The sequence below is a fragment of the Empedobacter stercoris genome (assembly GCF_020281205.1).
GTDB lineage: Bacteria > Bacteroidota > Bacteroidia > Flavobacteriales > Weeksellaceae > Empedobacter > Empedobacter stercoris.
This window is the reverse complement of the sequence record NZ_JACXZC010000008.1, coordinates 57,672-111,434: the sequence shown is the minus strand read 5'-3', so window position 1 is coordinate 111,434 and position 53,763 is coordinate 57,672. Positions and strand designations below refer to the sequence as shown.

General features: G+C 31.4%; 49 protein-coding genes (1 of these 49 cut by a window edge). 23 read left to right on the top strand and 26 right to left on the bottom strand.

Annotated features, from left to right (window positions below):
- Nucleotides 1-181: 181 nt before the first annotated feature.
- The 12 genes from lysS to ruvX form a co-directional block, all read right to left on the bottom strand.
- Complete coding sequence (gene lysS / locus IF125_RS05950; RefSeq protein ID WP_225541836.1) at nt 182-1,885, bottom strand: lysine--tRNA ligase; 1,704 nt, start codon at nt 1,883-1,885, stop codon at nt 182-184.
- Nucleotides 1,886-1,993: 108 nt separating this feature from the next.
- Nucleotides 1,994-2,971, bottom strand: coding sequence for a hypothetical protein (locus IF125_RS05945; RefSeq protein ID WP_188319014.1), 978 nt, complete (start codon nt 2,969-2,971; stop codon nt 1,994-1,996).
- A gap of 76 nt (nt 2,972-3,047) precedes the next feature.
- Nucleotides 3,048-3,986: a hypothetical protein gene (locus IF125_RS05940; protein ID WP_225541835.1), complete on the bottom strand. Its 939-nt coding sequence runs from the start codon at nt 3,984-3,986 to the stop codon at nt 3,048-3,050.
- 31 nt (nt 3,987-4,017) lie between these two features.
- Nucleotides 4,018-5,394: a DNA recombination protein RmuC gene (rmuC, locus tag IF125_RS05935; protein ID WP_225541834.1), complete on the bottom strand. Its 1,377-nt coding sequence runs from the start codon at nt 5,392-5,394 to the stop codon at nt 4,018-4,020.
- 186 nt (nt 5,395-5,580) lie between these two features.
- A complete protein-coding gene (locus IF125_RS05930) occupies nt 5,581-6,102 on the bottom strand; it encodes a CvpA family protein (RefSeq protein WP_225541833.1) in 522 nt (173 codons plus the stop codon).
- Nucleotides 6,102-7,262 (bottom strand): cysteine desulfurase family protein, encoded by a 1,161-nt coding sequence (locus IF125_RS05925; RefSeq protein WP_225541832.1) that lies wholly within the window; start codon nt 7,260-7,262, stop codon nt 6,102-6,104. Before IF125_RS05925 ends, IF125_RS05930 begins: the two co-directional genes overlap by 1 nt.
- 84 nt (nt 7,263-7,346) lie before the next feature.
- Nucleotides 7,347-8,156 carry a DUF4846 domain-containing protein gene (locus IF125_RS05920; RefSeq protein ID WP_225541831.1) on the bottom strand — a complete coding sequence of 270 codons (810 nt, stop codon included), beginning with the start codon at nt 8,154-8,156 and terminating at the stop codon, nt 7,347-7,349.
- A gap of 20 nt (nt 8,157-8,176) precedes the next feature.
- Nucleotides 8,177-10,168, bottom strand: a complete 1,992-nt coding sequence (uvrB, locus tag IF125_RS05915) for an excinuclease ABC subunit UvrB (protein ID WP_225541830.1) — start codon at nt 10,166-10,168, stop codon at nt 8,177-8,179.
- A 341-nt stretch (nt 10,169-10,509) separates the two neighbouring features.
- Nucleotides 10,510-11,274 (bottom strand): nucleoside triphosphate pyrophosphohydrolase, encoded by a 765-nt coding sequence (mazG, locus tag IF125_RS05910; RefSeq protein ID WP_225541829.1) that lies wholly within the window; start codon nt 11,272-11,274, stop codon nt 10,510-10,512.
- 6 nt (nt 11,275-11,280) lie between these two features.
- A complete protein-coding gene (locus IF125_RS05905) occupies nt 11,281-11,874 on the bottom strand; it encodes a DUF5606 family protein (RefSeq protein WP_171623308.1) in 594 nt (197 codons plus the stop codon).
- Between the two features lie 20 nt (nt 11,875-11,894).
- Nucleotides 11,895-12,470 (bottom strand): peptide deformylase, encoded by a 576-nt coding sequence (def, locus tag IF125_RS05900; protein ID WP_171623309.1) that lies wholly within the window; start codon nt 12,468-12,470, stop codon nt 11,895-11,897.
- Between the two features lie 44 nt (nt 12,471-12,514).
- Entirely contained in the window at nt 12,515-12,928 is a 414-nt protein-coding gene (gene ruvX / locus IF125_RS05895) for a Holliday junction resolvase RuvX (RefSeq protein WP_171623310.1), read from the bottom strand.
- A 91-nt stretch (nt 12,929-13,019) separates the two neighbouring features.
- Between ruvX and IF125_RS05890 the strand changes: the two genes are divergently transcribed.
- From IF125_RS05890 to IF125_RS05875, 4 genes are all read left to right on the top strand, one after another.
- Nucleotides 13,020-13,835, top strand: a complete 816-nt coding sequence (locus IF125_RS05890; RefSeq protein WP_171623311.1) for a 2,3,4,5-tetrahydropyridine-2,6-dicarboxylate N-succinyltransferase — start codon at nt 13,020-13,022, stop codon at nt 13,833-13,835.
- Nucleotides 13,836-13,941: 106 nt separating this feature from the next.
- Nucleotides 13,942-15,837, top strand: coding sequence for a glycosyltransferase (locus tag IF125_RS05885; RefSeq protein ID WP_225541828.1), 1,896 nt, complete (start codon nt 13,942-13,944; stop codon nt 15,835-15,837).
- 65 nt (nt 15,838-15,902) lie between these two features.
- A complete protein-coding gene (gene fabD, locus IF125_RS05880) occupies nt 15,903-16,781 on the top strand; it encodes an ACP S-malonyltransferase (protein ID WP_171623313.1) in 879 nt (292 codons plus the stop codon).
- 5 nt (nt 16,782-16,786) lie between these two features.
- On the top strand, nt 16,787-17,701 hold the full coding sequence (locus IF125_RS05875) for a GYDIA family GHMP kinase (protein ID WP_225541827.1): 915 nt from the start codon (nt 16,787-16,789) through the stop codon (nt 17,699-17,701).
- A 92-nt stretch (nt 17,702-17,793) separates the two neighbouring features.
- Here the strand turns inward: IF125_RS05875 and IF125_RS05870 are convergent, their stop codons facing one another.
- Both IF125_RS05870 and IF125_RS05865 read right to left on the bottom strand, forming a co-directional pair.
- Nucleotides 17,794-18,513 (bottom strand): SDR family NAD(P)-dependent oxidoreductase, encoded by a 720-nt coding sequence (locus IF125_RS05870; protein ID WP_225541838.1) that lies wholly within the window; start codon nt 18,511-18,513, stop codon nt 17,794-17,796.
- Between the two features lie 460 nt (nt 18,514-18,973).
- Nucleotides 18,974-19,750: a lipopolysaccharide kinase InaA family protein gene (locus IF125_RS05865; RefSeq protein WP_225541826.1), complete on the bottom strand. Its 777-nt coding sequence runs from the start codon at nt 19,748-19,750 to the stop codon at nt 18,974-18,976.
- 107 nt (nt 19,751-19,857) lie between these two features.
- On the opposite strand from IF125_RS05865, the gene IF125_RS05860 reads away from it, so the two are divergent.
- On the top strand, nt 19,858-20,949 hold the full coding sequence (locus IF125_RS05860; protein ID WP_225541825.1) for a glycosyltransferase: 1,092 nt from the start codon (nt 19,858-19,860) through the stop codon (nt 20,947-20,949).
- 101 nt (nt 20,950-21,050) lie between these two features.
- Here IF125_RS05860 and IF125_RS05855 read toward each other — a convergent pair whose 3' ends face one another.
- Nucleotides 21,051-21,974, bottom strand: coding sequence for a glycosyltransferase family 2 protein (locus IF125_RS05855; RefSeq protein ID WP_225541824.1), 924 nt, complete (start codon nt 21,972-21,974; stop codon nt 21,051-21,053).
- Between the two features lie 138 nt (nt 21,975-22,112).
- Here IF125_RS05855 and IF125_RS05850 point away from each other — a divergent pair, with 138 nt between their 5' ends.
- The 4 genes from IF125_RS05850 (at nt 22,113) to IF125_RS05835 (ending at nt 30,866) form a co-directional block, all read left to right on the top strand.
- Complete coding sequence (locus IF125_RS05850; RefSeq protein WP_171623341.1) at nt 22,113-22,661, top strand: L-threonylcarbamoyladenylate synthase; 549 nt, start codon at nt 22,113-22,115, stop codon at nt 22,659-22,661.
- Nucleotides 22,662-22,692: 31 nt separating this feature from the next.
- Complete coding sequence (locus tag IF125_RS05845) at nt 22,693-24,114, top strand: CCA tRNA nucleotidyltransferase (protein ID WP_225541823.1); 1,422 nt, start codon at nt 22,693-22,695, stop codon at nt 24,112-24,114.
- A gap of 3 nt (nt 24,115-24,117) precedes the next feature.
- Complete coding sequence (locus tag IF125_RS05840; RefSeq protein ID WP_225541822.1) at nt 24,118-24,630, top strand: plasmid pRiA4b ORF-3 family protein; 513 nt, start codon at nt 24,118-24,120, stop codon at nt 24,628-24,630.
- A gap of 197 nt (nt 24,631-24,827) precedes the next feature.
- A complete protein-coding gene (locus IF125_RS05835) occupies nt 24,828-30,866 on the top strand; it encodes an alpha-2-macroglobulin family protein (RefSeq protein WP_225541821.1) in 6,039 nt (2,012 codons plus the stop codon).
- A gap of 183 nt (nt 30,867-31,049) precedes the next feature.
- Here IF125_RS05835 and IF125_RS05830 read toward each other — a convergent pair whose 3' ends face one another.
- Nucleotides 31,050-31,877: a DUF4197 domain-containing protein gene (locus IF125_RS05830; protein WP_225541820.1), complete on the bottom strand. Its 828-nt coding sequence runs from the start codon at nt 31,875-31,877 to the stop codon at nt 31,050-31,052.
- 50 nt (nt 31,878-31,927) lie between these two features.
- Nucleotides 31,928-33,514 carry a peptide chain release factor 3 gene (locus IF125_RS05825; RefSeq protein WP_171623322.1) on the bottom strand — a complete coding sequence of 529 codons (1,587 nt, stop codon included), beginning with the start codon at nt 33,512-33,514 and terminating at the stop codon, nt 31,928-31,930.
- Between the two features lie 117 nt (nt 33,515-33,631).
- On the opposite strand from IF125_RS05825, the gene IF125_RS05820 reads away from it, so the two are divergent.
- The 3 genes from IF125_RS05820 to IF125_RS05810 are packed head-to-tail and all read left to right on the top strand — an operon-like array spanning nt 33,632 to nt 38,541.
- Entirely contained in the window at nt 33,632-36,775 is a 3,144-nt protein-coding gene (locus IF125_RS05820) for a T9SS type B sorting domain-containing protein (protein WP_225541819.1), read from the top strand.
- A gap of 17 nt (nt 36,776-36,792) precedes the next feature.
- Nucleotides 36,793-37,752 (top strand): PorP/SprF family type IX secretion system membrane protein, encoded by a 960-nt coding sequence (locus IF125_RS05815; protein WP_225541818.1) that lies wholly within the window; start codon nt 36,793-36,795, stop codon nt 37,750-37,752.
- 33 nt (nt 37,753-37,785) lie between these two features.
- Nucleotides 37,786-38,541: a GLPGLI family protein gene (locus IF125_RS05810; protein WP_171623325.1), complete on the top strand. Its 756-nt coding sequence runs from the start codon at nt 37,786-37,788 to the stop codon at nt 38,539-38,541.
- Nucleotides 38,542-38,572: 31 nt separating this feature from the next.
- Here the strand turns inward: IF125_RS05810 and IF125_RS05805 are convergent, their stop codons facing one another.
- The 3 genes from IF125_RS05805 to IF125_RS05795 all read right to left on the bottom strand — a co-directional run bounded on the left by IF125_RS05805 (nt 38,573) and on the right by IF125_RS05795 (nt 40,813).
- Complete coding sequence (locus IF125_RS05805; RefSeq protein WP_171623326.1) at nt 38,573-39,514, bottom strand: PstS family phosphate ABC transporter substrate-binding protein; 942 nt, start codon at nt 39,512-39,514, stop codon at nt 38,573-38,575.
- Nucleotides 39,498-39,692, bottom strand: coding sequence for a C4-dicarboxylate ABC transporter (locus IF125_RS05800; RefSeq protein ID WP_171623327.1), 195 nt, complete (start codon nt 39,690-39,692; stop codon nt 39,498-39,500). The genes IF125_RS05805 and IF125_RS05800 overlap by 17 nt, the downstream gene beginning before the upstream one ends.
- A gap of 173 nt (nt 39,693-39,865) precedes the next feature.
- The gene (locus IF125_RS05795) at nt 39,866-40,813 is read right to left on the bottom strand and encodes an energy transducer TonB (protein ID WP_225541817.1); all 948 of its coding nucleotides are present in this window, start codon (nt 40,811-40,813) and stop codon (nt 39,866-39,868) included.
- 120 nt (nt 40,814-40,933) lie between these two features.
- Here IF125_RS05795 and IF125_RS05790 point away from each other — a divergent pair, with 120 nt between their 5' ends.
- From IF125_RS05790 to IF125_RS05750, 9 genes are all read left to right on the top strand, one after another.
- Complete coding sequence (locus IF125_RS05790; protein WP_225541816.1) at nt 40,934-41,605, top strand: hypothetical protein; 672 nt, start codon at nt 40,934-40,936, stop codon at nt 41,603-41,605.
- A 111-nt stretch (nt 41,606-41,716) separates the two neighbouring features.
- A complete protein-coding gene (gene trpS, locus IF125_RS05785; protein WP_225539645.1) occupies nt 41,717-42,688 on the top strand; it encodes a tryptophan--tRNA ligase in 972 nt (323 codons plus the stop codon).
- A 118-nt stretch (nt 42,689-42,806) separates the two neighbouring features.
- Entirely contained in the window at nt 42,807-43,136 is a 330-nt protein-coding gene (locus IF125_RS05780; protein ID WP_171623331.1) for a HesB/IscA family protein, read from the top strand.
- A 1-nt stretch (nt 43,137) separates the two neighbouring features.
- Entirely contained in the window at nt 43,138-43,992 is an 855-nt protein-coding gene (locus tag IF125_RS05775; protein ID WP_171623332.1) for a hypothetical protein, read from the top strand.
- Nucleotides 43,993-43,996: 4 nt separating this feature from the next.
- On the top strand, nt 43,997-45,454 hold the full coding sequence (sufB, locus tag IF125_RS05770; RefSeq protein ID WP_171623333.1) for a Fe-S cluster assembly protein SufB: 1,458 nt from the start codon (nt 43,997-43,999) through the stop codon (nt 45,452-45,454).
- A gap of 41 nt (nt 45,455-45,495) precedes the next feature.
- Nucleotides 45,496-45,843, top strand: coding sequence for a four helix bundle protein (locus IF125_RS05765; RefSeq protein ID WP_317171934.1), 348 nt, complete (start codon nt 45,496-45,498; stop codon nt 45,841-45,843).
- A 39-nt stretch (nt 45,844-45,882) separates the two neighbouring features.
- Nucleotides 45,883-46,638, top strand: coding sequence for a Fe-S cluster assembly ATPase SufC (sufC, locus tag IF125_RS05760; RefSeq protein WP_171623335.1), 756 nt, complete (start codon nt 45,883-45,885; stop codon nt 46,636-46,638).
- A 78-nt stretch (nt 46,639-46,716) separates the two neighbouring features.
- On the top strand, nt 46,717-48,036 hold the full coding sequence (gene sufD, locus IF125_RS05755) for a Fe-S cluster assembly protein SufD (RefSeq protein ID WP_225541815.1): 1,320 nt from the start codon (nt 46,717-46,719) through the stop codon (nt 48,034-48,036).
- A 103-nt stretch (nt 48,037-48,139) separates the two neighbouring features.
- Nucleotides 48,140-49,363 (top strand): aminotransferase class V-fold PLP-dependent enzyme, encoded by a 1,224-nt coding sequence (locus IF125_RS05750; RefSeq protein ID WP_262903656.1) that lies wholly within the window; start codon nt 48,140-48,142, stop codon nt 49,361-49,363.
- Nucleotides 49,364-49,441: 78 nt separating this feature from the next.
- Here the strand turns inward: IF125_RS05750 and IF125_RS05745 are convergent, their stop codons facing one another.
- From IF125_RS05745 to IF125_RS05735, 3 genes are all read right to left on the bottom strand, one after another.
- Nucleotides 49,442-49,768, bottom strand: coding sequence for a single-stranded DNA-binding protein (locus tag IF125_RS05745; protein ID WP_171623337.1), 327 nt, complete (start codon nt 49,766-49,768; stop codon nt 49,442-49,444).
- A gap of 77 nt (nt 49,769-49,845) precedes the next feature.
- Entirely contained in the window at nt 49,846-50,229 is a 384-nt protein-coding gene (locus tag IF125_RS05740) for a DUF3037 domain-containing protein (protein WP_171623338.1), read from the bottom strand.
- Nucleotides 50,207-50,998, bottom strand: coding sequence for a HipA family kinase (locus IF125_RS05735; protein WP_171623339.1), 792 nt, complete (start codon nt 50,996-50,998; stop codon nt 50,207-50,209). Before IF125_RS05735 ends, IF125_RS05740 begins: the two co-directional genes overlap by 23 nt.
- Nucleotides 50,999-51,105: 107 nt before the next feature.
- Here IF125_RS05735 and IF125_RS05730 point away from each other — a divergent pair, with 107 nt between their 5' ends.
- Nucleotides 51,106-51,756, top strand: coding sequence for a SanA/YdcF family protein (locus IF125_RS05730; protein WP_225541814.1), 651 nt, complete (start codon nt 51,106-51,108; stop codon nt 51,754-51,756).
- Nucleotides 51,757-51,789: 33 nt separating this feature from the next.
- On the opposite strand, the gene IF125_RS05725 is transcribed toward IF125_RS05730, so the two are convergent.
- From IF125_RS05725 to IF125_RS05715, 3 genes are all read right to left on the bottom strand, one after another.
- On the bottom strand, nt 51,790-52,320 hold the full coding sequence (locus IF125_RS05725) for an adenine phosphoribosyltransferase (protein ID WP_171621571.1): 531 nt from the start codon (nt 52,318-52,320) through the stop codon (nt 51,790-51,792).
- Between the two features lie 93 nt (nt 52,321-52,413).
- A complete protein-coding gene (locus tag IF125_RS05720; protein WP_171621572.1) occupies nt 52,414-52,833 on the bottom strand; it encodes an acyl-CoA thioesterase in 420 nt (139 codons plus the stop codon).
- Between the two features lie 86 nt (nt 52,834-52,919).
- Nucleotides 52,920-53,180, bottom strand: a complete 261-nt coding sequence (locus IF125_RS05715; protein WP_171621573.1) for a hypothetical protein — start codon at nt 53,178-53,180, stop codon at nt 52,920-52,922.
- A gap of 258 nt (nt 53,181-53,438) precedes the next feature.
- On the opposite strand from IF125_RS05715, the gene dnaA reads away from it, so the two are divergent.
- On the top strand, nt 53,439-53,763 hold the beginning of the coding sequence (gene dnaA / locus IF125_RS05710) for a chromosomal replication initiator protein DnaA (protein WP_171621777.1). It continues 1,100 nt past the right edge of the window; only the first 325 of its 1,425 coding nucleotides appear in the window; its start codon is at nt 53,439-53,441; the stop codon falls past the right edge of the window.

Genomic DNA, 53,763 nt, shown 5'->3' with positions numbered 1-53,763 from the left:
TTGTTTGACGAAGGATTTTGTTTTTAGGTGCTATGTTACTCCAAACAAAAGATTGCAGCGGATAGCCCGACCGAGCGCTAAGGGATTCATATAATTTAATAGGATGCTAGTTGGCGAGGGAACGCCATAAAAAAAGCCCAACTGAAGTTGAGCTTTTAAATATAGATGAAAGGGTAATAATTTACTCGGCTAAATATGCAACCGTTTTGGCATCGCCATCTACAGTTACTTTAGTCAAGTTATATTTTGCTAAATTTTTCATTGATTTGTCCCATTTTTTACCGCTCAAAGCAGCTTGAGATTTTAATTCATTTAAATCAATGTTTTCGTTAGCTTTTAAGATTTCAATAATTTTAGTTTCTTCTTCTGTCAATTCGTAAGCTGGAGTAGCTTTTTCTGGACGCATTTGAGGGAAGAATAAAACTTCTTGGATAGATGGATTGTTTGTTAAGAACATAATCAAACGGTCCATACCGATTCCTAAACCACCTGTAGGCGGCATTCCGAATTCTAAAGCACGTAAGAAATCTTCGTCAATAAATTCTCCTGCTTCGTCGTCACCTTTTGCAGATAATTTTAATTGTTCTTCGAAACGTTCACGTTGATCGATTGGATCATTTAATTCTGAATATGAGTTTGCAATTTCTTTTCCACAAACCATTAATTCGAAACGTTCAGTTAATTCAGGATTATCGCGGTGTTGTTTTGTCAATGGCGACATTTCTTTTGGATAATCGGTAATGAAAGTTGGTTGAATGTAATTTCCTTCACATTTTTCACCGAAAATTTCATCAATTAGTTTTCCTTTACCCATTGTATCATCAACCTCGATTCCCATACCTTTTGCTGCTTCAAATAATTCAGCTTCAGATTTACCATCGATGTCAAAATCTGTAAAATCAATAATTGCTTGACGCATTGTAACACGTTTGAAAGGTGCTTTAAAATTGATTTTATGTTCTCCAAAAGTAGCTTCAGAAGTTCCATTGACAGCGATAGCACAGTGTTCTAATAGTTGTTCTGTGAAATCCATCATCCAGTTGTAATCTTTGTAAGCAACATAAATTTCCATTGCTGTAAATTCTGGATTGTGTGTACGGTCCATTCCTTCGTTACGGAAGTTTTTAGAAAATTCGTAAACACCATCAAAACCACCAACGATTAATCTTTTTAAGTATAATTCGTTTGCGATTCTTAAATATAATGGAATATCTAATGCGTTATGATGTGTAATAAACGGACGAGCTGCTGCACCTCCAGGAATTGATTGTAAGATAGGAGTTTCTACTTCCATGTATCCACGATCGTTGAAGAAATTGCGCATAGCGTTGAATAAACGTGTACGTTTTAAGAAAATTTCTTTCACGTGGGGATTAACAACCATATCCACATAACGCATACGGTAACGTAATTCTGGATCTGTAAAAGCATCAAAAATGTGACCTTCATCGTCTGTTTTAACGATTGGTAATGGACGTAAAGTTTTTGATAACAATGTTAATTTTGTTACATGAACAGAAATTTCACCCACTTTAGTTTTGAATTCGTATCCTTCGATTCCAATGAAATCTCCTATGTCCATCAATTTCTTGAAAATAGTATTGTATTCGATTCCTTCTTCTGATGAAGAGATGTCATCTCTTGATACATACAGCTGAATACGACCTTCGCTATCTTGTAATTCTGCGAAAGATGCTTTTCCCATTACACGAACACTCATCAATCGTCCGGCAAGCTTGACTACCTTTCCTTCTTCGTACTTTTCCTTAATTTCTTTCGAATTAGAAGTTACCACGAATTCTTCGGCAGGGTAAGGCTCAACGCCTAAGTCTCTTAATTGTTGTAGTTTTTCTCTACGAATAATTTCTTGTTCAGACAATTGCATAGTGAATATAATTTATATAAAATGAAAGCAAAATTATGAAAAATAATCCTGATTCACGTAGTTTTTATGATTTAATAAGGGTAAGAAATATCAGTATTGATGCATGTTTTAGTTGACAAGCTCAAAACGACGCTCTAAGGTATAATCTGTATCTTGGAATTTTACTTTTTTGGTTTCGATACTGTACGAAAGCCAACCATTATCCTTGATACGCGACGTCATTTTAACGTAATATTTGATATCGTCTTTTAATCGATCTTCTGATGGTTGCTCAGTTCCTAATTTTGTAGCCAATTCTTTTAGATAGGTGTACCAAGAATTTGCAAGCCATTCTTTGTCTGCTTCCTGAAAACTCGACATAATGTAATTTGTTTGAGAAATTCCAATTTCATTTAACTTTAATTCCGTAGAAGCTGGAGTAGGAGAAGCGCTAAATAAATTGTCCATGTACGATTGATACACAAAAGGAGCACTCTCTAAAGTAAAAGTACTCTTTCCATAAAAATGATGAAATTGACGAATATCTTTATCAAATAATTTGACGATGTTTTCATCGGTCGAATAATATTGTAAATTCTTTTTAATAATCGCTATTGCAGATGGATTATCCAAGTATTTATTTTCTAAATCTTCAGCAGATAAGATTAATTCTTTTAACGTTTTATCAAGATTTGTAAACTCTAAAAATCTTCCGTCTTGATCTATTTTAAATGAAATAGAAACATTATTAACCAACGAAAAAGGATTGTTTAAATAGGATTTAGAATTGAATTGTACATTTCTAAAATTCCATTTTACAATTGTTTCATTTTGATAAATATTCTCAACTTGAACAATAACGTTATAAGTATATTGTTCTTGATGCGCAATGGTATCATCTTCCAATTTCACTTCGCTTGCTGTTACATTGTATCTTTTTTCATCACCTACATTCCAATAAGTTTTCGGAAAAATGACTGTTTCTTCTGTTTTATCAGAAATCGAATCATTTATTATCGGTGAAATACTATCTTGAACAGGATTCTGAGCGAAAATTTTTATCGAAAAAAATAGAAAAAACAGATAATATGTAAAATTAATTTTCATTAAAAAGTATCAAGTCTAAGTCAAAAATAAACCAAATTATTTTAAAAGGTTCTTTAAATCACTAAAAAATAAAAGTTTAATCATTCAATAATTTAATGCTTAAGTGATTAACCGTTTTTTTAGCACCAATATTTAAACTGAATAAATATTCAGATTTTAAAAGAATAGAATTCAAGTTGTAGGTATTCTCATACTTTACTTTCAGTTCTACCGTTTCCGAATATTTTTTAATCTCTTTTTTTACTTGTTCTTGAGATAAATTCAATTTGGCATCATTTAGCATATAATACGCCATTTCTTCCCATAATTTTTCAAAATCATCCTTGCTCAAATTTTGGTCAGAAACAATGGTATAAGTCCCTTGCTCTTTGTTAAGATCCTTTAGATAAGTGTTGGTTGTTGATGAAATAGGGAAACCAAAAATATTTTCTTGGACAGATCTTCCTTCATAATTTTCGCCTAAACGAAAATATTGCCCATTGAAATAACTGAAAACATGCACTTCTTGTTCAAAAACGTAGGGAACATAGGTTTTTGATTTGATCATTTCTTCGATGTGTGCAATGTTAGCTTTATAATCTTCAGATTTTTTACGTTGTTTAGAAAGTCGATCTGTTATTTTAAGCAATTTTTCTTCAATCTGAGGAGTATTCAATAATTCTAAAAATTCACCAGAAGGATTTGTCGTAAATTGATATTCCAATCCTTCAGAATTATTGATGAAATCGCGGTAGAAATCATCAGGATCATTCGAATGATTTTTACCATTGATAAATGTGTACTTGTTGGCAAATTCATTTTTATCCATCAGTTCAACCGATTTGTATGATTGGTTGACAACTTTAGACACAGTATCATTTACAGAAATCGAGAAGTTACGATCTGTAAATGAATAGTTGTATACTTTATTTAGTTCTAAATTTGGTTTTACCTGAACAGATTTTTCTTCAAAATTTACCTGCGCAAAAATTGCAGGAGAATAAAGTAAAATCAAGGTAAATAGACTTGTTTTCATTCTCGTAAATAGTTGTACAAATATAGAATGATTATTGAATATCTACGTTATTTATTGCACGAATCATTGTGTCGACAGGCTTAGTTTCTGAAATTTCTTTTTCCATCAAAGTACCACCTATTTCTTTCAGCTTTTTCACCTGAGGAATAAAGCGGTTTTCAAGCGATCCGATCGCTTTATTATAACTTTGTGTTGCTTGATTTAAATTATGACCGACTGTGGCTAAATGTTGAATTAAAACGTTTACACGATTGTATAATTCGATTCCAGCATCGCGCATTTGATATATATTTTCTGCAACATTTAATTGTTGCCAGCTAAACGCAATTGTACGAAGCATTGTAATCAAAGTAGTGGGTGTTGCAATAATTATTCTATTGTTTAGAGCATCTTCTATCAAAGTTCGCTCCAATTCTAAGGCTGCACCAAAAGAACTTTCAATTTGTAGATACATCACCACATAATCTGGTGCTTCGGTATATTGATTCCAATAGGCTTTAGAGCTTAAATTCTTTAGATGTTCGCGCACTGCTTTTGCATGTAGTTGCAAATGATGTTTCCTTTGGGTTTCATCTTCCGTTTCAAAAGCCATCATATACTGGTTCAATGGAACTTTAGAGTCCACGATTACTTTACGATTTCCTGGAAGATTAACAATTAAATCGGGACGAAGTAAACCATTTTCAGATTGTACAGAAGTTTGTTCTTCGAAATCGCAAAAAGATGACATGCCAGCAAATTCAACGACACGACGCAAACCTATTTCACCATATTTTCCTCTTGTGTGCGAAGTTTTAAGTGCAGAAACTAAGGTGTTGGTTTCTTTTTGTAATTTATCCGTTGTGCCACGCATCGAATCTAAGAAAACTTTTATTTCTGAATATGCACCTTCACGTGCCTTTTCAATTTCAGAAATTTTTCCATCAAATTTATTTAAGCTTTCATTCAAAGGTTTGATCAAAGAATCAATGGCTTGTTGACGTTTTTCCAAATCATTCTTCGAATCAGAAAAGTGTTTGTCTAACGTCGTTTTTGCTAAATCAAGAAATTGTTCATTATTACTTCTCAAAACTTGAGCTGATAGTGCTTCGAATTGCTCTTTTAATCGTTCGTTTGTTTCAAGCATAAATGATTTCTGTTCTTCAACTGCTTTTATCGCTTCTTGATGACGGACGGTTAATTCCGTATTTTTTTCGCGTTCTTTTTGCCATTGATCCAAATTGAAATTGGCATCATCTTTTATTTCGATAAACTCACTTTTTAACGATTCATATTGTTTCTGAAGTTCTTGGTATTTTATTTCATTTCCAATTATGGCTAAATTTGCTTTAGATTTAGCATATAAAAAACTGATTACAGCACCAATGATAAAAAAAAGAAGGGCTGTTAAGATAATTGCGCTGTTCATGGATGATAAATTTAGAACAAAGGAACGATTTTATCCGACATAAGATGTCGTTAGTAGATTTTATTTAACTTAAAAAGACTTTCTAATTATAAAATAAGAAGCCTCTCGTTGCAAAACGAGAAGCTTCCTTTTAGGTGTCGAGAAGCTTCTTGTTAGCTGATAAGAAGCTTCTTGTTTTTAATTATGTTATTTTATAGAATCGTTTGATACGTTTCGTAGATTATCTTTTGTCTCGAAGATGGAGTTTTTGATGATTTGAGAACTCTCATTTAGAATAGGTAAAATTTGACTTTCGTCTTTTGTTTCTTTAAAACCTAATTCTAAAATTGGATCTGCGTAATACAAAACACTTGCGGATAATAATAATGAAATAATTAATCCTAAAGCTGCTCCACCAAATCGATTTATGATTCCTAAACCAACTGCTTCGACGGTTTTTTGCGTGATACTTGAGGCTAACTTTATGGTGAAAAAAGCTAACGCAAAGGTGATTATTAAGGCAACTATTGAAGTTAAACTATCAGCGACGATATTGTAAGCATCGACATAAATTTCAATGATTTGATAAAATTTAAAACTTAACCAAATTGCGACAAAAAATCCGATTAAACCAATTAATTGTGAAATAAATCCTTTGAAAAATCCATTGATAAACCCAAAAGCTAATGCAATTAGGATGAGGATATCAAGTTGATTAAAATCTGACATTAAGCGTTTTGTAATTGATGCTTTTCAGCGATTTTTTTCAAGGTACCGATTAGAATATCAATCTCCTCTTTAGTTGTTTCATACGAATACGAAACACGTAAAGGTGTCATTTGATCGATTTCTTCTTCTGTATATAATGTTTGCATGACTAATGAAACTTTAGCTGCACCAGAACTGCATGCACTTCCTTGAGAAACTGCGATACCTGCCAATTCTAATTCGAAACCAATTAATGTGTCGTGAAATGGTAATTTGATGCTTAATAAAGCGTATAAACTTTTGTCTAAATCTTCAGAAAGTCCGTTAAAAGCGACACCTGGAATTGCTTTTTTTAATTGATCAATCGTATATTGTTTGATTTCTTTGATGTGTTTTACATGTGCTTCTAATTCATCTAAAGCCAAGTCTAATGATTTTGAAAGACCAACAATTCCGTATACATTTTCTGTTCCAGAACGTAAACCTCTTTCTTGTCCACCACCAGCAATCAATGGTTTGATATGTGATGCTTTTTTAGCATACAAGAACCCAGCACCTTTTGGACCATGAATTTTATGAGCAGAGCAAGAAGCGAAATCCATTCCCAAATCTTGAAAATCTAAATCATAATGACCAACAGTTTGTACTGTGTCGGTATGGAATAATGCATTATTTTCTTGACACATTTTAGAAATTGCTTTCACGTCTGTTAAGTTTCCAATTTCGTTGTTTGCATGCATTAATGAAACCAATGTTTTTTTAGATTGATCTTTTAATACTTCTTCTAATTGAGCATAATCGATATTTCCGTCTTTTAAAATATTCAATTTAACGACTTCAATATTGGCTCTATTTTCAACGTCTTTTACGCTTTCTTGCACACATTTGTGCTCCATATCAGATGTAATGATTCGAGTAACGCCCAAATCATTAATACAAGAACGAATAATTGTGTTGTTAGATTCTGTTCCACAAGAAGTGAAATAAATTTCGGCAGGAGAAACGTTTAATCGTTGCGCAATATTTTTCCTTGATATTTCGATCAATGCTTTGGCTTCTCTACCAAAAACGTGAGTAGAAGATGGGTTACCAAAAACGTTTTTCATCACATGAGCCATTTCGTCTACTACTTCTGGACGAATTGCTGTTGTTGCTGCATTGTCTAAATATACTCTTTGCATTATCGATTATTTTACTGTATTAATTAATTATTGGGTTTTGATCAACAAATTTAAGTAAAATGAAACGATTGAAAAAGTAAATTGTTATTTAAAACGCATTAGATCCGAAGTTAAAAATCGCCATTCAGGCGTTAATAGAACGCCTTCTTTTGCCATATACCAAGGAGATATTAAATCATTGCTTGGATTCGTAATAATTTGTAAATCTTGGCTTGGATAATAGCTTTGCGCCAGAATAAAGAGTTTGTTTCCTAAGTTATCTTCAGCAAGATCCATCACGATAACAGCATGATTTTTTATACTTCCTTTTTGCAAGAAAACATCGCCTATTTGTAAATCTTTGAGGTTGATAGGTTTCATTAACTCAGACATGGTATTCGAATTGGTGTTTTCTAAGTAATATTGTAAATATTCAATGTATTTTGAATAAGAATAATCGCCATTTACATATTTTGAATAAGGAATTGGTTGAGTTGAAACTTTTGCCAATTTATCCATTTCAAGATATTTTTTGGAACGATAAAAATATTCTAAGCGCAAGCTCATAACTGCATTTGCATTAAACTGAACATTTTTTTTTGGTTGTTCTAAATCTAAAACTCCAACATAAATATTAGGATTAGGTTTTTTTTGACCGTCAAAAGTATAAACGGGGGTATTGCTATTTTTAAGCGAAATATTATTTAACCATTTTCCAAAGTTATTATAATTTTGATTTCTTGAAAAATTTGGAGGTGTATCAAAACGTTTAAAAATCTTCAATTCACGAGGATGAATGATACTATACTCTTCATTTTCTATTAATTCATTATTCGTAGAAGATTTTAGAATATGTGTATTACAAGAGGTGAAAAGAGTAAATATTAATATAAATGTAAAACTTAAAAATTTCATTGAAACAGAAAAAAAACGTACTATTCTTTGGTTAAGAGTTGAATTTGATCTCTCAACTCGGCTGCTTTTATAAAATCTAAATTTTTTGCAGCTTTTTCCATTTCCTTCTGCAATTTTTGTACCAACTTATCTTTATCTTCGGTTGAATAGTTTTCATTAATTTCCGCAGCTTGCTGAATCAAATGTTTTTGTTCGTATGGATTTTCTTCAAATTCTGCTGCCGCTAAACTTAGCTTTGTAATTTTTTTGTTTAGTGCTTGTGGAACTTTATTGTGTTCTTTGTTGTATTGCATTTGTATTTCACGACGACGATTAGTTTCGTCTATCGTTAATTGCATACTGTCTGTTATACGATCTGCGTACATAATCGCTAAACCGTTGATATTTCTCGCTGCACGACCAACTGTTTGTGTTAACGAACGATGACTTCTTAAGAACCCCTCTTTATCAGCATCTAATATTGCAACCAAAGAAACTTCGGGTAAATCTAAACCTTCTCTCAAAAGATTAACACCAACCAATACATCAAATAGTCCTGTACGCAAATCAGCCATAATTTGAACACGTTCTAAAGTGTCAACATCAGAGTGAATGTAGCGACAACGAACGCCGTATTTAGTTAAGTATTTCGTTAATTCTTCTGCCATTCGTTTGGTTAAAGTTGTCACCAAAACACGTTCGTCTAACTCAACACATTTATTGATTTCTTCCATCAAATCATCTACTTGGTTTTGTGTAGGACGAATTTCGATAATTGGATCTAATAATCCTGTTGGACGAATGACTTGTTCCACAACAATTCCTTCTGATTTTTCTAACTCGTAATTTGCTGGCGTAGCCGATACATAAATCACTTGATTTTGTAAAGCTTCAAATTCTTCAAATTTTAAAGGACGATTGTCCATTGCAGCTGGAAGTCTAAAACCATATTCGACCAAATTCTCTTTACGAGAACGGTCTCCTCCGTACATGGCATGAACTTGAGAAACTGTAACGTGAGATTCGTCGATGACCATCAAATAATCTTCAGGGAAATAATCTAACAAACAGAAGGGACGAGTTCCAGGTTCGCGACCATCTAAGTATCTAGAATAATTTTCTATTCCAGAACAGTATCCTAATTCTTTGATCATCTCCAAATCAAATTCTGTGCGTTCTTGCAGACGTTTAGCTTCGAGATGTTTTCCAATTTCTTTGTAATAATCAACTTGTTTTCCTAAATCAATTTGAATATCAGCAATAGCGCCATTTAAGGTATCTTTAGAAGTTACAAATAAATTAGCAGGATAAATATTAATTTTATCTAATTTGGTAGAAGTTTTACCTGTTTCAACATTAAAAACTGAAATTTCTTCGATCTCATCTCCAAAGAAATTAATTCGAATTCCGTCATCTGCGTAAGCTGGAAAAATATCTAACGTATCGCCTTTAATTCTGAAATTTCCGCGTTGAAAAAGTCCTTCAGTTCTCGAATATAATGCCTGAACCAATTTATGTAAAAAAGCTGTTCGGGAAATAATTTGTCCAGTTTCAATCTGAATTACATTTTTATGAAATTCTGTTGGATTTCCAATTCCATATAAACACGAAACCGAAGCGACTACTAAAATGTCACGACGACCAGAGAGTAGAGAAGAAGTTGTACTTAATCGTAACTTTTCGATTTCTTCGTTAATTGATAAATCCTTTTCGATATAGGTTCCTGAAGAAGGGATATAAGCTTCGGGTTGATAGTAATCGTAATAGGATACAAAATATTCGACTGCGTTATTCGGAAAAAACTCTTTGAATTCCATGTACAATTGAGCTGCTAACGTTTTGTTATGCGCTAAAACCAAGGTAGGGCGTTGAACATCTTGTACAACATTGGCAATCGTAAATGTTTTACCAGAACCAGTGACACCTAAAAGTGTTTGATAACGATCATGACTAAGAATACCTCTTGATAATTCTTCGATAGCTTTTGGTTGATCACCTGTAGGCTTGAATTCAGAATTTAATTGAAATTGCATTCTACAAATTTACAAATAATTCAGTTAAAAATGAGTGTTGAGAAATGTTGGTTTTAAAAGAAGAAACGGATAAAAAAATAAAAAGGCGACTTTAAGTCACCTTTTCATCAAAACCACAAAAAAATGAGAAAACTGTTTACTTAGTAAACAAACTTCCTTCCATTATTACAAGCTATTGCCCGCTATAACCATTGCAAATATAGGTCGGTTTTTTGTGCGTGCACAATAAATGATAATACTTTGTTTTATTGGTGTCGATAAAAGATATCTATAATAATGTTAAAACGTCTGATTACAACGTTTTCGTAAAATCAAATACATTCAGTAGTGTCAATTTTACACTAGCGAATTTTCGCTAAATTCCATAAGTTTTCTAATTCAGAAATCGTCAAATCGGCAATGTTTTGATTATTTTCTTTTGCGATTTCTTCTAACTTTTGAAAACGACGGATAAATTTTTTGTTCGATCGTTCTAATGCATCTTCTGAATTAATTCCATTGAATCGTCCATAATTAATTAAAGAAAATAAAATATCGCCAAATTCCATCTCTTTATCCAAAGGATTTTCTTCGTTTTTAAATTCGTTAATTTCTTCTACAATTTTATCAAAAACTTGTTCAGAATTTTCAAATTCAAATCCAACACCTTTTACTTTGTCTTGAATTCGATAGGCTTTTACCATTGCTGGGAGAGAAGTAGGAACACCAGAAAGGACAGATTTGTTTCCTTCTTTTAATTTGATTTGTTCCCAATTTTGAAGTACTTTTTCTTCAGTATTTGCTTCTACATCTCCATAGATATGAGGATGACGATGAATTAATTTGTCACAAATACCATTTAAAACATCAGCTACGTCGAAGTTTTGTTGCTCTGATGCTATTTTAGAATAAAAAACCAGGTGAAGAAAAACATCACCTAGTTCTTTTTTTATTTCATCCGAATCTTTTTCGATAATGGCATCCGAAAGTTCATAAATTTCTTCTATAGATAACGTACGCAACGTTTCCATCGTTTGTTTACGATCCCATGGACACTTTTCACGTAATTCATCCATTATATCTAACAATCTTTCGAAAGCTCGTAATTGATCTTTACGTGTATTCATTTCTAATTATTCAGCGTCTTTATCTTTTTTAGCTGTTGATTTTTTAGCAGCTGTTTTTTTAGCTGGTTTTTCTTCAGCATCTTTTTTGTCAGCAGCCTTTTTTGCAGGTGCTTTCTTTTTTGGTTTTTCTTCTGCTACAACTTCTTCTGCAGGAGTTTCAACAACTGGAGCTTCTTGTGCTTGTTGAGCAGCCATTGCAGCTTCTACAGCAGCTAAGTCGATGTTTAATAATCCGTTTTTGTGTAAGATATTATACCATTGAAATAATTTTTTCAAATCAGAATCGTAAACTCTTGAATCGTCATATTCTGGTAAAACTTCTTCCATATATTTACGCAATTCTGTTCCAGAAGATTTGTGGTCGATTGTTTCTCCACCGTTTTCTTTCTTGTAAATTCTGAAGAAAACTTCTGCTAAAGGAAACTCTTGTGATACACCGTAAATTGCTACATTGTCTAATAAACTAACATTGTAGTTAGATGCGATTGAGATTTTTTTACCTTTTTCTAAATCTTCAACAACGAAACCTCCTCTTGTTTGAGAAATTAAACGGTATAATCCTGGTTTTCCTGAAATTGCGATAACTCTTGATAAATCCATATTCTATTATGTTTAAGGGTCTATGAAGGGAATTTCATTTTGTAACTCGTGTTTACTTTCCCTTTTGTTATATTTTTTAATTTATTACTTATTAATTTCTTTTTAAAGCTCGAAATATAGTCAATAAAAAGCTTTCCTTCCAAATGGTCGTATTCATGTTGAATAACACGAGCACGAATATCCGAAAAAGTTTCGGTATGTTTTACCCAATTTTCATCAAAAAATTCTAATGTTACCGATTCTGGACGTGTAACATCTTCATGGATGTGAGGAATACTCAAACATCCTTCTGTAAATGCCCATTCATCTCCTTCAGAACTGCTGATTTTTTTAGGATTGATGAAAACGCGTTTAAAATTTTTCAATTCTTCTTTTACATCATCATAATCTTCATCCTCTTCGAAAGGTGAACAATCAACGACAAATAAACGTATATTTTTTCCGATCTGCGGTGCTGCGATACCAACTCCATTCGAGTCGTACATTGTATCGAACATGTTTTCGATCAGTTCGTGTAGATTTTTATAATCTTGATCTATATCTTGTGAAACTTTACGTAAGACAGGATCTCCGTAAGCTACAACTGGTAATACCATTTTCTGATCTTTTTTTATTAATTTATCGGCAAAGATACGATTTGTTATAGTTTATGTGATAAAAATGATTGTAAAATTATTACAGCACTCACTTTATCTACCATACCCTTTTCTTGACGTTTTTTCTTTTTCATTCCACCTTCGAACATAGCTCGCGAAGCCATTTTAGAAGTAAACATCTCATTTTCACGATGAATTTTAATCAATGGAAATTGTGCTGAAAACTTTTTTAAAAAAGGTTGTATTTGATTTTCAATCTCATTTAATTCTCCTGAAAAGCGAACAGATAATCCAACGACAAGGTCAGAAACGTTTTCTTTCTCGATATATTGTTTCAAGAAATCCATCAATTTTGAGGTTTCAATGGTATCCAAAGGCGAAGCTATAATTTGCAATTCATCGGTTACGGCAACGCCTGTTCTTTTTCCTCCGTAATCTAACGCTAATATTCTTGACATTTGGCAAATTTATAAAAACGATTCAATAATAAATAATCTCTATGAAATCCCTTGATTATAATTTTTATATTTGTGGCTATTATTAATAAAGATGGAGAATTTAAAACAAATCATAGAGAAAGCTTGGGACAATAGAGAATTGTTACAAGAAGATGCAACACAAGCAGCAATTAGAGAGGTAATTGAGTTGATTGATAATGGACAATTGCGTTGTGCAGAACCAGTAGCAGATGGTTGGCAAGTGAATGAATGGGTGAAAAAAGCAGTTGTTATGTATTTCCCTATTCAAAAAATGGAAACGTTAGAAGCAGGAATTTTTGAATACCATGATAAAATGGAATTGAAACGTAACTATGCTGAAAAAGGAATTCGTGTTGTGCCAAATGCTGTTGCTCGCTATGGTGCGTATATTTCTTCTGGAGTTATTTTAATGCCTTCTTATGTAAATATTGGAGCGTATGTTGACGAAGGAACAATGGTGGATACATGGGCAACTGTAGGTTCTTGTGCACAAATTGGTAAAAATGTACACTTATCTGGTGGTGTTGGTATTGGAGGTGTTTTAGAGCCATTGCAAGCCGCTCCTGTAATTATCGAAGATAATGCATTTATCGGTTCTCGTTGTATAGTCGTAGAAGGTGTACATGTTGGGAAAGAAGCGGTTTTAGGTGCAAATGTAGTGTTAACTGCATCTACAAAAATTATTGATGTTACAGGTGATCAGCCAGTAGAAATGAAAGGATTTGTTCCTGCACGTTCTGTGGTTATTCCTGGTTCTTACACGAAAAAATTTGCTGCAGGCGAATACCAAGTTCCTTGTGCATTAATCATCGGACAACGTAAAGAATCTACGGATAAAAAGACTTCTCTAAATGATGCTTTACGTGAGCACAATGTAGCAGTATAATTTAAAAGCAATTTTTAAAAAAAAATAGCAATCCTCATCAGTTTGATGAGGATTTTTTTATTTCAATCAAACATTATTTAGTAGTTTTGCTGTATAACTATGTTTTATGAAAGTTTTGATTATCCAACACAAAATGATTGGCGATGTTTTAATCACTTCATTGTTGTGCGAAAATATCAAAAAAGCTTATCCACACGCAACTATTGATTATTTAATTAACAGTAACACATTACCAGTTTTAGAAAACAATCCTTACATCGATCATAAAATTATTTTTGACGAGAAAGAAAACAAAGGATTAAAGAAATTGATTCGATTTTCTAAAAAAATTAATCAAAATAAATATGACGTTGTCATAGACGCTTATTCAAAACTACAAAGTTGGATAAATGTGTTCATTAACAACGCACCCAAAAAAATATCCTACAAAAAACCAGGTCGAACATTTTTGTATACCGATAATGTAGTCAAACACAACGAACCAAAATCATATCTTGGTTTGGCAATAGAACATCGTTTGTCATTGTTAAAACCTCTTGGTATTGAAACTCCTTTGGCTACGGCACCAACGTTGTACTTAACAGAAGCAGAAATTCAGAACGCGAAATCATTGTTCCTAAAACATGGAGTAGATTCTTCTCGAAAAACAATGATGATTAGTTTGCTTGGCTCTGATCCTTCCAAAACCTTTCCATTGAATAAAATGGCAAAAATGGTTGATTTTATTGGTCAACATTTCAATGTTAATCTATTATTCAATTATTTTCCAAAACAAATAGATCAAGCCAAAGAAGTTTATAATCAATTGTCTAAAGAAACACAATCAAAAGTTTATTTTGAACTATTGGGTAATGATTTGCGCGAGTTTATTGCGATTACAAATCAATGTGATTTGATTGTAGGAAATGATGGAGGTGCCATAAACATGACAAAAGCGGTAGGAAAAAAATCATTTATTATTTTTTCTCCTTGGATTGATAAAAACGTTTGGGCAACTTTTGAAGATGGAATAAATCATACAAGTGTTCATCTGAAAGATTATTTTCCCGAAAAGTTTGCAGATCTAAATAACCGAAGAATAAAAAAACGAGTTGATGAATTCTATTCATTCTTTGATTTTGAATTGTTTAAAGACAAATTACAAAAATTTCTTGATCAGAATGAAATTGAACGACAATTTAAATCAGATAAAAGCGTTGAATTAGAAACTCAAAAAGATTATTCTATAGAATCAATGTCTACTAAAATTACAGCTTTACTAATAACTTATAATGAAGAGAAAAACATCCAACGATATTTAAATCATGTTGGACAATATGCTGAAGAAATAATTATAGTAGATTCTTATAGCACTGATAAAACAGAGGAAATAGCGTTGCAAAATCCTAAAGTAAAATTTGTAAAACGTAAGTTTGATAATTTTACGAGTCAACGAAACTATTCCATTTCACTGGCAAATAACGAATGGGTTACCTTTTTTGATGCCGACGAAGGGATTCCTTCAGAATTGATAAAAGAGATGGTTTCTACTATTAAAAATCAGCCAAAATTTGATGCGTATTATGTTTATAGAAAATTCTTTTTTAGAAATAAACACATCAAATATTCTGGAATGCAAAATGATAAAGTGATACGCTTATTCAGAAAGTCGAAATCGCAGTACAAATCTGAGCGCATGGTACATGAAATAATTGAATGTCAAGGAAATGTTGGTTATTTTAAGAATAAATTGGATCATTTTACTTATGATAATGAAAAGGAATATCTTGTTAAATTAAATAGCTATTCAAGATTAAGAGCGCAAGAATTAAGAAAAAAAGAACTCAAACCTAATTTTTTTCATTACAAAATAAAACCAGCTTATCGTTTTTTTAATTATTTCGTGATGAGATTTGGTTTTTTAGATGGAAAAGATGGTTATACAATTGCAAAACTACACGCAATTTCTGTTGCGAATCGATACAAATATCTAGACGAAATTTATAGAAATGAGAAGCTATAAAGCGTAGTTCAGCAAAGAAGTTGAAGATTTTATTATACATTTGCGATAGATTATAAAATAACACAATGAAAGCATATGTTTTTCCAGGACAAGGTGCTCAATTCTCTGGAATGGGTAAAGACTTGTACGAAAATTCTGAAATAGCAAAAGAATTATTTGACCAAGCAAACGAAATCTTAGGATTTGATATAAAAATGATCATGTTCGAAGGTTCTGCTGAAGATCTAAAACAAACAAAAGTTACTCAACCAGCAGTATTTTTACATTCTGTAATTTTAGCAAAAACCTTAGCTGATTTTAAACCAGAAATGGTTGCAGGTCATTCTTTAGGTGAAATTTCTGCATTAGTTGCTAATGAAACCTTAGATTTTGAATCGGGATTAAAATTAGTGTACAAACGTGCATTAGCCATGCAAGATGCTTGTGAAGCAAATCCTTCTACAATGGCTGCAATTTTAGGTTTAGAAGATAAAATTGTCGAAGATACTTGTAAAGAAATCGAAGGAGTAGTGGTAGCAGCAAATTACAATTGTCCAGGTCAATTAGTGATTTCTGGAGAGATTGAAGCAGTTAATTTAGCTTGTGAAAAATTAAAAGAATTAGGTGCTAAGCGTGCTTTGGTTTTACCTGTTGGTGGAGCTTTTCATTCACCTTTAATGAAATCTGCAGAAGAAGAATTAGCAAAGGCAATTGAGGAAACGACATTTAATACGCCTATTTGTCCAGTTTATCAAAATGTGACAACAACAGCAATTACCGATCCAGCAGCAATTAAGAAAAATTTAATTGCTCAATTAACGGCTCCTGTAAAATGGACTCAATCTGTTCAACAGATGATAGCTGACGGTGCAACTGAGTTTATTGAGGTAGGACCAGGTAACACTTTACAAGGTTTAGTGAAGAAAATTAATAGAGAGGTGTCAACTTCTTCTGCACAAATCTAATAAAAATGAAAACATACCGTTCCAATGGAAAATTATTCCTTATCGGGGAATATATTGTAATAGATGGAGCGAAAGCATTTGCATTGCCCACAAAATATGGGCAATGTTTGTTTGTAGAAGATTCGGCTAAAAATACAAATACGATAAGTTGGAAAGCAACTAAATACGATGACTCGTTATGGTTTGAAGCTGAATTGAGTTTAGATCACTTAGATATTATTTCTTCAACAAATGATCAATTAAGTCAATCTTTGCAAACAATTCTCAAGCAAGCGCAAACATTAAATTCTGATTTTTTTAATTCTAATAAAAGTTATCAATGTTTAACAAAGTTAGAATATCCGCAAGAATGGGGTTTAGGAAGTAGCTCTACTTTAATCGATTTAATTAGTCAATGGATAGATGTTAATCCGTTTGAATTGAATAAGTTAACTTTCAATACAAGTGGTTATGATATCGCTTGTGCACATCATAATAAACCAATTTTATTTCATAATAAACCCCGAATAGAGGTGGAAGAATTGGAGCTGAATTGGAATTTTAAAGATAAATTATATTTTGTTTATCTAAATCAAAAACAAGATACACAGGCGGTTGTAGGAAACCATTACAAGAATAAACCAAAAGACTGGCAAATGATTAATGAGCTTTCTGATTTGGTTGTTCAGGCGACAAAGGTTGATAATTTAACAGATTTAGAATCTATTATGGTTGAATATCAAGATCGATTAGGTGCTTTTATGCAAATTCCAAAAGCGAAAGAATTGTATTTCTCGGACTACGAAGGAAGCGTAAAAAGTCTTGGAGCTTGGGGTGGCGATTTTGTTTTGGTTACTTATAGAGAAGGGATGAAAGAGTATTTTAAAGAAAAAGGATATGACACGATTATTCCATTTTCTGAAATGATTCAGAATTCTTAAAATTATTTTTTTAATATTTCTAAAATACAGTATAAAAATAAAGGAGAAATTAAATTATTTCTCCTTTATTATTTATTTAACTTAAACAGTTTTTAGCGAAGTTTAATGTCGCCACCATCTGCCATTAAGGTCTGTCCAGTCATATATTTGCTGTCTTCACTAAGTAAAAAAGCCACGATTGGAGCAACATCACTTTGAGGATCACCAAAACGTCCTAAAGGAATTTTTTCTACTACGTGATTATAATCTTCAGGGAAGTTCTCTTTCCATTTCTCAACTCCAGCTGTTAAGGCAAGAGGACAAACTACATTGACACGAATATTATCAGCAGCCCATTCATTTGCTGCAACACGACTTAACCCTCGAATAGCTTCTTTTGCAGCTGCATAACTTGCTTGAAATCTACTTCCTTGCAAAGCGGCACCAGAACCAAAATTAACGATAGCACCTTCTGATTTCTTTAATTCGTTGTAGGCAGCTTTCATAAAATTAAGTGTGGCTCTAAAACCTGTATCAAACGAAATTGACCAATCATCTTCAGTAAGTTCCATCAATGGTTTTTGTCTCGAAACATGGGCATTATTCACTAAACCCGTAAGTTTACCAAATTTAGTTAAAGCTAATTCAACAGCTTCCTGTGCAACAGCTTCTTGAGAAACATCACCTTTCAAGAAAATAACCTTTCCTTCGTTTTTCTTTTCAATCGCTAACCCAGCTTCTTCATTAACATCAACTGCGATAACAGATGCACCTCTTTTTACAAGTTCACTAGTAATTCCACCACCAATGCCAGCAGCACCACCTGTTACAATAATTATTTGATTGTTTAAATTGTCTATAATTCTTGATTTTTTATTATTTAAATAGTTAAGAGCTTTTAGTAAATTTAAGAAAAAAATACAGTATAATATAACTTGTGGGGAAATGTTACTTATTTTTAATTATATAGTAATCATATAAAATACTGCTTGTGTAGCTTAAAACTAAACTTCGATAACTTTATTAGGAATAAAAATAGCTAACTTCGGTGAGCCTGTCCTGAGTTTATGGAAGGGTTCAACAAGCTTTACTTCACTGCTTTTTAATATATCTCTTGTCTTCCAGACATGACGACCCGAGGGCTCTGCCCGAACAGAGCGAAGCTAAAGCTTAGTTATTAGCTGATGTTATTCTGTAAATTTTGATTTAAGTGTTTTTTGTTAAAAAAATGAAGGACAGAAGTGGACAAAACCTGACCAAAAAAGATGAACAAGATTATATTTTTTATCTGTATTATTTGCCTATTAAGGCTTTTAATTTCTTTTTTCGAGCTTGTTTTCGATGAAATTTAAATTGAAACTCTTCCGTTTTGCTCCACATCGCATTTATTATCTCCTGTTCTGGTTTATGAACGAGTATTGCATATTCTTTCGCCATTATTTCAACCATTTCTTTGTGTGGTGTAAGGCGAGAAAAGTTTTTCATTCTTGTTTCAAAATTCATTGAATCATGAAAATTCATTCGATTCAAATCAACTAAATAAAATTCGTATTGATTATCTCCGATTTGTTTAATTAATGTATTTCCAGGCGAATGATCCAAAAATTCAATTCCAGCTTCGTGTAATTTGAACGTAAAACGAGTAAATTGTTTTAGAATTTCTGTTCTATTTGGCCATTTTTCGTCATGTACCAATTCGCGATAAGTTAAATCCGCATCAACTAATTCACAAAAATAATAACTTTCTCTAAAACTAAGTGTTGATGTATTCTCAATAAACGCAATTGGGTAGGGCGTCAAAAAACCTAAATCGATTAATTTATTCGCATAGTCGTACGAACGTTTTGCTTTTGATTCTCTAAAAAAACGATAGACAAATTTGTTGACAATATTCGGGATTTTGAAAGATTTTATAGTGGCAATTTTTCCTGATTCTAATCTGGTTTTTTTGATAGAATTTCGTGTTCCTTTTGCAATATAATCATCAATCAAATCATAACTGTTTATAATAGATTTGATTTCTTTTGATGTGGTTTGATAATTATTATTTACGACAATTTTCTGTGTCATTTTATAAAATCTTGTAATTAATATAGAATAAAACTATATTTCATTTTAATGTGCCAAAGATATGCTTATTTTTGCTGGGCATATCAAAATTATTTTAAAAACAAAAAATGAATATATTAAATGTTACTTCAATAGAAGAGTGGCGTGGAGGTGACGCACAAATGTACACAATTTATAATTTGTTAAAAAAATATGATGATATCCAACAATATATTTTATGTCCTGAATTTTCTGTGTTAGCTGAAAAATGTAAAATAGATACGGCTAATTATTTTACTTATACGAAGAAAAATAAAGTTTTAAGTTTAATTAGGCCTATAAACAAAATTATAAAAGAAAAACAAATTGATGTAGTCCATATTCATGATTCAAGTGCACTATCTGCAGCAATTTTAGCAAAAATGTTATCCAATACTAAAGCTAGAATTATTTATAGTAGAAAAAGAAATAATCGTATTAAGGATAATTTTTTTAGTAAGTTAAAATATGATAACAAATATGTAGAAAAGATTGTTTGTGTATCAAAAGCTGTTGAAAAAATATATCTTGATGTAGGAATGGATCCGAATAAATTATTAACAATTTATGATGCTATTGATGTAAATAAGTTTGCAAATAAATCGTCAAAAAATATTATTCATGATGAACTAAATCTGTCTGAAGATTCAAAAATTATTGGAAATATTTGTTCTTTATCAAAACAAAAAGATATAAAAACTTTTATTGATACTGCTGAATTATTACTTAAAAAGAATCCTGATAAACTAGAATTTGTTTTGATTGGAGGTGGTGAATTAGATGCAGAATTAAAGGAGTATACAAGTAGTTTGGGAATTGAAAATAAAATTCATTTTTTGGGATTTAGAAATAATATCAATGAATTATTACCTGAATTAGATATTCTTTTGATGACATCGTTAACAGAAGGATTACCATTATCAATTTATGAAGCTTTTGCATCAAAAGTGCCAATTGTATCTACAAAAGCAGGAGGAATACCAGAAGTTGTTATTGATTATAAAACAGGTTTTTTAGCGGAAATAAAAGATAAAAATGAATTAGAAAGAAAAATCTCGAATTTATTAGAAAATGCTAGTTTAAGGAAAGATATTGTGGAGTCGGCATTTAGTATTGTTTCTTCAAGTTTTGATTTAAAAAATTTGGAAGAAAACTACCATAACTTTTACACTTCTCTATAAAATTTAATATAAGTTATATTTTTTGATACGTTTTTTTATTTTTAGACAATATCCAAGAATAGAATTTTGTGTGATTTATAGCTAAATAGAATTTGATATAATTAATAGAAGATAGTTCTTTTTTTAGCGATTGATTTATAAGGTGCTAGATGTTTTATTATACTGTCAATATAATTAGAAGAATCAATATCATTATTTATTAGAAGAATTTTTAAAGTTCGTAAAATTTTGCGGATAGCAATTATTTCATATTGTTTTTTCAAGTCTCCTAAATTTGAAGTCTTAGATAAAAAATCTATTTTTTCTCGTATAGCAAGAAAAAAATCGTATTCTTTTTTAGAGTTAGAAAATCTGCAAATACTATTATTGTGTTGCCTATAATGATATTTTGCTTTGTTAACTAATACAATTTTTTCCGTATTATATGCTATTTTGTATAAAATGGAGTAATCTTCAAAGTATCTGTTTTCAGGAAATGTAACGTTTTCAAAAACTTGTTTTTTACATAATTTATCCCATAAATAACTTTTCAAATTATCTTCAAGAATTATTTTTTCATAAAAATCGACTTTATTCAAAACTTTTATGGATTTATCATTTCTATATATTTTTTTAGTAGAATTATATTCTTCTACATATCCACATACAACAATGTTAGCTGAGTATTGATTAATTGCATTATAAAGAATTTCAATGGTATCTTTTTCTATCCAATCATCTGAATCAACCCAATAAATATATTCTCCTGAAGCTTTTTCTAATCCAAGATTTCTTGTAAAACCAAAACCTTTATTTTCTTGATTAATTAATAAAATTCTATTATCTAAATTTTCAAATTCAATACATATTTCCAAACTATTGTCAGTAGAACCATCATTGATAATTATTAATTCAAAATTGATATAAGTTTGTTTTAATATAGATTCGATACATTGTTTTAAATAAGGAGAAGCGTTGTACACAGGCAAGATTATGCTTATCATAGTTTTGTCGTTGGTTTTATATAGTCCATTATTTTTAGACAAAAATACTCAATTTGTCGATTAGTTTTTATTTATACAAATATCAGAATAAATAACTTTTCACTTCAAAATAATTATACATATTTCACTTTCCTACAATACCTTTGCAAACAAATTTATAAAACAATTAATATGTCAGATATAAACGAAATTGTAGCGAAGCTAAAACAAGGAGAAACAATGCTTTATCCAACGGATACGATTCTTGGATTAGGTTGTGATGCGAAGAATGAAGCTGCAATCGAAAAGATTTATCAGATAAAAAATCGTCCTTCTTCAAAATCATTGATCATTTTGGTTGATTCGCCTAAAATGTTACAAGAAATTGTGGAGGTGCCTGAATTAGCGTGGGATTTGATTGATTTGAATGAAAAACCAATTACCATTATTTACGATAATCCAAAAGGTTTACCTCAGTCATTAATTGCAGAAGACAATACAATTGCTATTCGTTTGACAGAAGACTTGTTTTGTAAAAAAATAATCGGAAAATTAGGTGGACCAATTGTGTCTACTTCTGCTAATTTATCAGGAGAACCTTCGCCAAAAGTCTTTTCAGAAGTGAATCCAACAATTTTAGAACAGGTTGACTTTTATCCCGAAGAAACCAAAACCTTTGTGCCTCAGTTTACTGCGTCAACAATAATTAAATTAGGTCTAGATAACGAAGTAAAAGTTATTAGAGAGTAGTTTTTTATTTCAAAACTTATACTTTTGCAAAATGAAAATCTTAGAAGCCGTATCCAATCCTATTTTTAAAAATGTAGCAGAAGTTGCTGATGAAATTAATCAAGAAACTTATGTTGTAGGAGGATTTGTACGCGATTATTTGTTGAATCGTGGTCAAAAAAAAGACATCGATTTTGTTACCGTAGGAAACGGAATATTATTAGCCAAAGAGTTGGCCAAAACATTAGAAAACACATCACCCGTTTCAGTTTTTAAACGATTTGGAACAGCAATGTTCAAATACAAAGACACTGATTTAGAATTTGTAGGTGCGCGAAAAGAGAGTTATTCTGAAGATAGCCGTAAACCTCATGTGGAAGATGGTACATTAGAAGATGACCAAAAACGTCGTGATTTCACAATTAATACGCTGGCAATTTCAATGAACAAAGAAAACTTTGGCGAATTGATTGATCCCTTTAATGGAGTAGAAGATTTGAATAACAAAATCATCAAGACTCCATTAGAACCTAATATTACCTATTCTGATGACCCATTGCGTATGATGCGTGCAATTCGTTTTGCTACACAGTTAGGGTTCGAAATAGAAAAAAAATCTTTTCAGGCAATAATTGATAATGCTGAACGTATTAGTATCGTGTCTTTTGAGCGTGTGATGGATGAGTTTCAGAAAATTATGATGACAGATAAACCATCTGTTGGATTATTGTTATTGGAACAATCAGGTTTAATGCAACATATTTTACCAGAATTGGTTGCGTTAAAAGGAATTGAAGAAGTAGAAGGACAAAAACATAAAGATAATTTTTACCATACGTTAGAAGTGGTAGATAATATTTCTATACACACCGACAATGTCTGGTTGCGTTGGGCAGCTTTATTGCATGATATTGGAAAAGCAGTTACAAAACGTTTTGATAAGAATGTAGGTTGGACATTTCATTCACACGAATTTGTTGGCTCTAAAATGGTCCTAAAATTATTCAGACGATTAAAATTACCATTAGGACCACAAGTTAAATATGTTCAAAAATTGGTCATGATGAGCTCTCGACCAATTGCAGTTGTAACAGATGATGCAACAGATTCAGCATTGCGCAGATTATTGTTTGATGCAGGAGAAGATTTTGACGATTTAATAACGCTTTGCAAAGCAGACATTACAACAAAAAATGAACGTAAACAAAAACGTTTTAAACAAAATTTTGAAGTTGTAGAACAAAAAATTAAAGATGTTGAAGAACGCGATAGAGTTCGTAATTTTCAACCGCCAATTTCTGGAGAGCAAATCATGGAAATATTTAATATTCAGCCAGGAAAAGAAATTGGAATACTTAAAAATGCCATCAAAGAAGCAATCTTAGAAGGCGAAGTCGAAAATAATTATAATTCTGCCTTAGAATTTGTAATTAATATGGGAAAAGATTTAAATTTGGAACCGAAAAATATTTAGAAAGTGATATATAAAATTCGAGTATTCCTTGATTCAAAAGAGGATGTTTTTAGGGACATAGAAATTAAGGAGAAGCAAACATTATTTACATTGTACAAAGGGATCATAAGTGCCTTTAGTTTACAAGGTGAGGAGTTGGCATCATTCTATGAATTAGATGAAGATGGAAACCAAACAAAAGAAATTCCTTTAGAGGATATGTCTGATGATGGGACAGACGAAACAATGGCAGATTTCTATATCAAAGAAGCTTTTATTAATCAAGGTGATCGTATGGCTTTTGTATATGATTTTATGGAAATGTGGACATTTGTTGCAGAATTAATTTCAGTAGAAGAAAAACCAGCTGTACTTAATTACCCATTAACTGTTTACCGTTTTGGGTCAATGCCTCTTAAAGCGCCTAAAAAAGACATGTTAGTTGATTTAGATGACGAAGATGAGATTGATTTTGTAGAGGATGCTGAATTGAATGATTTACAAATCGACGATGATTTAGACGTAGACGATTTATAAAAAGTAATAAATCGACTTATATATCAAAAAATCTGAATGGAAACATTCAGGTTTTTTTTTGTGCTATCTATCAAACGATTGCTGATTATTTTACTTCTTCAACCAACCATTTTTCCGTAACTTGCATCTACTCATAAAAGAAAAACTCTATGAAACAATTCTTGTTTTTACTATTAATTTTAACCAACTCGATGCTTATGGCTCAATCCCCAACGATTGATCAAAAGTGGAAAGAAATTGATCAACAAATGCAGAATGGTCAATTCAAATCTCTCCAACCAAAAATTGATGAATTAAAAGCTTTATCAAAAAAGGAAAACAATCAACAAAGTTATTTGAAAGCCTTGTTTTACGAATCAAAAATTAAAGTTGCAACTTCTGATGAAAAAGACGATGTTAACTTCGTTTTTGATTTGTTTAAGAAAGAATTAAACGAAAAATCAAACGTTAATAATGCCATTACCAATTCGTATTTGGCCGATTTGTATCAATTGTATTACAACGAAAATCGTTGGAAAATAAATAGTCGTACAACTATCGAAAATCAAGCAACAAATGATGTTAGATTTTGGACAGAAGAAACGTTCAAGAAAACGATTAATAATTATTTTTCGAAATCAATTCAACCAAAAAATGAATTAATCAATGCAAAATCTCAAGAGTATAAAATGATTTTGAATCTTGCAGATGACAAGAAAAATGCACAAGAACAATTGGATTTAATGCCAACTTTGTATGATGTTTTAGTAAGAAATTACATCAATTATCTGAATCAAAATGATGAAAAAGACAAAGCAAATCAATTGCTTTCTGATTTAGTTGAAATCAATAAACAAAAAAACAACGAAAATGCTGTTTTGTACAATGAATTGATTTTATTAGAGAATAAACGAAATTCACTTTCGATTCAAGATTTTATCAAACAAAAAGAAATTTTAGCAACTAAATATCCAAAAGCGTGGTATTCATCTTATGTGTACGCAACTTTAGCGACAGATTATTATGGTTTGGAAGAAGAAAAGTTAGCGAACGTTAAAAAGATTTTTAATATTCAAGAAAAACTTACAAAACAATATCCAAATTCTGATGAAAAAAGAGTTGTAGATAATTTGGTTTTGAAGATAAAATCGCAAGAATTAAATGTTCAAGCAGAGAAATATATCAACGAAAATCAAAATACACCAATTCAATTAATGCATAAAAATTTGAATAAGGTTTATGTAAAAGTATTGGCTTATAACGAAGGTTTTGACGGGAAAGAAAAAATACAAGTTTTAAATGTTTACAATGAAAATCGAATTACAGAAGCTCAAAAATTTCTGAATAGCTTAAAAGTTGTCGATCAATATGTAATTGATGTTAAATCGTTTGATGATTTTCAAGAACATACAACAATTGTAAAATTGAATCCGTTAAAAGTTGGTCGTTATATTGTGTTGTTTTCGAATACTACTGATTTCAAAATTAATACAAAAGATGACATCGACTATTTAGATATCATGGTTTCTAAATATGCGATTAATTCGTTGAATGATAAATTATCAGTTGTCAATCGCGAAACTGGAAAACCAGAAAGTAATATTTCTGTAGAGTTTTCTAATTTGACAAATTACAATAAAAAGGAAACTAAAATTCTGACTTCTGATAAAGATGGAATCATTCAAACACCTTCGGGATGGAGAAATTTTCAGTATCGCATAAAAGATGAACATACCATCTATTCGACTTATTATTACGATTATTATAACGAAAATGTACGTTCAACTAATGAGGTTAAGATTTTTACAGATCGAGCAATTTATCGTCCTGGACAAACAGTTTATTTCAAAGGAATTTTTTATACCTCAAAAGATAAGACTCGAAAAGTTATTCCAAATTCTAAATTGACGATTGGTTTATATGATGTCAATAATAAAGAGCTTTCAAAAATGGATTTAACAACCAACGAATTTGGTTCTGTAAACGGAAGTTTTGTTTTACCAAATAGCGGTTTAACAGGAAACTTTTCGATTAGAGCTATTAATAGTCAAGGATATTATTCATTTAAAGTAGAAGAATATAAACGTCCAAAATTTAAGGTAGAAATTGAAAAAAATAAAGGTGTTTATAGTTTAAATGATAAAGTAAAAGTAGAAGGAAAAGCGATTGCTTTCTCGGGAGCAGCTATCGATAATGCTAAAGTTTCGTACCGTGTTTATCGTCAAGAAATTTTTACGTTTTGGCCTTGGTATCGTTCAATTCCAGTAGGTCGTGGACAACGCGAAGAAATTACGTTTGGAGAAACAACAACAGATGCGGAAGGGAAATTTAACTTTGAGTTTGTAGCAAAACCAGCTTCGGAGAAAAAGAAAGATGAGGTAAGAACCTACAATTATTTTATCGAAGTTAATACGACGGATATCAATGGAGAAACGCAATCAGAATCTTCTTCTGTTAAAGTTGGAGATACAAGAATGTCTTTAACTATTGCTATTTCAGAGAAAACGAAAGTAGATGATTTAAAATCGTTCAAAGTTGAAGTGAAGAATCTGAATGATGAAAAATTAGACGGTAAAGGACATATCGAAATTTATTCGTTAAACGCACCAAAAGAAATAGTTCGTCGTCAAAAATTTACAACAGATTACAATTTTTATTCGAAAAAAGAATTCAAAAAAATCTTTCCGAATGAACCTTATGGTGATGAAATGAATCCAAAAACGTGGACAACGAACCAAAAAGTTTTCGAAAGTGATTTTGATACAAAAATTTCAGATGAAATTAAATTTAATCAAGCTTCAAATTTAGAAGAAGGTTATTATGTTGTAAAAGGTTTTGTGATGGATGGAACACAAAAAGTGGAAGTGGATAAATTGATTTATGTTTCGAATGAAAAGAAAGCAAATGCAATTAAAACACTTTTAGCTGTTTCGCCTAATAAATCGACTTTCGAACCAAAAGATGTTGCAAAAATTGAATTTAAATCTGGTTCAAAAGATACGTATGTGTATTATGAAGTAGAGGCGAATCAAACAATTATTGAGAAAGGTTTCTTGGATTTGAGTAAAAAATCGGTTGTTGAAATTCCTATCAAAGAAGAATATCGTGGCGGAATTTATGTGAATTATGCGATGACGAAATTCAATGATGTGCAAACAGGAAGTCTTAATTTGGCAATTCCATTTACAAATAAACAACTGAAAGTGACGGCTGAAGTTTTACGTGATAAATTGACGCCTGGTGCAAAAGAAAAATGGCAATTAAAAATTGAAGGTCCAAATAAAGATAAAGTTTCGGCTGAGGTTTTAGCAAGTATGTATGATGCTTCGTTGGATCAATTTGCGTCGAATTCTTTAGATTTTAATGTCTATAATTTCACAAATTCAAGAAAAAATAATCCATTTAATCTCTATCAATTTTATTCAACAAATCCTTCACGCGCAATTTATTATCGTACAAATTATGATTTTTATGCAAGAGGATATGCAGGATTAGATCTTAATTTATTTGATTTTGGATTTAACCAATATCGTATGAATCGTATGATGATGAAGTCTATTGCGCCAGGTGTTAGAATGAGAGAGGTTTCTGAAAATGAAATTCATGTTGATGTACAAATGGAAACATCAGCAAATGTAAGTTTAGATGAAGCTGTTGTAACAGGAATGGGAATTGTAAGAGATAAGAAATCGTTAGGATATGCTTCTCAAGAAATAACAATTCGTGGAGCTTCATCATTACAAGGAAATGAAAATGCACTTTATGTTGTAGATGGAGTTGTTTACGATAAAGCACCAGAGCTTAATCCAGATGATATTCAATCTATGAATGTTCTAAAAGGAGAACAAGCAACAGCTTTGTATGGTGCAAGAGGAGTAAATGGAGTTGTGGTGATTACAACAAAAAAAGGCGCAAATGCTGCTTTAGACAATGTAAAAGCACGTACAAATCTAAATGAAACAGCCTTCTTTTATCCAAATCTTAAAACAGATGCAAAAGGAAATGTAATTATAGAATTTACAACGCCAGAGAGTTTAACAGAATGGAAATTTATGGCGATTGCACATACACCAGATCTTAAAACGGGTTATTTAGAGCAAAATGTTCGTACACAAAAAGACTTGATGGTTGTACCAAATATGCCAAGATTCTTAAGAGAAGGAGATAAAATTTCGATTTCATCTAAAATCAATAATTTATCAGATAATGTACTGAATGGTTCTGCAAAACTGATGTTGTTTGATGCATTTACAAATCAACCAATTGATGCGCAATTTAAGTTGACAAATGCAGTTCAGAATTTTTCTGTTGCAAAAGGAAGTTCAGACCAAGTGACATGGACAATTGATGTTCCGAAAAATGTTCAAGCAGTTGTGTATCGTGTAGTGGCTTCGGCTGGAGATTTCTCTGATGGAGAAGAATCGGCTTTACCAATTTTAACGAACCGCATGATGGTAACAGAAACTTTACCAATTTATGTCAAAGAAGGTCAAAAGAAATCGTTCCAATTTGAGAATATGATCAACAATAAATCGATTTCTTTGGATAATTTCAAATTAACGTTTGAGATGACAACGAATCCAATTTGGTATGCGATTTTCTCGTTGCCTTATTTGCGCGAATATCCGTACGAATGTGCAGAGCAAGTATTCTCTCGTCTGTATGGAAATATGATTTCGGAAAAAGTGATCAATTCGAATCCAAAAATTAAAGCTGTTTTTGATGATTGGAACAAAAAGGGTGAATTGAAATCGAAATTACAGTTAAACCAAGAATTAAAAAATATCATTTTAGAAGAAACTCCTTGGGTAAAAAATGCGGAAAGTGAAGAGGAGCAAATGAAACAAATTGCGGTTTTATTCCAATTAAATCAAATGCAAACGGAAATGAAATCGGCTTTCCAAAAATTATCGGATAAACAACAATCAAATGGAGGTTTTGCTTGGTTTGATGGAGGTCGTCCAAACGAATATATTACAACGCATATCGTTTCTGGTTTCGGAAATATGAAGAAAATGGATGTAAACTTCAAAGCATTTGAAATTGATGTAAATCCATTAATCAAAAAAGCAATTCAGTATATTGATAACGAGAATTTAAATCGTTTCAAAGAATTCAAGAAAGATCAAAAATCATTCAAGAATATCGTTTATTCAGACGGTTTACATTATTTATATGCGCGTTCGTTTTTCTTGGAAGATTATCCGATGTCGAAAGAATTGGATGAAATGAAAACAGCTATGTTAAAGAATTTGAATGATACAAAATTGGATTTATCGTTGCAACAAAAAGCAATGGCTGCAATTGTGATGAATCGTTTTGGAATGCAATCTGCGGCTAAAATTGTGGTCAATTCAATCAAAGAAAAAGCGGTCGAATCAGATGAAATGGGTATGTATTGGAAAGAAAATCAACCGGGTTGGTTTTGGTATCAAGCACCTGTAGAAACGCAATCTTTTTTGATTGAAGCATTTGATGAAGTTTCGAAAGATGAAAAATCAGTCGAAGAAATGAAAGTTTGGTTATTGAAAAATCGTCAAACAAATCAGTGGAATTCAACAAAAGCAACAACAAAAGCAGTTTATGCATTAATGAATTTCGGAAAATCATGGATAGATGCTGACAAAGGAATTACTGTAAAAATTGGTAATACAAATTTCGATTTAGACAAAAACTCGCAAGCTGGTTCTGGTTATATGAAAACTTCTTGGAACAAAGAAGAGATTAAACCAGAAATGGGTAAAGTTGAAGTTGCTAAAACTTCTCCAGGTGTAGCTTGGGGAGCGATGTATTGGCAATATTTTGAAGATTTGGATAAAATAAAATCTGCTGAAACTGGAATTCAGTTTAATAAGAAATTATTCGTTAAAACAAATTCAGCAAATGGTCCAGTTCTAAAAGAAATTACAACGTCTACACCGATAAAAGTAGGCGATATTGTAACAGTTCGTTTAGAAATTTCTATCGATCGTAATATGCAATTTGTTCACATCAAAGATATGCGAGCAAGTGGTTTCGAGCCGGTGAATGTGCTTTCTGGATACAAATGGAAAGGTGAATTTGGGTATTATGAAAGTACGCGCGATGCGGCAACTAATTTCTTTTCGGATTATATGCGCAAAGGAACGTATGTTTTTGAGTATGATTTGAAAGCGAATAATGCTGGTAATTTCTCGAACGGAATTACATCAATGCAAAATATGTATGCACCAGAATTGAGTGCGCAAAGCGAAGGGATTCGTGTTGAAATTAAATAATCAATTCAATCAATAATTTTAAAAGAGCTGAGAGTAATCTCAGCTCTTTTTTTTCAAAGTACTGTGGAGTCTTATGGAGCTCGACATTCTTTATAAAATTATTATTTTTAAACTTATAAAAACATTTGTTAATACAATAACACACAAAAAAATCGCTACAATTTGTAGCGATTTTTTTGTGTGTTATTTTTTAGAAAGAGATCCGAAAACCTGCTGTAAGATAGAGGTTGTTTGCAAAGCTGAATTATTTCTAATTCCATTTTCTTTTTCTGCAACCATATTAAATACACCATTTAATGTCTGTTGTGTAACATAAGCATTCAGGTTTGGTTCTATCTTGTTTCCTGTTAAGGTATTGTATTTTGTGATCAAATTGTTCCAAACTTTATCCGCACCGACTTTACCCAAAGAAGCTTCGACTTTTGGTTGAAAAGCTTTCGTAAGATCTGTATTCGTTTTTAGTTTTAAATAATTTGTAGCCGAATTATTTCCTCCCAATAAAATGTCTTTTGCATCGGTTATTGTCATCGAAGTTAAGGCATTTACAAAAATTGGAGCCGCTTCAGAAACAGCATCCTCTGCTGCTGCATTCAATAACTTGATTCCTTTGTCAGCTAAGCTTCCCATTCCTAAAGAACGCATAGTTTTCTCGACAGTTTGCAGTTCTTCTGGCATCAAGATTTTAGCAACAGAATTGTTGTAGAAACCATTTTTTTGGCTCAAAGATTTAATACCATCATTCAATCCAATTGATAGAGCTTCTTTCAAACCGGATGCGATTGTTGAATTAGGTAAGTTATTAACGTTTTTCAAAGCTTCAGCAGAAATTGTGTTTGATTCTGTGGAGCTATTTACAATTATTACAGAATCAACTTTTACGGCTGAATTTGGTTGCGTATTTGTTTTATCAACTTCTTTTTTTAAAGTACCAAAAATTGATTTTAAATCTTGCGCATTTGCATTCACAGCAAAGGAAGTAATCAATGATAAGCTTAAAATGATTTTTTTCATGAGGATTTTTCTATGTTGTTTCTGTCGTTATTCAATTTTCTGACCAAACTTTAAAATTCACTTACAAAATGTAATTTTACTGAAGGAAATTTTTCTTGTGTCATTTGAATAGTAAATGCAGAATCAGCTAAAAATACCAATTGATTAAATTTATCTCTTGCTAAATAACGTTGTTTAACACGTTTAAATTCTAAGAATTCTTCTGATTTATCATTTTCTACTTCTACCCAACAGGCTTTGTGTACAGAAAAAGGTTCGTAAGTTGCCTTAGCACCATATTCGTGTTCCAAACGATATTGAATTACCTCGTATTGTAACGCACCTACAGTTCCGATAACTTTACGATTATTCATTTCTAAAGTAAACAACTGCGCAACACCTTCGTCCATTAATTGATCAATTCCTTTTTCCAATTGTTTTGCTTTCATTGGATCGTCGTTGTTGATGTAACGGAAATGCTCAGGTGAGAATGAAGGAATTCCTTTGAAACTGAATTTTTCTCCTTCTGTCAGCGTATCTCCAATTCTGAAATTTCCAGTATCGTGTAAACCGACAATATCTCCAGCAAAAGACTCATCAACGATTTCTTTTTTGTCTGCAAAGAAAGCATTTGGTGCAGCGAATTTCATGTTTTTACCTTGACGAACGTGGAAATAGTTTTTGTTACGTTCAAATTTTCCAGAAACAATTTTGATAAACGCTAAACGGTCGCGGTGTTTTGGATCCATATTAGCATGAATTTTAAACACGAAACCAGAGAATTTATTTTCGTAAGGTTCTACGATTCTTAAATCTGTTTCTTTTGATTGTGGAGTAGGAGCGATGTCAACGAAAGCGTCTAACAATTCGCGCACTCCAAAATTATTTAAAGCAGAACCGAAAAATACAGGTTGTAAATTTCCGTCCATATATTCTTGCATATCAAATTCTGGATAAACACCATCAATCAAATCAATTTCGTTACGTAGATTTTCAGCATAATCTGTTCCGATTAATGTTTCTAATTCTGGACTTGATAAGTCTTCGACTTTAGTTGTTTCAGAAACTTTTTGTTTGTTGTCTCCAGAAAAAATATTAATATTTTTCTCCCAAATATTATAAATTCCTTTGAATGTAGATCCGATACCGATTGGCCATGAAAGTGGAGTTACATGCAAATCTAATTTTTGTTCAACTTCGTCCATCAAATCAAACGCATCTTTTCCTTCTCGGTCCATTTTATTAATAAAAACCAATAACGGAATTTTGCGCATGCGACAAACTTCTACTAATTTGATTGTTTGTTCCTCAACCCCTTTCGCAACGTCGATAACAACAATCGCAGAATCTACAGCAGTCAAGGTACGGAAAGTGTCTTCAGCGAAATCCTTGTGACCAGGCGTATCTAAGATATTAATTTTTTTTCCTTTGTATTCGAAAGCTAAAACCGAAGTTGCAACAGAGATCCCACGTTGACGCTCAATTTCCATGAAATCGGATGTTGCGCCTTTCTTAATCTTATTACTTTTTACAGCTCCAGCCTCTTGAATTGCACCACCAAATAATAACAATTTTTCTGTTAAAGTAGTTTTACCAGCATCGGGATGGGCAATAATACCAAAGGTTTTTCTTTTATTTATTTCTTGTTCTAAAGACATCTTAATCAAATTTTCAGGTTGCAAAGATAGTTTATCTCCGTAAAATTAGAAACATTATGATGAATAGAATATTCTCAACTAAATTGCGTTATTTTAAAATATAGATGATATAGGGCTATGAAAAAGATATTTTACTTTTTATTGTTGATGTTGAGTGGGGTTGTTTTGGGGCAGCAGCATCCACTGACTAGAATAGATCCAAATCAATTGAATTTTCTTAATATTCCTTTAACTCCTAAATCTGTTGACTTTAAAACGACAATAGGTTGTGGAGGGAGAAATGACGGAAGAAGTCATGCGGCTATGTTATACTTTAAAGCAGATTATGATTTGGATTTAAAGTTTGATATAATAGGTCAATTAGATGGTGATTACGCAGTAATTGTATACAAGGTTAATGATACAAATGGAGATGGAATTCCGAATGAAGTATTTCAAACAAATACAACTATTACAGCTTTACGATCTATTTATTCTTCACATTCAACAAAAAGTTTAGTTGATAATAGCACAGATTTTTGTGAATTCTATGGGAGTTATGGAACTTCTGATGGAAAAGTAAAAAGTTTAGATTTTGAAGCGAATTCTTATATTGTAATAGCAATACAAGCAAATCTTGCTGCAGGAACTAATCCTTTATTTGATATACATTTAAATATAGCAAAAACAGTAGATAATCTTGTTTTTGATAATCATTGTTATACAGATGATTATTTATTATCAGATGTAAAGACCAAAATTATAAATGATATTAGAGCTTCGGATCCAAGTGTTAATGTAGGAAGTGTAGAGTTTTATAAACCAAATAATACTTTAACAAACGATAATATTAGTTATGCTAACGGAATAGAACAAACTTTGTATGCAAGAGTTTATGATAATCTTGGTAAATTAGTATACATCTATAAACCTATAATATTCAAATTTATTCCTGAACATCAATTTAATTTTAAACTGACTTTCGAGACTGAATATGCGTGTACACCAACTTATACAATTCCGGATGAAGATGAGTTGTTAAATAAACTTTTCCCTACTGTAGATTCTAATTATTCGATTTCTTCAATTGTTATTGATGGGACAAGTTATACATCAGGTCAAAATGTAAATTTGGCAGTTGGTCAAACCACTTCAATGAAAATAAAAGTTCATTACGGAGGCGGTTGCCCAATTGATTCTCATGAAGTTTCAATTCCTTTAGCTCAAGGAAAACCAACTTTGAGTGGAGATATTTATGATACAACTTGTGATTCTTCTTATAAAATAAATTTTGATCGAATTTATTCTAAGTTTGGAAAAGATAAAAATGCTTTTGATTTAATTGTAACCTTAGACGGTTTACCGATTTCTGATGGACAACCAACTGCAATTACTACAACTTTAACGTATAAAGTTAAAATAAAATCAAGAACAGGAGGAGGTTGCGAAAGTGATGAAGTTAATTTCGTAGTTACTAAAACTCAACCTGCAACTATTGTTGGAACTGAAATTAAAGATTTCTGTATAAATGATCCTGCGTTTACGCCAACTCAAATTGGAATGGCAGTAAATAGAATTCAAAATGGAAACAATTATAATTTGAGATATTATTTGATGGATGGGACTGAAGCTCAAATGTCAGATTTATATGAATATCTTAAAGAAAAAATGAATGGTAAAATCATCGTAAAAGCTTTGGCAGCTGATAATGGAAATACAATTTGTGATACAGTTGTTGAGTTAACATTTAAATTAGATGAATCGACATTTCAAACTGTAAGTAATATTCCGACTTTAAATTCTTCTTGTTCAGAAGTTGGCTTAGGACATACTTTTACAATTTCTGAAATCGAAGCTTATTTAAAATCGAAATTTAGCAGAACAGATATTACATTTAATGGAATTTCAGATGAATTTCTTACAGATAATCAGTCAAAGACAATCACTTTTCAAGTAAAAATAAATGGAGAAAGTTGTTGGTCAGAGGAAATGATATTGAAATTACAAGTGATTACAAAACCAAATGTACCAAATGCTTTGCATGAATTAAAAGCTGATTGTGATGATAAAATTACAATCGATGCACAAGTTTTGAGTGATTTATTTGGTGCAAATTCTATTGTTGATTATCATTATGAAATTTTGTATAATAATTCAAAACCATTAACTTTCGATACAAGTGGAAAAGCAATAGTAAAAATTCATTTCAAAAATAAATTAGATAATTCTTGTTTTGTAGAAAAAGAAATTATTATTAATAAAAAACAAGATTTAGTTGTTGATATTGCTACTTTAGAAACTTATACAAAAGATCATCCTGTTATTTATTGCGATGGAGATGATGTAAATGCAAAAAATCAAATAAAAGATATTTTAGATTACATTCAAACTAATTATTCTTTAATAAGTTCTAAAACAAAAGATCAAATTTTTGATCAATTTAATTCTAATCAAGGTTCAGTAGATGTTGATTTTTATAATTTGGACTATTGTGGTGTGATTACCTTAAAATTAAACTACAAGAAAAATTCTTTACCTAATATCGAGGTTGAAAATCCAGATCCATTGTGTACAGGAGAAAAATATAAGTTAGATTTTACAACGCAAACAGATTACGAAAAGTATTATTATGAGGTAGAAAAAGATGGAGTTAGAATTTTAGGAACATATATTTTTGAGCTTGATGCAGGTGATTATATCATTACTATTAGCGATATAGATTCGGGTTGTCCTAAAGAATTTAGTTTAAAATTAACAAACTCAGAAACTCCAGTAATTGATAAAATTACCATTAACGAAAAAAGTATCATTGTTACAGCAAAAGGTTCGGGTAAATTAGAATACGCTTTGTTTGACGAAGCAGGAAATCTTGTAGTTGCTTGGCAAACAAATAACGAATTAATTATTCCAGAAAATATAACGAATAATAATTTCACTGTAAAAGTGAGATTAAATAATTGTGGTGTTGTAACTTATACAAATATTATTTATTTAGCATTACCAAGTTTTATTTCTCCAAATAATGATGGGAAAAATGATTTTTGGAAACCAATGACTAAAAATGGTAAAATTAATGATGTTTCTAATTCTTATAAATTGATTATTTTTGATAGATATGGTAAACAAATTTTATCAAAAGAAGGAACAAATATTATAGAATGGGATGGAACACATAACGGAAAACCAGTTGCAGACGGTACTTATTGGTATATGTTAGAATCTAATGAAGAATTACAAGTTTTGTATTCAGGCTATATTGTAGTCAAACGAAAAATCAATTAATTGATTGAAACATATTTATGAAAAAAATATCACTATTCATATTAACTCTATTTTCTGTTTCTAAAGTAGAAGCACAGCAAGGATTACCTTTTTATAATCATTATTTAGTGAGTGATAAAATGCTGATTAATCCATCTTATGCAGGACAAGATCCGAATGTTATTTCAATAACAGGAACACATCGCAATCAGTGGGATGATTTACCAGAAAGTCCAAGTACACAAACAGTAAGTGCACACGGAATTATTGTCGATCGTTTGGCGGTGGGAATGCAGTTTTTTAACGATAGAAATGGAGCAGTTAAAATGACTGGATTTGGAATTAATGCAGCTTATCACATTCCAATTGATGACAGAGGTTATGACGGTGATGAAATCAATGTGTTTTCGTTTGGAGTAGGAGCGTCGAATGTTTCGCAACGTTTTGATTATTCTAAAATCATTGCAGAAGATCCAAACGATCCGGCTTTGCAAGAAGATAAATATTCGACCTATTTCGCCAATTTAGGACTATCTTTCAAATACGCAGGTTTCTTTGCAGGAGTTTCAATTTTGGATATTCCATTAAGTCAAAATGTGTATTATGTGAATAATGTAGAGCCTTTACCAACGTGGTATTACATTAATTTAGGATACAAATGGAATGTTGCTGAAGGTATTGCTTTAGAGCCATCGGTGGTTTATAATTTAAATTCAAATTCAGAACGTCATTTGGATATTAATCTAATGTCGCACATTAGTTTCGGCGATAATAATCAAGGTGTCGATATAGGTGTAGGATACAAGCAAGGGATGGATGCTCAAAATAGTAATCCTCTATTTATTTCGCCTATTCTAAAGTTTAAAGTAGGTTCTTTAAAAGCAGGAATTTCATACGATATTGGTTTGTCCGATTATCAAGTGGATGGACGTAAGAACGGAATGTTATTTAGTCTTGGTTTCGATTTACAAAATCCTTGGGGAGCAAGATTTGATTAATGATTTAAGTATAAAACACTAAACAATTATACTATGAAATTATCGTTATTACTTTTTATTCTTTCATTCAATATTTATGCACAAAATATTGAAGTTTTGTACGAAAAGTATACAATTTTTGATGCGCAAAAGTCAAATTATTCTATGACTGTAAATGATGTAAAGCTATCAAAATCAGAGGTTGTAAAAAGACTAAATGAACAAATGAAGATTCCAAAAGAATTTAGTTTAATAACCAATAAAGAAATTTCTAATTATAAAGCGTACGAAAAAATTGATAATAATAATGAAGGATCAAGAACAACAAGCTATACATTATCTTCGAATGGAGGAAATGGTGATTTAGTAAAACAATTTGTATCTGGATTTTATTACCATGAAGCTGATGTTTATGGAAAAAAGTTTGTTATAAAGGATACATTGCAAAACTTTAATTGGGTTCTTACGAAAGAAACAAAAACAATAAATGGATTCAATGTTAAAAAAGCTACAGCAAAAATAAAAGATGTTAATTTAACAGCATGGTATGCAGTTGATTTGCCTTATAAAACTGGTCCGGATAAATATCAGGGATTACCAGGGTTAATCTTAGAGGTTGTACAGGTGAATAATGATGATATTAATACTGTGATTTCTTATAAAGCCGTTTCCATAATAGAAAATAAAAAGAATAAATTAGAACTTCCTAAAAAAGGAAAAATTGTTTCATTAGAAGAATATAAAGTCAATTATAAAGAAATTATTGATAAACAGAATGAAATGATTAGTGAGGGGGTTAGTAAAGATTAATAAAAAAACCTTCCAATTCGGAAGGTTTTTGTTATTGTATCGGTTGTTCTAAATTATTAATCTGAACTTCTCTTTTAAATATGTAATAAGGTTGAAGACTTTCGCGCGTCACAATTTTCTGTCCACGTTGTGATCCTACAAATCGCGTAAATCCAGCGCCAATTCCAAAACCAACTTCATTTTTTAGGATATAAATTTCGCGATAAAAAGGATAAACACCATATTTCAAATTCGGAATAGTTGGTAATGCTAAATTTCCTTTATCATCTGCAATGGCTAATATTTTTACCTTTTTTAGGTATTCTTCAACTTTCGGATTTCCTTTGTCGCTCAAAATATTCAAGCCTATAATCCCGATTGCTGTTTTATCTTTTTGCAAATAATCAATCACTTTTTCTGCATCGCCCATTGCATTTACTTTTGCCCCTTTTTCTACTGTTAATTTTAGTTTATCATTTACAGTATTGTAATTGGCAGAGTTTGGATGATCAAAAACAAAGGTCATTTTCGGATCATTTTTATACAAATTATCTTTGATATCTGTAGTCGTAATAGAATTGATTGGATGATCAACAGAAGTAATGAAAGCAGTTGCATCTAATGCAATTACAGATGAGATATACTTGGTTGTCGTTTTGTTAAATAAGTGTTGTTCTTGTGCTTTTGTTAACGGTTTACTTACCATTAATAATGGAATTTTACCTTCATAAAAATCTTTGATTGCTTTTTCTTCAATCTCTTCATTTATTGTGATTTTTACATCTGGATAATCAACCATATACATATTTGCCAACGAATTAGCCAAATTTTTAAAACTTGGATCTACAGTCATTGTCAAATTTCCATATTCGTGTAAAGCTCGTTTAACAGGAGTTTTTTGTTCGGCTTTTGTTAATTTTTCTTTGTCTTTACAACTAAAAGTGGAAAAAACGAGAAAGGCTGAAAGTGAAAGTAAACTAATTTTTTTGATCATTTTTATAAGATTTTATTCCACGATATACGCGAAAAGCTCCATAAACAATAAATAAAATCCCCATTAACATCGCGTTTGTATCATCTAATTTGACGATAAAAAACTGATATTTCCAAGTAAAAATTCCGATCAAAAAATAACCGAAACCAATCAATCCGTAAACAATACTCTTATTCATAATTCGCGACGAAGTTACAATTTTATTGTGTTAAGATTGACTTAAAACTTAAATTTTATACGATATATATTCATTTTTAGCTAAGTTTTTTTGAGAAATTATTTCTTAAACAAGATGAAACCATCACACTCAAAAATAGAATGCAATGGTTTCAGAAAGAAAAGTATGATTAATTATTCTGCTGTTTGAAATTTGACAGGGATAGAGAAAATTAAATTTGCATCAGAACCATCTTCTAATTTGGCAGGTGTTATTTTTTTACCTTTTCGTAGAATTTGTTTATTGATTCGTTCTAATGCAGATTTAGCTTCTTTTCCTAAATCTTGATTACTTCCGCTTAACGGTTTTACCTGCGAAATTTCACCATTTTTATTCACGACAAATTGCATTTTTGCAACCGCTGTACTCAAATTATTTCGAGATGCAGTTTCACCAAAATCACTTAATTCATATCCCAATTCTTTTGAGATTTTATCGCTCATACATTTTGTTAAAGCAGCATTTCCTTTTTTACTTTCATTTTCACAACCAGGATAAATCGCCATTACAGCAGCATTTTTAGCTGTAATTGTAACATTCGTATTGATCACAGGTTTTTCAACTTTTGGTCCTTCTGCAATACTTGTGTTTTGTCCGCCAGTTTTATTTCCTGTGTCACTTACTTCGCCGCCACCAACTTGTCCAGTTGATGCGATTCCTTCTCTATTTTCTGTTCCAAGATCAACACCTTTCAATTCATTAACAGGTTTTATCGTTTCTTCAACTTGAGGATTCTCTTTTGGTGTTGGGATAACATATTTCACTTGTTCTGTTTTCAATTGAATTGTTTTTTCTTCCATCGGTGGATCTTCTTTTGGAGGAATTACAACTTCTTTTTTCTCGATTGGAGGAGTTTCAGGAATATTAATCGGACAAACTATTACACTATTTTCATCAATTGTTGTAGCATTCATCGTTCTATTATTTGCATAAATAGTTGCACCAGTAATTAATGCAACAATACCAATCCCTACAAAAAGAGACTTCATCAAATCTTGGCTTGCAACTTGTCTTAGTTGATACGCACCATATTCTTTGTTTCGATTTTCGAAAAGAATGTCTAAAAAAGCTTTGTTACTCATATCAATATAATTTAAGGTTAATGAATCTTTTTTCTTTATAGATTCATCTTTTTGTAAAAAGGTTGGTTGAGGTTTGAAAAATTTTCGAAAAAAGTTTAATTTTATTAAAAAGTCAATTTTATGGAACTACAAATAGAGAAGAAATGTAAACAGAATTGGATGGAAATGAATTCGGTTTCTGATCAACAAAAGTTTTGTAATGTTTGTTCTAAATGTGTTCACGATTTGGATCATTATTCATTCAAAGAATTAAAATCGTTTCTGAATGATAATCCTACTGCTTGTGTAAAAATCAAAACCAGAAATTTAGAACAATTTAATTCGTACGAAGCTTCAAAATCTATTTCTAATCAATCCAAAAGATGGTTGCAACTTTCTTCTTTAGTTGGATTTTTAAGTTTTTCAACTATCACAAAAGCACAAACCGAAAATGACTCGATTATTGTACAAGGTTTATTGTATGATACAAATGGATTCCCTATTTCGGATGCAGAAATTAAGTTGAAAGAAAGTAACAAAATATCAGTTACAAATCAAGATGGGAAATTTGAACTTAAAGTTCCTAAAGGACAGTCAAATTACGAAATTGAATACAAAGAATATTCTGTTGATAAAATTCAATCATTTACTTTTAGTAATCCCGAAGTTTGTCAAAAAATTGTAAGTAATAACGAAGCAAGTGAAGTTACTTTAGGTGCTACTGTTGTAAGTTATTATAAATCTCCAACTATTTTAAGAAAAGTAGGTCGCACAATTTCTTGGCCATTTCGACAAATTGGAAAGCTTTTTTAGTTCGTCCATATGTTTTTCGTCATTCTTGTCAATTAATTCAAATAAACTTCTCATTACAATTGGTGCATTTCGTTGATTAAGTTTATCTTTGTTCCTTAAATTTTTAAACAAATGCCAAGAATACTTACAGGAGTTCAAGCTACTGGAACTCCGCACTTAGGAAATATTTTAGGAGCAATTTCTCCCGCAATCGAATTAACGGAGAAAGAAGGAAATGACTCTTTCATTTTTATTGCTGATTTACACGCTTTAACGCAAATTAAAGATGCGGAAGTCTTAAAACAAAATACGTACGAAGTGGCTGCAACTTGGCTGGCATTAGGTTTAGATCCTTCGAAAGTAGTTTTTTACCGTCAATCCGATGTTGCAGAAACAACAGAATTGACGTGGTATTTATTAAACTTTTTCCCTTTTCAACGTCTTACATTAGCGCATTCTTTCAAAGACAAAGCTGATTACTTAGCTGACGTGAATGCTGGTTTGTTTACGTATCCAATTTTAATGGCAGCTGATATTTTATTGTATGATGCGGAAGTTGTGCCTGTAGGGAAAGATCAATTGCAACATTTAGAAATTACACGCAGTGTTGCAGAGAAATTTAATCATCAAATGGGCGAAACATTTGTATTACCACAAGCAGCAATCGACGAAAATATAATGTTGATTCCTGGAACAGATGGGAATAAAATGTCTAAATCAAGAAATAACTTTATCAATATTTTCTTACCAGAAAAACAATTGCGCAAGCAAGTAATGTCAATTGAGACAGACTCTACGCCGTTGGAAGATCCTAAAAATCCTGACACAGATAATGTTTTTGCTTTATACAAATTATTGGCTTCTCCTGTGCAAATAGAGGAAATGCGTCAAAATTATTTGAAAGGTGGCTATGGTTACGGACATGCAAAACAAGCGTTGTACGAATTGATTTTAGAAAAGTATGCTGATGCAAGAGTTCGTTTTGATGAATTGATGAATGATAAAGATACATTGGATGCGTTTTTAGAAAATGGTGCTTTAAAAGCAAGAGATGTTGCTCAAAAGGTGCTGAAACGTACACGAGTAAAATTAGGATTGAAGTAATTTGATCCAATTTTAGTTGGCGATAAATAATATAACTTAAGCGATTGTTAATATTTATATCGTTCATTATTTGAATTCATTTTAAATAAGTATCTTTGCAATATAAAAATAGAATCAAATGATTAAGGTTTCAGAATCAGCAAAAAATAAAATAATTGCACTTTTACAAGAAGAAGGAACTTCTATCGAGGAGTCTTTTGTTCGTGTAGGAGTTACAAGTGGCGGATGTTCTGGATTAAACTATAATTTAGAGTTTACAAAAGAACAAGGTGCAGATGACAAATTGTTTGACGACAACGGTGTTAAAATTTTGGTTGACAAAAAATCATTTTTATACCTTGTTGGAATGACATTAGAATATTCTGGTGGATTGAATGGAAAAGGATTTGTATTCAACAATCCAAACGCGTCTCGTACGTGTGGTTGTGGTGAAAGTTTTGCTGTTTAAGATGAGAAATTTAGCTTTATTTATTTCGTGTATGATTGGTTTTGTTGCTTCGGCACAAAATACAATTGTAGAAAAAGATTTGATGGTTTTTCAACCAACAGAAACATCTAAAAAGTTAAATAAAGCTTATTCAGAACATTTGTTTTTTGGATTGTTCGGAATAAAACCTTTTATAAAAGCGTTGGATTTGAACGAATCTAAAATAAAAACGATTACCATTACCAATGCATCAAATAAAAAAGTAGCTTATAAAGCAACTTATGATGTAAACGAAAACCTTCTTGATTTCGAATTGACAGAAGAGGTAGCAAAGCCTATGAAAGTAAATTATACTTATAAAGATGGTGTGATTTCTTCGGAAACAATCGAGAGAAAAGGAAGTGAAACAAGAACAAATCAATTTTTTTACGACCAAGATAAAATGTATGTTAAAAATGCAAACAAGCTTTTTGATATCGTTTGGTTAGAAGAAGATGTGATGTTAAAAAAAACATATTTAGAACAAAAAATAGGTTTTGAAGACCGATTGATGCACAATTGTAGAATTACTAAATCATTAGGTCAGGACATGAACAAGATTTGTTACAGCAGTTCAACATTCAAAGTGCCATTCAAAATAAATGAATATACGCCTGATGTTGCACCAAAATCAGAACGAATTAATTTGAAAGAAGGCGTATGGTCAGAAATTAAATTAATTTCATCAAACAACTATCAGATTTTGAAAAATAATCAATCACTATTTGAAATTATTTTGGATCAAAATCAACGATTAAAAGAATTTAAATTTTTAGGAAATAAAGCTGATAAACAGCAACCTTTACAGTTTAATTTTACCTATACATTTTATAAATAATAAGATGAGTAACACAAAATATACAGAAGACGATCTACGTGAAGATCTTGCCAGTCAAAAACAATATGAGTTTGGTTGGACGACTGAGATGGAATATGAAGATTTTCCAGTCGGATTGAATGAAGATATCGTGCGTGCTATTTCAGCCAAAAAAGAGGAGCCTGAATGGATGACTGAATGGCGTTTGGAAGCTTTCCGTGCTTGGCAAAAGATGGAAGAACCAGAGTGGGCAAACGTAACTTATGAAAAGCCAGATTTTCAGGCTATTCAGTATTATGCAGCTCCAAAGCCTAAGAAAGAATTAGCAAGCTTAGATGAGGTTGATCCTGAATTATTAAAAACATTCGAGAAATTAGGAATTTCTTTAGACGAACAAAAACGTTTGTCTGGAGTTGCTATCGATGTTGTTTTTGATTCAGTTTCAGTAAAAACAACTTTTCGCGAAACGTTAGCGGAAAAAGGAATTATTTTTATGTCAATTTCGGAGGCCATTAAAGAGCATCCAGAATTGGTGAGAAAATATATTGGTAAAGTAGTGCCACCAACAGATAACTTTTATGCAGCTTTAAACTCTGCAGTTTTCTCGGACGGATCTTTCTGTTATATTCCAAAAGGTGTTCGTTGTCCAATGGAATTGTCAACATATTTCCGTATCAACTCTGCAGGAACAGGACAATTTGAACGTACGTTATTGATTGCGGACGAAGGGTCTTATGTATCATATTTAGAAGGTTGTACAGCGCCTATGCGTGACGAAAACCAATTACACGCTGCGGTGGTTGAGTTACTTGTGATGGATGATGCTGAAATTAAATATTCAACTGTTCAGAACTGGTACCCAGGAGATGATAAAGGAAAAGGAGGTGTTTTCAACTTTGTAACAAAACGTGCAGTTTGTGAGAAAAACGCAAAAGTATCGTGGACACAAGTAGAAACTGGTTCTGCTGTAACGTGGAAATATCCATCTTGTATCTTGAAAGGTGATAATTCGGTAGGTGAGTTTTACTCAATTGCTGTAACAAATAATTACCAACAAGCAGATACAGGTACAAAAATGATTCATATTGGTAAAAATTCTAAATCGACTATTATTTCGAAAGGTATTTCTGCTGGTAAATCTCAAAACTCTTATCGTGGTTTAGTGAAAGTAATGAAAAATGCAGAAGGAGCACGTAACTTCTCTCAGTGTGATTCATTATTGATGGGTAACGAATGTGGAGCACACACGTTCCCTTATATTGAAATCGAAAATAAATCGGCTCAATTAGAACACGAAGCAACAACTTCTAAAATTGGTGAAGATCAATTATTTTATTGTAACCAACGAGGTATTGATACAGAAAAAGCGATTGCATTAATCGTAAACGGATTTAGCCGCGAAGTATTAGATAAATTACCAATGGAGTTTGCTGTAGAAGCAAAAAAATTATTAGAAATCTCATTAGAAGGTTCTGTAGGATAGTTTTGACTAATGGGTTAATGTGAAAATTTGTCAATGAGTTAATGATGGAAAAAGATAATATTATTTTAAAATTAACTTTAGAATTTTCACTATTAATTATAGAATATTGTGAAGAACTTGAAATGAATAAAAGATTTGTTATTTCAAATCAATTGTTAAAATCAGGAACTTCAATTGGAGCAAATATTAGAGAAGCTCAAAACGCTGAAAGCTTGAATGATTTTATTCACAAATTTAAGATTGCAGCAAAAGAAATTGATGAAACCAAGTATTGGTTAGAATTATGTCAATTATCTAAAAATTATCCAAATACAGAAAGTTTAACCGAAAAATTGGTAAACATTTCTAAAATTGTGAATAAAATAATAAGTATATCAAAATCAAGATAATTAGAAAATTATCACATTAACTAATTTACAAATTAGATTATGTTATTAAATATAAAAAACTTACACGCTCGTATTGAAGAGCGCGAAATTTTAAAAGGTTTAAACCTTCAAATTAATCCAGGAGAAGTTCACGCAATTATGGGACCTAACGGAGCTGGAAAATCAACTTTATCAAATGTAATTACAGGTAAAGAGGAATACGAAGTGACTGATGGTGAGATTGAATTTAAAGATGAATCTATCTTAGAGTTGGCTCCAGAAGAAAGAGCACAAAAAGGTATTTTCATGTCTTTTCAATATCCTATTGAAATTCCAGGTGTTTCTGTAACAAACTTCATCAAAACTTCGATCAACGAAACGCGTAAAGCGCAAGGATTAGAAGAAATGGGAGCTTCAGAAATGTTGAAATTAATTCGTGAGAAAGCAGATTTATTAGGAATCAAAAAAGATTTCTTATCTCGTTCTCTTAACGAAGGCTTCTCTGGAGGAGAGAAAAAGCGTAACGAAATTTTCCAAATGTTAATGTTAAACCCAACATTAGCAATCTTAGACGAAACAGATTCAGGTTTAGATATTGACGCTTTACGTATTGTTGCGGATGGTGTAAATGAATTTAAAAATGAAAACAATGGAGTGTTAGTAATTACACACTACCAACGTTTATTAGACTATATTGTTCCTGACTTTGTACACGTTTTAGCTGACGGAAAAATCATCAAATCTGGTGGTAAAGAATTAGCTTTAGCGTTAGAAGAAAAAGGTTACGACTGGGTTAAAGAAGAAGCAGGAATCTAAACATTTTGTAAAATGTAAAATGTATTAAGTACAAAGTACTTTTTACTTCTTACATAATACATTAATACAATATCTAAAATGATTGATTTAAAAGAAAATTTAGTTTCTCGTCATTTAGTGTTTAATGAAAAAAATAAGGTTAATAAAGGAATCGAAGGGCTTCGACAAGAAGCAATCGAAATCTTTAACCAAAAAGGTTTTCCAACACGTAAAGACGAAGAATGGAAATATACAAATCTTGCTCCTTTGTTGAAGGTGGACTATAAATTGTTCCCAGAAGACGAAGTGGCAATTGAGTACAAAGACATCAAGAAATATTTGATTAATGATATTGATACTTATACTATCGTATTCATTAATGGAAAATATTCTTCGTTTTTGTCAAATACAACGCATGATGAAGCAGATATCTGTGTATTGTCAAGTGCAATGCATAAAACAACTCATCAAGCAGTAATCGAGAATTATTACGGAAAAATTGCGCATAAAGATGAAAGCATGGTTGCGTTGAACACTGCTTTTGCAAAAGATGGAGCTTATATTTATGTTCCAAATAATGTTATTTTATCTAAGCCAATTCAAATCGTATATTTCTCTACAGGTGCATCTCAGGAAGCCATGTATCAACCTCGTAATTTGGTAGTAGTAGGTGATAATGCACATGTTCAAATCATAGAAAGACACCAAACGTTAGACGGTAAAGCTAATTTAACAAACGTTGTTTCAGAAGTTAACGTTGGTCGTAATGCAGAGATTCATTGGTACAAATTCCAAAATGATTCTCATGATGTTTCGTTGGTAGATAATACCTACATTAACCAAGAAAGAGATTCTCGCGCCAATGTATTTACGTTTTCTTTTGGAGGTAAAATTGTTAGAAATAACTTAAACTTCTTCCAAAATGGGGAAAACTGTAACTCTGTAATGGATGGAATTACTGTTATCGGAGGAAAACAACACGTCGATCATCATACTTTTGTAGAACATAATTTCCCAAATTGTGAATCACATGAGTTATACAAAGGTATTTACGATGACAAAGCTCAAGGTGTTTTCAATGGTAAAATATTTGTACACAAAGAAGCTCAAAAATTGAATGCTTTCCAACAAAATAATAATGTATTATTATCAGATGGAGCTTCAATCAATACAAAACCTCAGTTAGAGATTTTTGCAGATGATGTAAAATGTTCGCACGGATGTACTGTTGGGCAATTAGAAGAAGAATCATTGTTCTATATGCAGCAACGTGGTATTCCAAAGAAAGAAGCAAAAGCAATGTTGTTATATGCATTTGCAGCTGATGCTTTACGACATGTACAAATTCCACAAATATCTAATCGTGTAAATGCCGTAATTGCCGAAAAATTAGGCGTTAGTTTAGATTTCGAATTATAATTGAATGTACGAAAGTATTAAGTCATAAGTATAAAGTTGTAAGTTTACTTACAACTTTTTTTAAACCTAATACATTTTACAAACTACATAATACAATAAAAAAATGTCAATAGATATCCAACAAATAAGAAGTCAATTTCCAATTTTAACTAGAGAAGTCAATGGAAAACCATTGGTTTATTTAGATAATGGGGCAACTTCTCAAAAACCAAAAGTTGTTTTAGATGTTTTAGATGAATATTACGAAATGTACAATGCAAATGTACACCGTGGAATCCATACCTTAAGTCAGGAAGCAACTGATTTGATGGAAGAGTCTCGTCGTAAAATTCAGAAATTTATCCATGCAAAATATGATCATGAAATTATTTTTACGCGTGGAACAACGGAAGGAATTAATTTAGTTTCAAATTCATTGCGTAATGTTTTGACGGCTGATGACGAAATTATTATTACCGAAATCGAACATCATTCTAATATCGTTCCTTGGCAATTGTTGTGTCAAAGAACAGGTGCAAAACTGAAATATATTCCGTTAACTGCAGAAGGTATTTTGGATATTGATAAATTAGATGATTTATTGACAGATAAAACAAAATTAGTTTGTGTTAATCAGGTTTCTAATGCGTTGGGTGTTGTAAATCCTATCGAAACGATTATCGAAAAAGCGCATGCAAAAGGCGCTTGGGTTTTAATTGATGCTGCGCAATCTGCACCACATACAGTGATTGATGTACAAACATTGGATTGTGATTTCTTGGTTTTCTCTGGGCATAAAATGTATGGACCAACTGGAATTGGAATATTGTACGGAAAAGAAGATATCTTGAATGAATTACCACCTTTTCATGGAGGAGGAGAGATGATAAAAGATGTAACAATGGAAGTTTCTACCTACGCTTGTTTACCATTCAAGTTTGAAGCTGGTACACCAGATATTGCTGGAATTATCGGACTTGGAGCTGCGGTAGATTTTATCAATTCGATCGGTATGCAAACGATTCATGATTATGAAAAAGAATTGGTAGATTATACCATTCAACGTTTATCAGAATTTGATGAAGTTGTGATCTATGCTAAAGATGCAGAGCATTCTGGAGCGGTTTCGTTCAACTTAAAATTTGATGGCGTACATTCGTCAGATGTCGGTATGATCTTGGATAAAAAAGGAATTGCAGTGCGTACTGGACATCATTGTGCACAACCAATTATGCATCACTTTAATATTCCAGGCACAGTGCGTGCTTCGTTCGCTGTTTACAATACAAAAGAAGAAATTGATATTTTTATTGATGGTTTAAAAACCGCGATTAGAATGTTGGGATAAATATATTTCTAAACTTATTTAGATTATCATATAAAACAATAAAAGGGAAACATCACTGTTTCCCTTTTATTTTAAACGCTAAAGAAGCACAATTTCATCAACTACAATTTCGGTCATATTTTTTGTAGTACCTTCCTTATCTTGGTATTCTCGATAAGTTAATTTACCAGCAACTGCGAGCTGTTTTCCTTTTTCAACATGTTTTTCAATAATACTTACAATTGGTCCATATGCTACGATATTGTGCCAAATTGTATTTTGTACTTTTTCATTTTTGTTGTTTGTGTAACTCTCGTTTGTAGCTAAACTAAATTTTGCGAACTTCTTGTCGTTTTCAAATGTTTTAATTTCAGGATTGTTTCCTACATTCCCAATTAATTGAACTTTGTTTCTTAATGTACTCATGGCGATAAATAATTTAAATTAATGTAAACCAAAATTAAGAAATAAAATTAAAACATTCGTTTTTAAGTATTTAACTTTTATAAAACATGTTCTTTGTACAATCTATCTAATGTTTTATCTAAATTATAAGTCTTTCCAGGATGTGGTCGTGATGATTGAATTGATGAGCTACGCACAGCAGTTAACCATCTAAAACGTTCGGGAGTTTCAAAATTAGAAATAGCTGATTCGGGATGAATTCCTTCTGCTATTTTGGATAAAGCATTCAAATTGCTGTCAATAAAATCAAGGTCTAATTCATGGCAAAAAGCATTGATTCGTTGATCATTGATGAAATATTTGACTTTCAAATAATTTTGCTTTTTCGAAAATAATATCACTCCAACGTTAATAAATTCTTCGCGCTCTACTTTTGGAACTAATCGAAGAATGGCATACTCATATAAGATTTTTTCTGGCATTGTTCGCTTCGTTTATAAATAGTGCTGAATGTTGTAATCGTGTTTTGATAAATGTTTTGTAAACCGTTCTCATTTCTTCAAACGACGCATGTGTTACCTCTGTTTCTAACCATTCATCGGGAATTAAGTCTACAATTTTATCAATAATTTCATCATTTAGTAATGCTTTAAATTCGGTGTCAACTTCTTCAAGTTTTGTTGCATTTTTCAATAAAACATGATCTTTAATTGGTGCAAATGGAGCAATTGCTGCTTTTTCCCAATTGTCCCACGAATGATGGAAATAATAAGAAGCTCCATGGTCGATTAACCACAACTCTTTGTGCCACATCAACATATTTGTATTGCGAAATGTACGGTCGACATTTGTTAAAAAAGCATCTAACCAAACAATTTGAGAAGATAATTTATCATCAATTTTCATTACCGCAGGGTCATAATTGATTGCTCCAGACAAATAATGTAAAGCTAAATTTGTTCCTTCGCTAAATTTTAATAAATCTTGAATTTCCTCGTCTGCCTCCGATTGTCCAAAATATTCGTCCAATAAAGCAAAAACTAATTCAGGAACTTTAAAACCTAAAATACGAGCAATTTCACCTCCTAACAATTCAGAAATTAACATTCGAGGTCCATGTCCTGCGCCTTTAAATTTTATAACATATTTAAAACCGTCATCCGCATCAGCCAATGCAGGCAAAGAACCTCCTTCGCGCAAAGGTTGCAAATAGCGTTCTACAGTAACTGTTCTTAATTCAATCTCATTCATTGCCTAAAAATACGATGAAAAATTTAAAGTAATTTTCACATTAATAATTTTTATATGTGACTAATGTTATGGATTTTTGAAAGTTAAAGGTTTTAAAGAAAAAGATATTGAGTAAACTTGTAAAAATAGGAAGATTTGTAATGCGTAAAAGTATGCTAACCATCGGTATAATAGCGGCTTTCACTTTAGTTATCGCATTAATTATTCAGATTCTTACTTCTTACTATATTTACAACTATCAAGGGAATATTCCACAGGATTATCGAATAGCAGTTGTGTTTGGGGCAAAAATACAAGCAAATGGACAACCAACCCGTTTTTTGAAAGATCGTTTGGATGCTGCAATTCGACTTTATGAAGAAGATCAAGTGGATGTCATTTTACTTTCTGGAGAAAAAATCTATGAAAACTTCAATGAAATTGATGTAATGGAAAAATATTTATTGGATAGAGGGGTTAAGATTGAAGATACTTACCTTGATGGAGCAGGATTAGATACGTATAGTACAATTTATAGAACTAAAAATATCTTTCGATTTAATAAAGTGATTCTAATTTCTCAATCCTATCATCTCAAAAGAGCATTGTTTTTAGGGAAAGTTTTTGGTTTGGATTGTATTGGATATAATGCAGATAATGGACCTTATAAAACAGAAGGTAAACAGAGTTTTAGAGAGGTTTTAGCGAATATTAAAGCGTTGTTAGATATAGGGAAAGATAGAACACCCGAAGTGATTATAGCACCCAAAAAAGAATAAAAAAACCGTTCAACTTTTTTGAACGGTTTTTACTTAATATTCTATCAATGTAACGATATCGGTTGCAAAAGTTGTTAACTTATCTTTTCCATTTAAGAAAGTTAAATCAACGATAAAAGAAAATTGTGTTGTTTTACCTCCACATTTTTCTACCAATTTAGCACAAGCTTCAGCTGTACCGCCAGTTGCCAAAACATCATCATGAATTAAAACACGCGCACCATCTTTGATGTAATTTGAATTAACTTCAATTGTTGCTTGTCCATATTCCAAATCATAAGATTGATTAATTGTAGGAGGCGGTAATTTACCTGCTTTGCGAATAAGCACAAAAGGAACTTTTAGTTTTTGAGCAATTTGAATCCCGTACAAAAAACCACGGCTTTCGATTCCACAAACTACATCTACTTTTCCTTTGGCTTTATCTACAAACGCATCTACAATTTCATCCGAAAGTTCTGCGTTTAAGAACAATGGTGTAATATCTTTATAGACAATTCCTTCTTTTGGAAAATCGATAACGTCTACAATCGTTTGATTGATTTTTTCTTGAAGTGTTGACATTCGTTTTTAATCATGTTTTGTTAAGAGACAAATTTAATGAGAATTCATTTGCAAGAATTTCTTTTTATGAATTATTAATGAGTCTAAATAATTTTATAATCCTAAACTTGTCCAAATACGTTCCGGAATTCGAACTGGTCGACGTGTTTCAGCATCAATACAACACAAAATTGTATAACCTTGATTAATTATTTTTCCTGCCTCATTATAAATCGTATAATTAAAACGAATACGAACACCTTTATCACGCTCTGGAACGGTTGTTTCAATTTCGATTAATTCATCATACAAAGCACTTCCAACATATTTTGAATGCATTTCGATAATTGGCATCTGAATTCCCATTGCTTCCAACTCCGCATAAGGAAAACCTCTCTCACGCATCAATTCAACACGTCCAATTTCATAAAATTCGGGATAGTTACCATAATACACTACCTTCATTTGATCGGTATGTTTATATAAAATACGCGTTTTAGTACGAAAAACATTCAATTGTTCTATCTTCTCCATAATTTTTCTAATACATCATTTTAAAACTTCAAAAGTAGAGAACAAAAAAAAGACTTGGTCATTAATTAGCTAAAAAATGAAAAAGTCTATTCAGTAATTTTTTTGTAATCCATCCAACTAAAAGATGTTTGAGAAGAATCTTTTTGCTCTTCCTTTAAGAAATCATATTGAATTTGAATAATTGTTTTGAATGTAGGATTCGCAATTTCATAATAAAAAATCCTTACATTTTCTTCTTCAACTTGTTCAATTCGTAAAAGCGAAAAATTATTTTTAATCCCTAAATCATTTAAATGATTTTCTACTTTGATAATTGCAAAGTCAATTTTTTCTTGTGTAATTTCCATAGTAATACAAAAATAATAAATATTAATTTTGATAAGACAAAATATGTATGAAAAGATTATCTTAGCAGTACTTTTGCTTTGTCTAAAACTGTTTGTTGATTTTTATTATTATACAAAGTATTTTTTAATATATCAATACCCAAATTATTTTTTTTATTCAAAATTTGTTCACAATTTTGTAGGTAAGCTTATGTTTTTCACATAAGCTGATTATCAATAATTTACATTAAAACTTAAGCACTTTTGGACAATATTACGATGATAACTGCAAATTCTGTGTGGGAAAAATGCTTGTCTTTTATCAAAGACAACATTGCGGAAGATGCATTCAATACATGGTTTGTTCCGATTCGTCCGGGCAAACTAAATAATAATGTTTTAACAATACAAGTACCAAGTAAATTTTTTTACGAATGGTTAGAGGAACATTATATCAAAATTTTAAAAAGTGCCTTACAAAAAGAACTTGGTTCTGATGCGAAATTAGTTTATAGTATTTTGATGGATCAAAAGTCACAAGGACGTGAACCATTTACCGTTCGTATTCCAAGCTCGAACAAAGAAAAACCTCGCCCACAAGAGG

Bases quoted from the DNA above. Each gene is read 5' to 3' on its own strand.
- IF125_RS05820 (WP_225541819.1), top strand. From the start codon at position 33,632: ATGAAAAAGATATTTTACTTTTTATTGTTGATGTTGAGTGGGGTTGTT.
- IF125_RS05920 (WP_225541831.1), bottom strand. From the start codon at position 8,156: ATGAAATTTTTAAGTTTTACATTTATATTAATATTTACTCTTTTCACC.
- IF125_RS05740 (WP_171623338.1), bottom strand. From the start codon at position 50,229: ATGCCAGAAAAAATCTTATATGAGTATGCCATTCTTCGATTAGTTCCA.
- trpS (WP_225539645.1), top strand. From the start codon at position 41,717: ATGCCAAGAATACTTACAGGAGTTCAAGCTACTGGAACTCCGCACTTA.
- rmuC (WP_225541834.1), bottom strand. From the start codon at position 5,394: ATGAACAGCGCAATTATCTTAACAGCCCTTCTTTTTTTTATCATTGGT.
- sufC (WP_171623335.1), top strand. From the start codon at position 45,883: ATGTTATTAAATATAAAAAACTTACACGCTCGTATTGAAGAGCGCGAA.
- uvrB (WP_225541830.1), bottom strand. From the start codon at position 10,168: ATGCAATTTCAATTAAATTCTGAATTCAAGCCTACAGGTGATCAACCA.
- IF125_RS05930 (WP_225541833.1), bottom strand. From the start codon at position 6,102: ATGTCAGATTTTAATCAACTTGATATCCTCATCCTAATTGCATTAGCT.
- IF125_RS05765 (WP_317171934.1), top strand. From the start codon at position 45,496: ATGATGGAAAAAGATAATATTATTTTAAAATTAACTTTAGAATTTTCA.
- IF125_RS05885 (WP_225541828.1), top strand. From the start codon at position 13,942: ATGAAAGTTTTGATTATCCAACACAAAATGATTGGCGATGTTTTAATC.
- IF125_RS05905 (WP_171623308.1), bottom strand. From the start codon at position 11,874: ATGGATTTATCAAGAGTTATCGCAATTTCAGGAAAACCAGGATTATAC.
- IF125_RS05720 (WP_171621572.1), bottom strand. From the start codon at position 52,833: ATGGAGAAGATAGAACAATTGAATGTTTTTCGTACTAAAACGCGTATT.
- IF125_RS05780 (WP_171623331.1), top strand. From the start codon at position 42,807: ATGATTAAGGTTTCAGAATCAGCAAAAAATAAAATAATTGCACTTTTA.
- IF125_RS05715 (WP_171621573.1), bottom strand. From the start codon at position 53,180: ATGGAAATTACACAAGAAAAAATTGACTTTGCAATTATCAAAGTAGAA.
- sufB (WP_171623333.1), top strand. From the start codon at position 43,997: ATGAGTAACACAAAATATACAGAAGACGATCTACGTGAAGATCTTGCC.
- fabD (WP_171623313.1), top strand. From the start codon at position 15,903: ATGAAAGCATATGTTTTTCCAGGACAAGGTGCTCAATTCTCTGGAATG.
- IF125_RS05775 (WP_171623332.1), top strand. From the start codon at position 43,138: ATGAGAAATTTAGCTTTATTTATTTCGTGTATGATTGGTTTTGTTGCT.
- IF125_RS05890 (WP_171623311.1), top strand. From the start codon at position 13,020: ATGGAGAATTTAAAACAAATCATAGAGAAAGCTTGGGACAATAGAGAA.
- IF125_RS05860 (WP_225541825.1), top strand. From the start codon at position 19,858: ATGAATATATTAAATGTTACTTCAATAGAAGAGTGGCGTGGAGGTGAC.
- def (WP_171623309.1), bottom strand. From the start codon at position 12,470: ATGGTATTACCAGTTGTAGCTTACGGAGATCCTGTCTTACGTAAAGTT.
- IF125_RS05735 (WP_171623339.1), bottom strand. From the start codon at position 50,998: ATGAATGAGATTGAATTAAGAACAGTTACTGTAGAACGCTATTTGCAA.
- ruvX (WP_171623310.1), bottom strand. From the start codon at position 12,928: ATGTCAAGAATATTAGCGTTAGATTACGGAGGAAAAAGAACAGGCGTT.
- IF125_RS05825 (WP_171623322.1), bottom strand. From the start codon at position 33,514: ATGTCTTTAGAACAAGAAATAAATAAAAGAAAAACCTTTGGTATTATT.
- IF125_RS05805 (WP_171623326.1), bottom strand. From the start codon at position 39,514: ATGATCAAAAAAATTAGTTTACTTTCACTTTCAGCCTTTCTCGTTTTT.
- IF125_RS05845 (WP_225541823.1), top strand. From the start codon at position 22,693: ATGAAAATCTTAGAAGCCGTATCCAATCCTATTTTTAAAAATGTAGCA.
- IF125_RS05795 (WP_225541817.1), bottom strand. From the start codon at position 40,813: ATGAGTAACAAAGCTTTTTTAGACATTCTTTTCGAAAATCGAAACAAA.
- IF125_RS05800 (WP_171623327.1), bottom strand. From the start codon at position 39,692: ATGAATAAGAGTATTGTTTACGGATTGATTGGTTTCGGTTATTTTTTG.
- IF125_RS05830 (WP_225541820.1), bottom strand. From the start codon at position 31,877: ATGAAAAAAATCATTTTAAGCTTATCATTGATTACTTCCTTTGCTGTG.
- IF125_RS05945 (WP_188319014.1), bottom strand. From the start codon at position 2,971: ATGAAAATTAATTTTACATATTATCTGTTTTTTCTATTTTTTTCGATA.
- IF125_RS05725 (WP_171621571.1), bottom strand. From the start codon at position 52,320: ATGTCAACACTTCAAGAAAAAATCAATCAAACGATTGTAGACGTTATC.
- IF125_RS05940 (WP_225541835.1), bottom strand. From the start codon at position 3,986: ATGAAAACAAGTCTATTTACCTTGATTTTACTTTATTCTCCTGCAATT.
- IF125_RS05790 (WP_225541816.1), top strand. From the start codon at position 40,934: ATGGAACTACAAATAGAGAAGAAATGTAAACAGAATTGGATGGAAATG.
- lysS (WP_225541836.1), bottom strand. From the start codon at position 1,885: ATGCAATTGTCTGAACAAGAAATTATTCGTAGAGAAAAACTACAACAA.
- IF125_RS05810 (WP_171623325.1), top strand. From the start codon at position 37,786: ATGAAATTATCGTTATTACTTTTTATTCTTTCATTCAATATTTATGCA.
- IF125_RS05745 (WP_171623337.1), bottom strand. From the start codon at position 49,768: ATGAGTACATTAAGAAACAAAGTTCAATTAATTGGGAATGTAGGAAAC.
- IF125_RS05865 (WP_225541826.1), bottom strand. From the start codon at position 19,750: ATGACACAGAAAATTGTCGTAAATAATAATTATCAAACCACATCAAAA.
- sufD (WP_225541815.1), top strand. From the start codon at position 46,717: ATGATTGATTTAAAAGAAAATTTAGTTTCTCGTCATTTAGTGTTTAAT.
- IF125_RS05925 (WP_225541832.1), bottom strand. From the start codon at position 7,262: ATGCAAAGAGTATATTTAGACAATGCAGCAACAACAGCAATTCGTCCA.
- IF125_RS05875 (WP_225541827.1), top strand. From the start codon at position 16,787: ATGAAAACATACCGTTCCAATGGAAAATTATTCCTTATCGGGGAATAT.
- IF125_RS05835 (WP_225541821.1), top strand. From the start codon at position 24,828: ATGGCTCAATCCCCAACGATTGATCAAAAGTGGAAAGAAATTGATCAA.
- mazG (WP_225541829.1), bottom strand. From the start codon at position 11,274: ATGAATACACGTAAAGATCAATTACGAGCTTTCGAAAGATTGTTAGAT.
- IF125_RS05815 (WP_225541818.1), top strand. From the start codon at position 36,793: ATGAAAAAAATATCACTATTCATATTAACTCTATTTTCTGTTTCTAAA.
- IF125_RS05750 (WP_262903656.1), top strand. From the start codon at position 48,140: ATGTCAATAGATATCCAACAAATAAGAAGTCAATTTCCAATTTTAACT.